This window comes from Lactobacillus xylocopicola, from assembly GCF_033096005.1.
GTDB classification, from domain to species: domain Bacteria; phylum Bacillota; class Bacilli; order Lactobacillales; family Lactobacillaceae; genus Lactobacillus; species Lactobacillus xylocopicola.
Genome location: NZ_AP026803.1, coordinates 1,397,418 through 1,455,088 on the forward strand (window position 1 = coordinate 1,397,418; position 57,671 = coordinate 1,455,088).

The 57,671-nt window shown below is 43.3% G+C and carries 53 protein-coding genes and 2 pseudogenes (1 of these 55 only partly in view); 15 read left to right on the forward strand and 40 right to left on the reverse strand.

Annotated elements, in window-relative coordinates; genetic code table 11:
- Nucleotides 1–1,226, reverse strand: partial view of an MFS transporter gene (locus R8389_RS06780; protein WP_317637272.1) — the 5' portion only. The gene continues 205 nt to the left of window position 1, outside the view; 1,226 of the gene's 1,431 nt are visible here — the first part of the coding sequence; it begins with the start codon at nt 1,224–1,226; its stop codon lies off the left edge, out of view.
- Between the two features lie 375 nt (nt 1,227–1,601).
- Here R8389_RS06780 and R8389_RS06785 point away from each other — a divergent pair, with 375 nt between their 5' ends.
- The 4 genes from R8389_RS06785 to hflX all read left to right on the forward strand — a co-directional run bounded on the left by R8389_RS06785 (nt 1,602) and on the right by hflX (nt 7,138).
- Nucleotides 1,602–2,882 (forward strand): purine-cytosine permease family protein, encoded by a 1,281-nt coding sequence (locus R8389_RS06785; protein ID WP_317637273.1) that lies wholly within the window; start codon nt 1,602–1,604, stop codon nt 2,880–2,882.
- 53 nt (nt 2,883–2,935) lie between these two features.
- Nucleotides 2,936–4,039: an S-methyl thiohydantoin desulfurase family protein gene (locus tag R8389_RS06790; RefSeq protein ID WP_317637274.1), complete on the forward strand. Its 1,104-nt coding sequence runs from the start codon at nt 2,936–2,938 to the stop codon at nt 4,037–4,039.
- Nucleotides 4,040–4,050: 11 nt separating this feature from the next.
- Complete coding sequence (locus tag R8389_RS06795; protein WP_317637275.1) at nt 4,051–5,613, forward strand: hydantoinase/oxoprolinase N-terminal domain-containing protein; 1,563 nt, start codon at nt 4,051–4,053, stop codon at nt 5,611–5,613.
- Between the two features lie 232 nt (nt 5,614–5,845).
- Complete coding sequence (gene hflX / locus R8389_RS06800; RefSeq protein ID WP_317637276.1) at nt 5,846–7,138, forward strand: GTPase HflX; 1,293 nt, start codon at nt 5,846–5,848, stop codon at nt 7,136–7,138.
- 86 nt (nt 7,139–7,224) lie between these two features.
- Here hflX and R8389_RS06805 read toward each other — a convergent pair whose 3' ends face one another.
- The 4 genes from R8389_RS06805 to R8389_RS06820 all read right to left on the reverse strand — a co-directional run bounded on the left by R8389_RS06805 (nt 7,225) and on the right by R8389_RS06820 (nt 10,467).
- On the reverse strand, nt 7,225–8,145 hold the full coding sequence (locus tag R8389_RS06805; RefSeq protein WP_317637277.1) for a C40 family peptidase: 921 nt from the start codon (nt 8,143–8,145) through the stop codon (nt 7,225–7,227).
- Nucleotides 8,146–8,302: 157 nt separating this feature from the next.
- Nucleotides 8,303–9,037, reverse strand: coding sequence for a C40 family peptidase (locus R8389_RS06810; protein ID WP_317637278.1), 735 nt, complete (start codon nt 9,035–9,037; stop codon nt 8,303–8,305).
- Nucleotides 9,038–9,258: 221 nt separating this feature from the next.
- Nucleotides 9,259–9,744: a C40 family peptidase gene (locus R8389_RS06815; protein ID WP_317637279.1), complete on the reverse strand. Its 486-nt coding sequence runs from the start codon at nt 9,742–9,744 to the stop codon at nt 9,259–9,261.
- Between the two features lie 174 nt (nt 9,745–9,918).
- Entirely contained in the window at nt 9,919–10,467 is a 549-nt protein-coding gene (locus tag R8389_RS06820; protein ID WP_317637280.1) for a guanylate kinase, read from the reverse strand.
- 94 nt (nt 10,468–10,561) lie between these two features.
- Here R8389_RS06820 and R8389_RS06825 point away from each other — a divergent pair, with 94 nt between their 5' ends.
- Both R8389_RS06825 and R8389_RS06830 read left to right on the forward strand, forming a co-directional pair.
- A complete protein-coding gene (locus R8389_RS06825; protein WP_317637281.1) occupies nt 10,562–10,888 on the forward strand; it encodes a DUF2187 domain-containing protein in 327 nt (108 codons plus the stop codon).
- A gap of 100 nt (nt 10,889–10,988) precedes the next feature.
- Entirely contained in the window at nt 10,989–12,497 is a 1,509-nt protein-coding gene (locus R8389_RS06830) for an O-antigen ligase family protein (RefSeq protein WP_317637282.1), read from the forward strand.
- A 24-nt stretch (nt 12,498–12,521) separates the two neighbouring features.
- Here R8389_RS06830 and R8389_RS06835 read toward each other — a convergent pair whose 3' ends face one another.
- Nucleotides 12,522–13,142 carry an LVIS_2131 family protein gene (locus R8389_RS06835; protein ID WP_317637283.1) on the reverse strand — a complete coding sequence of 207 codons (621 nt, stop codon included), beginning with the start codon at nt 13,140–13,142 and terminating at the stop codon, nt 12,522–12,524.
- Between the two features lie 43 nt (nt 13,143–13,185).
- On the reverse strand, nt 13,186–13,803 hold the full coding sequence (locus tag R8389_RS06840) for a hypothetical protein (RefSeq protein ID WP_317637284.1): 618 nt from the start codon (nt 13,801–13,803) through the stop codon (nt 13,186–13,188).
- Nucleotides 13,804–14,160: 357 nt separating this feature from the next.
- Between R8389_RS06840 and R8389_RS06845 the strand changes: the two genes are divergently transcribed.
- Nucleotides 14,161–15,738 (forward strand): multicopper oxidase family protein, encoded by a 1,578-nt coding sequence (locus R8389_RS06845; RefSeq protein ID WP_317637285.1) that lies wholly within the window; start codon nt 14,161–14,163, stop codon nt 15,736–15,738.
- 101 nt (nt 15,739–15,839) lie between these two features.
- Nucleotides 15,840–16,565, forward strand: a complete 726-nt coding sequence (locus R8389_RS06850; protein WP_425604629.1) for a C39 family peptidase — start codon at nt 15,840–15,842, stop codon at nt 16,563–16,565.
- 166 nt (nt 16,566–16,731) lie between these two features.
- Here R8389_RS06850 and R8389_RS06855 read toward each other — a convergent pair whose 3' ends face one another.
- The 3 genes from R8389_RS06855 to R8389_RS06865 are packed head-to-tail and all read right to left on the reverse strand — an operon-like array spanning nt 16,732 to nt 19,524.
- Nucleotides 16,732–17,190, reverse strand: a complete 459-nt coding sequence (locus tag R8389_RS06855) for a threonine/serine exporter family protein (protein ID WP_317637286.1) — start codon at nt 17,188–17,190, stop codon at nt 16,732–16,734.
- A gap of 2 nt (nt 17,191–17,192) precedes the next feature.
- Nucleotides 17,193–17,969 (reverse strand): threonine/serine exporter family protein, encoded by a 777-nt coding sequence (locus R8389_RS06860; protein ID WP_317637287.1) that lies wholly within the window; start codon nt 17,967–17,969, stop codon nt 17,193–17,195.
- Nucleotides 17,970–17,976: 7 nt separating this feature from the next.
- A complete protein-coding gene (locus tag R8389_RS06865; RefSeq protein ID WP_317637288.1) occupies nt 17,977–19,524 on the reverse strand; it encodes an ABC-F family ATP-binding cassette domain-containing protein in 1,548 nt (515 codons plus the stop codon).
- 147 nt (nt 19,525–19,671) lie between these two features.
- Here R8389_RS06865 and R8389_RS06870 point away from each other — a divergent pair, with 147 nt between their 5' ends.
- Nucleotides 19,672–20,208: a hypothetical protein gene (locus R8389_RS06870; RefSeq protein WP_317637289.1), complete on the forward strand. Its 537-nt coding sequence runs from the start codon at nt 19,672–19,674 to the stop codon at nt 20,206–20,208.
- A 29-nt stretch (nt 20,209–20,237) separates the two neighbouring features.
- Here R8389_RS06870 and R8389_RS06875 read toward each other — a convergent pair whose 3' ends face one another.
- From R8389_RS06875 to R8389_RS06890, 4 genes are all read right to left on the reverse strand, one after another.
- On the reverse strand, nt 20,238–20,612 hold the full coding sequence (locus R8389_RS06875; protein WP_317637290.1) for a hypothetical protein: 375 nt from the start codon (nt 20,610–20,612) through the stop codon (nt 20,238–20,240).
- Nucleotides 20,613–20,639: 27 nt separating this feature from the next.
- Nucleotides 20,640–21,812, reverse strand: coding sequence for an LCP family protein (locus tag R8389_RS06880; protein ID WP_317637291.1), 1,173 nt, complete (start codon nt 21,810–21,812; stop codon nt 20,640–20,642).
- Between the two features lie 171 nt (nt 21,813–21,983).
- Complete coding sequence (locus R8389_RS06885; RefSeq protein WP_317637292.1) at nt 21,984–22,391, reverse strand: TetR/AcrR family transcriptional regulator; 408 nt, start codon at nt 22,389–22,391, stop codon at nt 21,984–21,986.
- A gap of 10 nt (nt 22,392–22,401) precedes the next feature.
- On the reverse strand, nt 22,402–23,838 hold the full coding sequence (locus R8389_RS06890; protein WP_317637293.1) for a DHA2 family efflux MFS transporter permease subunit: 1,437 nt from the start codon (nt 23,836–23,838) through the stop codon (nt 22,402–22,404).
- A 186-nt stretch (nt 23,839–24,024) separates the two neighbouring features.
- Between R8389_RS06890 and pepF the strand changes: the two genes are divergently transcribed.
- Both pepF and R8389_RS06900 read left to right on the forward strand, forming a co-directional pair.
- Entirely contained in the window at nt 24,025–25,830 is a 1,806-nt protein-coding gene (pepF, locus tag R8389_RS06895; protein WP_317637294.1) for an oligoendopeptidase F, read from the forward strand.
- 43 nt (nt 25,831–25,873) lie between these two features.
- A complete protein-coding gene (locus R8389_RS06900) occupies nt 25,874–26,155 on the forward strand; it encodes a DUF2087 domain-containing protein (RefSeq protein WP_317637295.1) in 282 nt (93 codons plus the stop codon).
- A 65-nt stretch (nt 26,156–26,220) separates the two neighbouring features.
- On the opposite strand, the gene R8389_RS06905 is transcribed toward R8389_RS06900, so the two are convergent.
- The 15 genes from R8389_RS06905 to R8389_RS06975 all read right to left on the reverse strand — a co-directional run bounded on the left by R8389_RS06905 (nt 26,221) and on the right by R8389_RS06975 (nt 42,651).
- A complete protein-coding gene (locus R8389_RS06905; protein ID WP_317637296.1) occupies nt 26,221–27,363 on the reverse strand; it encodes an ArgE/DapE family deacylase in 1,143 nt (380 codons plus the stop codon).
- A gap of 15 nt (nt 27,364–27,378) precedes the next feature.
- Nucleotides 27,379–28,125, reverse strand: coding sequence for an amino acid ABC transporter ATP-binding protein (locus tag R8389_RS06910; RefSeq protein WP_317637297.1), 747 nt, complete (start codon nt 28,123–28,125; stop codon nt 27,379–27,381).
- On the reverse strand, nt 28,118–29,596 hold the full coding sequence (locus tag R8389_RS06915; protein ID WP_317637298.1) for an ABC transporter substrate-binding protein/permease: 1,479 nt from the start codon (nt 29,594–29,596) through the stop codon (nt 28,118–28,120). The genes R8389_RS06910 and R8389_RS06915 overlap by 8 nt, the downstream gene beginning before the upstream one ends.
- Before the next feature lie 160 nt (nt 29,597–29,756).
- Nucleotides 29,757–30,986, reverse strand: a complete 1,230-nt coding sequence (locus R8389_RS06920) for an alpha-hydroxy-acid oxidizing protein (protein WP_317637299.1) — start codon at nt 30,984–30,986, stop codon at nt 29,757–29,759.
- Nucleotides 30,987–31,155: 169 nt separating this feature from the next.
- Nucleotides 31,156–31,953 (reverse strand): metal ABC transporter permease, encoded by a 798-nt coding sequence (locus R8389_RS06925; RefSeq protein WP_317637300.1) that lies wholly within the window; start codon nt 31,951–31,953, stop codon nt 31,156–31,158.
- Nucleotides 31,953–32,573 carry a metal ABC transporter ATP-binding protein gene (locus R8389_RS06930; RefSeq protein WP_317638263.1) on the reverse strand — a complete coding sequence of 207 codons (621 nt, stop codon included), beginning with the start codon at nt 32,571–32,573 and terminating at the stop codon, nt 31,953–31,955. Before R8389_RS06930 ends, R8389_RS06925 begins: the two co-directional genes overlap by 1 nt.
- A 47-nt stretch (nt 32,574–32,620) precedes the next feature.
- Nucleotides 32,621–33,802: an SLAP domain-containing protein gene (locus tag R8389_RS06935; protein WP_317637301.1), complete on the reverse strand. Its 1,182-nt coding sequence runs from the start codon at nt 33,800–33,802 to the stop codon at nt 32,621–32,623.
- A 19-nt stretch (nt 33,803–33,821) separates the two neighbouring features.
- Nucleotides 33,822–34,703: a metal ABC transporter solute-binding protein, Zn/Mn family gene (locus R8389_RS06940; RefSeq protein WP_317637302.1), complete on the reverse strand. Its 882-nt coding sequence runs from the start codon at nt 34,701–34,703 to the stop codon at nt 33,822–33,824.
- 283 nt (nt 34,704–34,986) lie between these two features.
- Entirely contained in the window at nt 34,987–35,712 is a 726-nt protein-coding gene (locus R8389_RS06945) for an LrgB family protein (RefSeq protein ID WP_317637303.1), read from the reverse strand.
- Entirely contained in the window at nt 35,712–36,152 is a 441-nt protein-coding gene (locus R8389_RS06950) for a CidA/LrgA family protein (RefSeq protein WP_317637304.1), read from the reverse strand. Before R8389_RS06950 ends, R8389_RS06945 begins: the two co-directional genes overlap by 1 nt.
- A 170-nt stretch (nt 36,153–36,322) precedes the next feature.
- Entirely contained in the window at nt 36,323–37,054 is a 732-nt protein-coding gene (locus R8389_RS06955; protein WP_317637305.1) for a LytR/AlgR family response regulator transcription factor, read from the reverse strand.
- Nucleotides 37,055–37,066: 12 nt separating this feature from the next.
- Nucleotides 37,067–38,767, reverse strand: coding sequence for a LytS/YhcK type 5TM receptor domain-containing protein (locus tag R8389_RS06960; RefSeq protein WP_317638264.1), 1,701 nt, complete (start codon nt 38,765–38,767; stop codon nt 37,067–37,069).
- A 249-nt stretch (nt 38,768–39,016) separates the two neighbouring features.
- Nucleotides 39,017–40,966: a PTS fructose transporter subunit IIABC gene (locus R8389_RS06965; RefSeq protein ID WP_317637306.1), complete on the reverse strand. Its 1,950-nt coding sequence runs from the start codon at nt 40,964–40,966 to the stop codon at nt 39,017–39,019.
- A 15-nt stretch (nt 40,967–40,981) separates the two neighbouring features.
- Complete coding sequence (gene pfkB / locus R8389_RS06970; protein ID WP_317637307.1) at nt 40,982–41,896, reverse strand: 1-phosphofructokinase; 915 nt, start codon at nt 41,894–41,896, stop codon at nt 40,982–40,984.
- Nucleotides 41,893–42,651, reverse strand: coding sequence for a DeoR/GlpR family DNA-binding transcription regulator (locus tag R8389_RS06975; RefSeq protein ID WP_317637308.1), 759 nt, complete (start codon nt 42,649–42,651; stop codon nt 41,893–41,895). Before R8389_RS06975 ends, pfkB begins: the two co-directional genes overlap by 4 nt.
- A gap of 186 nt (nt 42,652–42,837) precedes the next feature.
- Between R8389_RS06975 and R8389_RS06980 the strand changes: the two genes are divergently transcribed.
- From R8389_RS06980 to R8389_RS07890, 4 genes are all read left to right on the forward strand, one after another.
- Nucleotides 42,838–44,193: a threonine/serine exporter family protein gene (locus R8389_RS06980; RefSeq protein ID WP_317638265.1), complete on the forward strand. Its 1,356-nt coding sequence runs from the start codon at nt 42,838–42,840 to the stop codon at nt 44,191–44,193.
- 410 nt (nt 44,194–44,603) lie between these two features.
- On the forward strand, nt 44,604–45,695 hold the full coding sequence (locus R8389_RS06985; RefSeq protein ID WP_317637309.1) for an SLAP domain-containing protein: 1,092 nt from the start codon (nt 44,604–44,606) through the stop codon (nt 45,693–45,695).
- 145 nt (nt 45,696–45,840) lie between these two features.
- On the forward strand, nt 45,841–46,833 hold the full coding sequence (locus R8389_RS06990) for a helveticin J family class III bacteriocin (RefSeq protein WP_317637310.1): 993 nt from the start codon (nt 45,841–45,843) through the stop codon (nt 46,831–46,833).
- A gap of 732 nt (nt 46,834–47,565) precedes the next feature.
- Complete coding sequence (locus R8389_RS07890; protein ID WP_425604673.1) at nt 47,566–47,646, forward strand: hypothetical protein; 81 nt, start codon at nt 47,566–47,568, stop codon at nt 47,644–47,646.
- 67 nt (nt 47,647–47,713) lie between these two features.
- On the opposite strand, the gene R8389_RS06995 is transcribed toward R8389_RS07890, so the two are convergent.
- From R8389_RS06995 to R8389_RS07045, 11 genes and pseudogenes are all read right to left on the reverse strand, one after another.
- Complete coding sequence (locus R8389_RS06995; RefSeq protein ID WP_317637311.1) at nt 47,714–47,851, reverse strand: hypothetical protein; 138 nt, start codon at nt 47,849–47,851, stop codon at nt 47,714–47,716.
- Nucleotides 47,848–48,012 (reverse strand): annotated as a pseudogene (locus R8389_RS07000) (helix-turn-helix domain-containing protein); the annotation flags it as partial. The gene R8389_RS06995 and the pseudogene R8389_RS07000, both read right to left, overlap by 4 nt.
- 454 nt (nt 48,013–48,466) lie before the next feature.
- Nucleotides 48,467–48,847: a type II toxin-antitoxin system HicB family antitoxin gene (locus R8389_RS07005; RefSeq protein WP_317637312.1), complete on the reverse strand. Its 381-nt coding sequence runs from the start codon at nt 48,845–48,847 to the stop codon at nt 48,467–48,469.
- A 68-nt stretch (nt 48,848–48,915) separates the two neighbouring features.
- A complete protein-coding gene (locus R8389_RS07010; protein WP_317637313.1) occupies nt 48,916–49,104 on the reverse strand; it encodes a type II toxin-antitoxin system HicA family toxin in 189 nt (62 codons plus the stop codon).
- Between the two features lie 146 nt (nt 49,105–49,250).
- Nucleotides 49,251–49,580, reverse strand: a pseudogene (locus R8389_RS07015) (DNA/RNA non-specific endonuclease); the annotation flags it as partial.
- Nucleotides 49,581–49,708: 128 nt separating this feature from the next.
- The gene (locus tag R8389_RS07020) at nt 49,709–50,005 is read right to left on the reverse strand and encodes a bacteriocin immunity family protein (protein WP_317637314.1); all 297 of its coding nucleotides are present in this window, start codon (nt 50,003–50,005) and stop codon (nt 49,709–49,711) included.
- Nucleotides 50,006–50,462: 457 nt separating this feature from the next.
- Nucleotides 50,463–51,098 (reverse strand): hypothetical protein, encoded by a 636-nt coding sequence (locus R8389_RS07025; RefSeq protein WP_317637315.1) that lies wholly within the window; start codon nt 51,096–51,098, stop codon nt 50,463–50,465.
- Between the two features lie 382 nt (nt 51,099–51,480).
- Nucleotides 51,481–52,920: a vinyl phenol reductase gene (vprA, locus tag R8389_RS07030; protein WP_317637316.1), complete on the reverse strand. Its 1,440-nt coding sequence runs from the start codon at nt 52,918–52,920 to the stop codon at nt 51,481–51,483.
- 70 nt (nt 52,921–52,990) lie between these two features.
- A complete protein-coding gene (locus tag R8389_RS07035; RefSeq protein WP_317637317.1) occupies nt 52,991–54,856 on the reverse strand; it encodes an FAD-dependent oxidoreductase in 1,866 nt (621 codons plus the stop codon).
- Between the two features lie 29 nt (nt 54,857–54,885).
- Nucleotides 54,886–56,106, reverse strand: a complete 1,221-nt coding sequence (locus R8389_RS07040) for an MFS transporter (RefSeq protein WP_317637318.1) — start codon at nt 56,104–56,106, stop codon at nt 54,886–54,888.
- 28 nt (nt 56,107–56,134) lie between these two features.
- Entirely contained in the window at nt 56,135–57,619 is a 1,485-nt protein-coding gene (locus R8389_RS07045) for an FAD-dependent oxidoreductase (protein WP_317637319.1), read from the reverse strand.
- Nucleotides 57,620–57,671 lie beyond the last annotated feature (52 nt).

The window sequence follows — 57,671 nt, forward strand, 5'->3', positions numbered from 1 at the left end:
TTACGGGAAAGTGAGTTAATACTGCCAGCAATGCCCAAATCCTTTTGCTCAACTGAACTCATTACTAAAGAATTATTCGGCGAGCTGAAGATACCACTGCCGAGGCCCATGATTGCGATGCTGACTACAAAAAGCCAAGTAGGTGAATCGAGGTTGCACATCGTGTAACCAATCTGGCTAATTAGCAGTAATACTAACCCGATAAAGGTTATTAACTTGGGACCAATCTTATCAGAGAGTGTCCCGGCAACTGGCGCAGCAAAGAGCTGTACCACTGGCAAAATCATTAAGATGTAACCCGTCTGGCTCGGTGCCAGGTGCCGCGCGTTTTCCAGGTAAAACGGCGTAACTACATTAAAGAAGAAATTAGTAATAAAAATCAATAATGCACACAGCAAACTGACTGAAAAATCGGGGTTTTTAAACAGTTTAAACTGTAGTAAAGGGTTAGTAGTGTGCTTCTCAACGTATACAAAGCTAACCAAACTGACCACCCCAACTAGTAGCATTGCTAAGACAGGGAGAGCTGTAAAGCCCAACTGTTGTCCCAAAAAGACTCCACCAAACAGGGAAATCATTCCTAAAGCAAAGGTAAACGAACCGGTCCGATCAAGTGGTTCATTGGTAAAGGTAATGTCCTTGGGCAGGTAAATAGCTCCGATGATGGCAGCAACAATCCCAACTGGAACATTCAACCAGAAGATATATGACCAAGATAAATGACTTAAAATCAGGCCGCCAAGTCCTGGCCCTGCAATAGAGCCCAGCGCTACAAAGGAGCCAATAGTTCCTAAAGCCTTGCCCCGTTCAGTATTAGGAAAGATTTCGGTAATAATACCATTATTGGTTGCCATCGTCATGGCTGCACCCAGAGCTTGCAGGGCCCGGGCAGCCAAGAGAAATATCAAATTAACCTTAAAGCCAGACAAAAGTGATCCGGCAATAAAGAAAATTGCTCCTAAGCGGAAAATCTTGATTTTTCCGTGTAAGTCGCTCAATTTCCCAAAAAATAAAATAAAGCTGCAGACAATAATCAAATATAGTGAAACCACCCATTCAGATTGACTCATTGGAATCTGCAGGTCCTTGCTAATTACCGGCAAGGCAATATTGACAATGGTCCCATCAAGCGTCGACATGAAGGTAAACAGCCCCACTGCCACTAATATCCACCAGCGATTTTTTTGCACCTTTTGGTTAGTTTGATAACTCAACTTTTCTGACATTTAAACCAATCTCCTTAATTCCTCATTTAGTTAGGTACCTTATTAGAATAGATTATACTCTTTTTTTCTACGCTGCCAAGTAGCAAAAAAACAATCACCTAATTAATGTGATTGTTTTTTGCTACTATTCTTTTACAATTGCACCTACTAATCGTAATTTGCCGCCAATCTGCTAAAAGAGTCTATTACTGCTTTTAAAAATCCCCTATATAAAGCTTAAAAGCAGACAATTACCGCTTAGTATGACATTGACAACCATTCTTGACTACTCTATACTCCGATTAGTTAAATATTAATAATTAATAATTAATATAAATAATTATTAATAATATTATCAATTTTTGATTAGATAACTTTAGAAAGAGAAAAATAAGGATGAAAAAAAATAAAATCAGTTCTAATGAAGATATTTATGATGACTACTCAACCCAGCGCTTTCCTAAAAACAAACGTGATCCTATGTGGAAAGTACTCATGGTCCAAATTGGCGGCTTTGTTGCTTTAAGTCAATTTATGTTAGGTGCCGAATTAGGCTATGGAATGAATTTTTACCATGCCGTTTTATCTACTATCTTAGGTAGTGTAATTCTACAGTTTATTTCATTCGGATTAGGCCTAGCAGGTCAAAAAGAAGGATTACCAACTAGTTTATTATCAAAGTGGGCAGGATTTGGCACAATTGGCTCTGCAATTGTTGGTTTAGCATTTGCAATAAGTTTAATTGGCTGGTTTGGCATTCAAAATTCTGTATTTGCTGAAGGTGTTGTACAGATACTCAATACCATTACACACAGCAGTCTTAACTATCAATTAATAGCTACAATTACTGGGTTATTAGTGACTTTTTCAGTTATTTTTGGCTTTAAAGGTTTGAGTTGGACAACTAATATTTCTATCCCTGCCTTTATTATTGTTATGGGTTTTGCTACATACAATATGCTCAAAGGCAACAGCTTAAGTCACTTAGCAACAATGGTTGCTCCAGGTGCGGCAATGAGTATGAGTGCTGGTATAACAATGGTTACTGGTAATTTTATTGTCGGTGCGATTATCATGCCAGATATTACTAGAAGAACTAAAAACGGTCGTGATGTTTTTTGGGTATGTGTAATTGGAACACTTGTTGGCGAACTAGGTGTTAACATCATTGGTGTATTAATGGCTCATGCAATTGGCTCAAAAGAAATCATGCCAATTATTTACCAACTAACTGGGGCATTAGGAATTGCTTTGATTGTCTTGTCATCTGTTAAAGTCAATGACATGAACCTATATTCAGCCAGTCTTAACGTAGTTAACTTTTTTAGACAAGTTTTCAAGGTAACCCTAAATCGTTCAGTTATGACTGTAATTACGGGGATTTTAGGGACCGTTCTTTCCGTTATTGGCTTAATTGATAAATTTCAGGGCTTTTTGACCTTGTTAGGGGTGGTCTTTCCGCCAATCGCTGCAATTATGGTTGTTGATTATTGGATTTTAAAAACAGACCGAAAAATTTTAGCCGTAAGTCGTCATAAAGGTGAACTACCTCAAACATCTTCCAAACTACCAGTGATGACTGTAATTGCTTGGATTATTGGTATCCTAGTGGGGCAATTTGTTACCTGGGGCGTTCAGTCCATTAACGTTTTATTTGCTTCTGGTCTAACTTATTAATTAGAAAAACCAACCATTCAATAATAAAAGATAAAGAATTAGAGGAATAAATTTTGAGTAGACAAATCACAATTAAAGATGTTAAACAAATTGCAATTGGTGCAGCACTGCTTGGATCAGGAGGTGGGGGTAACCCATTTATTGGTGAATTAATGGCAATTTCCGCAATTAAAAAACATGGACCTGTAACCTTGCTTACTCCTGATGAATTTCCAGATGATGAAATATTCGTTTCAGCTTCAAATATCGGCGCACCAGCAGTTTCAATGGAAAAATTTCCAAATGGTAACGAGTTTATTAACGCGTTTGAAATTTTTGAGCAGTATTATAATAAAAAAATCTATGGTACATTTCCAATCGAAGCAGGCGGAATCAATTCCATGATGCCACTCGTTGCAGCTGCTAAAATGGGACTTCCAATTGCTGACGCTGACGGAATGGGGCGAGCCTTCCCTGAACTACAAATGTCTACTTTTGTTCTCGCTGGTCATTCGGTAACACCAATGGTTTTATCGGACGAGCGTGGTAATACTTCTCTACTTAATACACCTGATTCATTCTGGGCTGAACGTATTGGGCGTGACTTTACAGTTCAAGTTGGCGCCACTTCATCAAGTGCAAGTGACCCGGTAACAGGTAAAGAATTACGATCTGCCGGTGTTCTTAATATTATTAGTCTTAGTCAAAACATTGGTCAACTAATTCAGCACACTAATGACTATGTTTCAGTAAACAGTGCATTAACTGCGTTACTTAAATTGACACATGGCTATAAATTAATGACTGCTAAAATCGTTGATATCTCGCATACAACCAGTGGCGGTTTCAATTTTGGAGAAATCATTTTAAGTGGCCTCAATGAAAATGAAGGTCAAACGGGAAAGATTTCTTTTCAAAACGAAAATATTATTATGCAACTCGACGAACAAATCTTGGCAACCGTACCAGATCTAATTACAATGGTCGACATGGATACTTTACAACCGATTACTAACGAAGAAGTCCGCTACGGAAAACGAATTATGGTTCTTGGATTGCCTGCTAACGAGAAATGGCGTACTGCGGCAGGAATTAGCTTAGTTGGCCCACGTTATTTTAAGTATGACGTTGATTATATTCCAATTGAACAACGTTACGCTGAGTATCAAAATCAATAGGAGGAAAAGCATTGTACAAACTAGGAATTGACGTTGGCGGCACCAATACAGATGCCGTCATCTTGGACGACAAGCTTAATGTCATTGTTTCCACTAAAACTCATACTACTAAAGATATTGAAACAGGAATTAAAAAAGCAATTCATCAAGTTGTTAATACTAATAATATTGAAGTTAGCCAGATTAACCAAGCAATGCTTGGAACAACTCAAGCAACTAATGCTATCGTTGAACGCAAAAATTTAGGTAGAGTGGGTGTCTTAAGGATTGGTTATCCGGCAACTGCATCTATTTTACCTTATACTGAATGGCCTGAAGACATCACCTCTATTTTATCAAACCGTTATGCATTAATTCATGGTGGATATGAGTTTAATGGTGATCCAATTGCGCCCTACTCTGAAAAAGAAGTTCAGGAGAAATTATCTGAATGGAAAAATCAAATTGATGGTTTAGCAGTTATTGGCGTTTTTTCTTCAATCAATGATGATCAAGAAAAAAGAGTCGCTGAGATTGCCCATAAAATGCTAGGTAAGGACTTCCCCGTTTCAATTTCCTCTTCGATTGGTTCAATAGGTTTAATCGGTCGCGAAAATGCCACAATTTTGAATGCGGCCTTAAACAAGGTTATTAAAAATGTTACTGATGGTTTTTCAAATGCTTTAGCTGAGGAAAATATCTTTAATGCCACCGTGTACTTATGTCAAAACGATGGCACTTTAATGTCACTACCCTTTGCTGCCAAATACCCAATTTTGACAATCGGCAGTGGACCAACAAACAGCATCCGTGGCGCTGCCTATTTATCTAAAATCAAAAATGCCTTAACTGTTGATATTGGTGGTACTACTTCTGATATTGGCGTTCTGGTTAACGGATTTCCCCGTGAATCCTCTAAAGCTGTTACCATTGGTGGTATCCGCACTAACTTTAGAATGCCTGATGTATTATCAGTTGGCCTAGGTGGTGGCACCATTGTTCGCATTAATAATGATGACTCAGTATCAATTGGTCCTGACAGTGTCGGCTATGCGATTACGGAACGAGCACTTGTATTTGGCGGGAACACCTTGACTACAACCGATATTGCCGTTCGACTTGGCTTCTGCCAACTTGGTAATCCTAGATTAGTCGAATCAATTGATAAAAAGATTGCCCAAAAAGCAATGACTAAAATTGCGAGTATTATAGAAAATGGACTTGATCAAATGAAAACTAGTGCAGAAGATGTGGAAGTTATTTTGGTTGGTGGTGGCTCTATTATTGCTCCAAGTTTATTAAGTGGCGTTAAACACATAACTAAGAGCAAATTTGGCAGTGTTGCTAACGCTATCGGTGCCACAATTGCTAACGTAGGTGGTGAATATGAAAAAGTTTACCAATATAGTCAGACTAAACGATCCGAAGCCTTAGCTGATGTTGAAAAACAAGCTGGACAGCAAGCTATTATGGCTGGAGCGAAAGCAAATTCAATTAAGCTTGTTGAAATTACCGAGGTCCCACTCGCCTATGCCCCTGGCGAAACGACAAGAGTTAAGGCAAAAGTTGTTGGTGAAATTGATAATTCAAAGTAATACATATTAATATAAAAAAAGTTGAATGGTTAAGTACATTCAACTTTTTATATAGAATAAGAAATCTAGTAAAGATTTAAAACAGGTCTTGAACGACCACAAATTTGTAAACTATAGCAAATGTATTACAATTAAACTTAACGATAAAAATCGAAAAAAGAAGCTGATTAGGTGCGAAAACTGCTAATACCAATATCATCGGCGTCCAGAATATCGATGGAAAGAGGACTAAATGATCGAGAACATCCCTCACAAAACAAAGGCTTATCTTGCTGGCGTCAACTTGTCTGATGCAAACTTTGAATACTACATGGCCGAACTAGCCAACCTGGCAGCAGCAGCCAACCTGGAAATCGTGGGACAAGCGCGGCAGAATGCTGACCACATTGTCAGCGCCACCTACCTAGGTCTTGGTAAAGTCAATGAGATTAAGGAGCTGGCCCGTGGACTAAAAGCGAAAGTCTTAATCTTAAACGATGAACTGTCGCCCGTCCAAATTCGCAACTTGGAAAAATTGACCAAACTGCGGGTAATTGATCGAACCGAACTGATATTGGAGATTTTTTCCAATCGTGCCCGCACTAAGCAGTCAAAACTACAGGTGCAGTTGGCTCGGCTACAATACGAACTGCCCCGGCTACATCCTTCAGAAAATACCCTTGACCAACAACGCGGCAATGGGGGAACAGCTGGCGGCGGATTTGCTAACCGTGGTGCCGGTGAATCAAGGCTAGAACTGAATCGGCGAACAATTGGCAAGCAAATCGCCTCCATCAAAAGTGAATTAAAAACGATTGTTAGTCAAGAAGAAATTAAGGCGAAACGCCGCCATGACAGTCATATTCCCAAAGTAGCTCTTGTTGGTTATACAAATGCTGGCAAATCAACAACAATGAACGGCCTGTTAGCAGCCTTTTCCCCAGAAAATAGGTCCAAACAAGTGCTAGTTAAGGATATGCTCTTTGCAACGCTTGATACCAGTGTTCGCCGCATCGATTTAGATAGTAACTTTAGTTTTATTCTTTCCGATACCGTTGGCTTTGTTTCTAAACTGCCTCACAGCTTGATTGAATCCTTTAAGGCTACCCTGCAGGAAGCTAAAGACGCTGACCTATTAATCAATGTGGTAGATGCAGCTGACCCGAACATGATCCAAATGATTCGGACAACCCAAACTGTTTTAAGCGAAATTGGTGTGAAAGATATCCCAATGATTACGGCTTATAACAAGGCCGACAAAGCCCACCGTAATTACCCGCAAATTGAAGGAGACAGCATTCTATACTCCGCAACCGATTCCACATCGCTCAAAACCCTGGCTAAATTAATTACCAAGCGAGTCTTTGCCAACTATCAAAAAGTCAACTTGCTGTTGCCGCTAAGCGAAGGCAAAGCCTTGGCTTACTTGCATACACATGCCCAAGTTATGGCAGAAAAATATCAGCCCGATGGTGTGCACGTAACCGTACGACTGGCTCCAGAAAAACAGGCAAAATTTCAGCGCTATCTTGTAAACATGAACTGACTTGCATAGCTTCACCATGATTTATTTACTTATATAGCAAAACAACAGTTTACTTCAATTTAGTAAACTGTTGTTTTTTATTCATTTTATTGAATTACTCGTTTAGCAACACAAGGATAAAAGTAGGAGCTAATGACCTGTAAAACCACCCCTTGATCAGGAGTAGCTGCATGAACATACTGATTGTTACCAATATAGATACCAACATGGTATGGCGCATCCACTGATCCCCAATACAAGAGGTCTCCTGCTTGTAGTTGATCCATTGCAACGGTTGTACCGACCTTAACCTGGTCAGTGGTCACGCGGGGCAGCTGGACACCCCCCACTTGGCTATAGATGAACTGGACGAGACCGGAACAGTCAAAATTGTCCGGACCATTGCCGCCCCACGCATAGCCCTTACCTACTTGACTCTTGGCCAAGTTCACAACCGCCTGCGCCCGCTGTGAGCTGGGACCCGTTGGGACTGGGGCTGGGCTTGGACTAGTTACGGCTGGCACGGTACTCGGGCGCGTTTTGCTAGGCTTGGTGCTAACCTGAACTGGCTTGGTCACCACTGGCCTAGGTGCCGCCGGCTTGACTGGTTGCTTGGCTTGGCTTTGAATTTCCGGCTTTTTCTTTGCTTTCTTTACCTTTTTCTTAGGTGCTCTGGTAGCAGCCGGCTTGTCTACCTTACTGCCCGCCTCTTTTTCTTCTAAGTCCTCAGTGTAGCGCGCTTGAATCCACTCATCATAGCCAATCTTATACCACAGTCGGCCCTTACGATCGACAGCCGTCTCGGCAACATTCCACTTACTCTTGTTCTTAGCCTGAAAGTTGATTAGTTGGCCACCTTCGTAACTTGTCCAAACTTTGGCGCTTTTTCCTGGCAGACAATTAATCTGCACCCGCTTGATTGGCTCTTTGAGTATGGCCGCATGGACCATCTTCTGTGGTACAGCCGCGACCACGCCCGTTAGCGTCAGGGCGGTCGCGAGGCTCATTTTCCAAAAATTGCCTTTCATTAAATCATTCTCCTTTGGTAGCAAAAATGTGATCGAGTAAAAAGTACTCGTCTTTATTTTAGTCGTTTTATATATCTATAATCAAGTTACACCGACAAATAAAAATAAAAAAACACTTAGAATAGTTCTAAGTGTTAAATAATCTTTGCTTAAATTGCTAGTCAAGCACCCGCTTGGCAACTGAAGGATAAAAGTAAGAGCTCAAGCTAGCCTTTACAACACCTTGCTTAGGTGCAGCAGCATGAACGAATTGGTTGTCACCAACGTAAATACCAACATGGTAGGGAGCTGAAGCAGAGCCCCAGAACAACAAGTCACCTGGTTGTAGGTTCTGCATCGAAACCTTCTTGCCTTTCTTCACCTGAGTGTAGGTAGTGCGACTGATTTGCTTGCCCGTAGCCTTGCTATAGACGTACTGCGTCAACCCTGAACAGTCAAATGCACTGGGACCATTGCTACCTTGAACATAAGCCTTGCCAACGGCTGCATTAGCAACGTTAACAACTTTTTGAGCCTGGTCTGCTCTATTACTTGCCTGGACACCTTGGCTAACTTTGGAGCTTATACTCTCCTTAACCGTATACCGGGCCTGAATCCATTGACCCTCGCCAATTTGATACCAACTTCTGCCCTTTTGGTCAATTGCACTAGCCAAGACTGTAACTGTCTTACCATGCTTAATCCTAGTACCGGTAAATTTGGGGGTCTGATAGTTGTCCCACACATTAATGCCGTAGCCAGCAACATAATTGATTCTGACTCTTTGAGCAAAAGTTGCAGCTTCGACGCGGGCAGGTCCAAGATTTGAACTAACCGTATTAGCAACCCCGACTCCAGTAACTGTTAAAGCTGCAGCTGTAGTATATTTTACTAAGTCACTCTTGATCTTCAAAAAAATTCCCCCGTACAACTTCGCATTAGTCATTACACCTGTTTTTATTTTTTGATTTTAAATTTTATTAGTTAGGTAGATTACAGTAATTAGTCTACTCGTAAGATATTACAAAAAGGTTACAAAAATGATACCGGTAAGTAAAAAAACCTCACCAAGATATTTTGGTCAGGGTAAAAGCGAAAATTTTGCAGTTTTATTGGTTGGTTTAAGCTTTGGGGTTATTCAAGCACTCGTTTGGCGGCAGCTGGGTAAAAGTAAGCGCTAAGCGCTTGTTGTCGAACACCTTGCTGGGGTGTGGCAGCATGAACAAATTTGTTACCACCCACATATATCCCAACGTGGTTCGGCTTAGCTGCTGAACCCCAGTAGAGCAGATCGCCCTTTTTAAGTTTTTTTAGAGATACCTTCTTGCCAAGGGCCACTTGAGTATAAGTTGTTCTAGGCAGGTAGGTATTACCAGCTTGTTGGTAAACATATTGCACAAGCCCCGAGCAGTCAAAGGCAAACGGTCCGGTTGCACCATAAACATAGCGCTTGCCTACTTGCTTTTTAGCAAGTTTAGCAACAGCATTGCGCTTTTGTGTTATCGAACTATCGTCACCTTGTTCTGTCGTTGCTGCATTAGCTACATTAGTAGTTGCTATCCCCGTAAAAAATAGAGACATCAATGCAACTAACTTAATTAACTTTCGACTATGCTTCAAACCTGTTTCACTCTTTTCAACTAAATATTTCTTTGTCCTAGTTAGAATTAACTATCTTTAAGTTGTTTTCCGTAATTGGCATTCTATATATTACCCATTGAATGTTACACATTCGTGTCAATCGGACTACAAATTAATAAGAAATACTTGATGAAATTGAAACAGGTGGTAAAATCAGCGTTGCAGTAGGCTTTCTGCTAGCTTGTCCAATTCTTTTTTAGTCTTGGACCAGTCATCATTAACCAATATGTGGGCATCCTGCGCAAGTTCCGGTGGCAACTCATTCAGTTCACTGCCGCTAAGCCGGGCTTGGATTTTAAGTGGATCATCACCGCGTTTGCTTAAACGTTCCTGCAATTCTGCCCTGGTACTGGTGGTGACATATAGAAAATAAACTTGACCCTTAATTACTTGGAGGTAAGCAGCGGCCCCCTTAATGTCGACAATCAAAGAAACCAGTTCATGCTCACGCCAAGCCTCTCTCAGGGCTTCTTCACTTGAACCATATTGGTAAGAGCCATATTTAACATGTTCAAAAAAATGGAGGCGACTAAAAGTTGCATCACTTTCAAAATGGTAGTCGCGGTCTGGCTGCTCTCCTACACGTAGCGGTCTGGTGGTATGGGTTAGGACCCGCGGAATTTTAAAATTGGCCCTTAGGTAGTCTGAAATAGTCGTTTTACCAGCACCACTAGGACCGGCAATTAATATTAATTTTTGCAAAATCCAAGTCCCCTTTACTTGAAAACCATTAGTTTTTATAATACTATCTTTCTATTATATTTAAACCCGATGATGAGAGGAAGTAAAATTCATCATGAAAAAAGCAGACGTCAAACCAAATAGTATTGTGAGTGCAAAGTCTGAAGAAGAACTGACCAAGCCCTTTTTAGGCAAAGTGGAAAAAATTTACGAAAATTCGGCAATGCTAGCAATTATCGACTTTGATCAAGAGGATGAAACGGCCGTTGGCGACTTAAACAAAAAAATTGTGGTTAACTTCAAGAACCTGAAGAGTGCGCCCAAGCGCAAACTCAAGGAAATTGAAGCTCTAGCTAACAGTGATGTTAAAGTAGAGAAGATTACCCCGACCAAAAAGGCTTCAGCCCAAGCTGATAGCACTACTGAAAAGAAGAGCAAGTAGGATTTTTACTTAAAAAGCAGCAATTATTCCTGACTGCTCTTTTTTTTTGCCGCTTTTTTGCCTAAAATTAGGCTAGTTAATATTTTATGGAGAAGATAAAGTGAAAGATAAAACAAGAACCATCTTATTTTGGTTTATTCTCATTCAGCCGTTTTTAGACTTGTATTGGTTCTACCACGGGCAACTGGCCAATCTCTTACCTTTTACCCTACCAACCATTATCCGCATTTTAGCGGTTGGCACGCTACTCGGTCTTTACTTTAGCCAAAGAACGGCCTGGCTCAAGCTCAGTAGGCAAAAGTGGCTCCTGCTCTATCTAGCGCTTTGGCTTGTCTATTCAGCACTGCACTTAATACATGTGCGTAATTTCACCAGCATCAGTCCCACCAGCTACGGTTATTCACTCAGCAGTGAACTTTTCTATCTAATTAGAATGACCCTGCCTCTAGTAGTTGTCTATCTTACTACAGAGCTACAATTTAGTCAGAAGCAGTTACGCCTGGTAATCGAGGGCATTGCGGGGCTTTTTTCTGGTACCATTGTCATCTCTAACCTCTTAGTCATTTCGCTGAAGTCCTACGAAACTGGTACTATTAGTGCTAACATCTTTGCCTGGTTTTTTGATTCTAACATCGGATACTCCCACATGGCTTCCAAGGGCTTTTTCAACTTTACCAACATGGTTTCAGCCGTCTTGTTTATGCTGCTGCCGCTGGTATTATACTACTTGTTTACCGCCTTCAGCTGGCATACCGTGACCCTAACCGTGGTCCAAACGCTGGCCATGATTGAGATTGGTACTAAGGTAGCGGCCATCGGCCTGCTTGGTGGCATTGCAATTGGCATTATCTTATTTTTATTTCACCGTTTCGCCCTTAAAGATGTCAAAAAAGGGGGCCGAGCCCTTTTAACTGCGGTCTTGCTTGAAGTTGCTGCATTAGCTATTTTGCCCTTTGGCCCAGCCAATCAGCGTTACCATTACGAAATCTACTTGGCCCAGCAGTCTGATCATGACTTAACGCGTCCCCAGCAGGAATTAGCGCAGGGGCTCCATAAACATCCCACCGGACCCGAGCGCACCGCCTTTTTGCGTGACTTCATTAAGAAGAATTATCGCGTATATGCGCTCAATCCCAAATTTGTTTTCAAGAGCTATCCCTACCAGGACGACCCTGAATTCTGGCTGCAGATCATTCGTGAACCAGGTCAAAGCCGCATGGAAAACCGGCACGTGGAAGCGGCCATGCTCAACCAAGTGGTAAAAACCAATAACAACCACTGGGACAAGTTTTTGGGCATTTCATATACGCGTGAAAATAACATCTTTAATCTCGAACGTGACTTTGCCGCCCAAATTTATTCCTTGGGCTGGTGTGGTATGCTGCTCTTTTTAGGGCCCTACTTGATCATCTTAGCCTATTCTGTATATAGGTGGCTTAGATTCAAGCCTGTTCGAACTTACTTGGTTAGCTCGCTCATTGTTTCTACCAGCTTTGTCCTGCTCGCCGCCTTTTCTTCTGGTAATGTCGTTGACTTCTTGACTGCTAGCTTCATCTTAGCCTTTGTTAGTGGCAACCTGCTGGTTCAGGTACGCAAAAAAGCCTCCTAAGAGGCTTTTTTTGGGTGCTTTTAATTAATTGTTTTTGATGAAGGAAGCATCCGGTACTCGGATCAGATAGTAGCGCATGGCATTGCGTCCTGCATGCATGCCAAGCCCATTTTGCCAGACCTTTTTATAAGTAGCGGTATAAACCGCCACATAAGCATGCTGGTATTTACGATCCATCTTCTTAAGCATCTTTTCGTTATATGGAATCCGGGCCGCGCTGATGTTAAGTGGGCTCTTACCATAGGCCACTGTCGCAAAGTCACTAGTCACCTTGGCCTGTTTGCCTGGACGATAATAAGTATAAGTCTGCGTACTAATCTTCTTTTTCTTGGAGTCAACCGTCACATAAGTTGAGTTACCAGTGCCCGGATTCACCACCAAGGGTTCGTAAGTGATCTTGGCTGAAATCTTACTTGTGTCTGTCAGATCGGGATTATCCAGCATAGTCTGACTAAACAACCAGACGGCACCGACCAGCAAAACCGCCACTTCCAAAATATCCACGGCAAAGTTGGGCCAGCTGAATTGCCGGTGCTTTTTGATAATCATCGCAATCCGGCGTCTGCGAATATTCTGAACCACAAAGACAAAATAAAGTATGATGATGACCCATAATAATATACCGAGTAGGTTCCAGTTGAACATAACAATCCTCCCGTAATGTTTCTAGGCTAATAGTTGACTCCGCTTATTTGGAGGACTTAGTGGCTTTAGCCGAGACTTTACCAGCTTTCGTAGCCGGTTTCTTAGTTGCTGCCGGCTTAGCTTTACTTGTTCTGGTAGCTGTTTTTTTGGTCTTAGTGGTGGATTTTTTGGTGACTGTCTTTTTAGCCGCTGGTTCGGGCTTCTGGTACTCACGTACTTCCTTTAGCTTGGCCATTATAGCGGTGGTTAAGTTGGCAATAACCTTGTCTTCATCCGCCGCAAGCTCTTCTTCGGTCGCTAGTTGGTCGATCCTGAAGCCTGAAGCATTGAGATAGTCCGACTGCGTCTCAAAGTAAAGCAGCACCGGATAATCTTTGCCTGCTTCAAAAAAGTTGGCCACCTTCTTGTAGTTGCTATAGGGCAGATTAATAATATTATTTTCCAGCGCGAACACAATCGGTCTTTGCCCAGTCACTTCAAGCGCAATATGACTTAAGGAGTTATGCTTGATGGCAGTAGCAGCTTCTCGCACCATTTTGCTAGCTTGTTCCTTAACCCTGGCCTTAGATTTATTGAGATCCGCATATTTAATGGTGGCTAAATCTTGTAAGTAGTCTTGTTGTTCAATCTTTTGAGTTAAATCATCCAAATTAATCTTCAAAGTAAAAGTCCTTCAAAATTCAAATTAGTTTTTTTGTTCTTCATTTACGATACTCAAATTTCCCCCTAAAAACAATTTATTTTTATTTCTTTTAAAATCTTTTTAAGAACATGTGCTTTAAAAAACATCGATTCTAGCAAATTGAATCGGCTTAGCCCTCTTAAGATCCAAGCTATACTAGGCTATCCCGCTGATTAAAAAATAACACTTTTGATATTTCATTTCATAATGCATAACACTTTAAGCTAACTCAGAAAAATTTGCTTTTAAGCTCTTTACAAGCGTTTTCACAAAGTGTAAATTGAGTATGTAACTAAAAATTTTTAAGTAAATTTTTTAACTGAAAGGTAGACAGATATGTCAGATAAAGTTTACACAGATTATTTCTATAATTCAGAAGATTTTGATAAAAATCACGGTATGGGCTACCAAGACCTTCATATGCCTGAAGGCGTTGAAGCGCAACCGCTGATTGTGCCACCCGTTTTAGAACCTGATAAGCAGGAAGGCAATGACGTTTGGTTTACGATTGAATCCCAAGAAGGTGAATTCCAATTCTTGCCAGGCAAGAAGACCCACACTTGGGGCTATAACTTCCCTGTTCTGGGTAAGACGATGGTCTTGAAGACTGGTCAACACGTTCACGTAACCTTGAAGAACAGCTTGCCAGAATTAACCACTTACCACTGGCATGGTATGGAAGTTCCTGGACCTGGCGCTGATGGTGCTTGCCACTCACCTGTTTATCCTGGTGAAGAGAAGCATATCGACTTTACGGTCGATCAACCGGCTGCCTTGACTTGGCTACACGCTCACCCATGTCCATCAACTGCCGAACACGTTTGGATGGGACTGGCCATGGGAGTTGTTATCACTGATGACAACGAGGCTAAGTTACCTATTCCAAAGACCTACGGCAAAGACGAATTTCCGATTATTTTACAGGATCGGATCTTCCACGAAGATAACCAGTTCAACTACAAGGCAGACTACAACCCAATGGGGATCTTTGGTGAAGTACCAGTGATTAACGCTGTAGTTAAGCCTTACGTTGATGTCACTACACAAAAAGTACGTCTGCTCTTCTTGGGTGGCTCTAACCGTCGTGAGTGGAGACTGCACTTCACAGATGACTTGGTAATGACCCAAATCGCTGGTGACGATTCCTTCTTGGAGCATCCAGTTAAGGCAACTAAGTTGCTGATTGCTCCAGGTGAGCGTCAACAAGTTGTTGTCGACTTTGGCAACTATCAGGAAGGCGACGTCGTTAATCTTTACACCGACGACTTTAAGCTGGTTGAATTCCGGATTCACAAGTATGAAAAAGATGACAGTGTCATTCCTGATACCTTGTTTACACCACATGATCCAGAAGTTAATCCCGAAGCCGAAGTGCGCAAGGTTACGATGGACAACCACAACATGATCAACAATAGACTCTTTGCAATGGACCGTATTGACATGAAGCAAACGTTGATGAGTACCGAATATTGGGATGTTACTAACACCAACGACAAGGCCAACGGAATGCTTCACCCATTCCACATTCACGGCGCTCACTTCCTCGTTGTTTCCCGTGACGGTAAAGAACCTTACCCTAACGAAAGAAACGTCTACAAGGATACAGTTGACGTTGCCCCACAAGAAACGGTTCGTTTGAAGGTTTACTTCCAAAACGCTGGTATCTTCATGTATCACTGCCACATCATCGAACACGAAGATGCCGGTATGATGGCACAAATCCAAATCGTTGATCCAAAAGAGCCAGACAAGAAGTATGACTTGATGGACATGGAGACTCTGACTAAGGCCTTTGCCGAAGAAAGAGGTATTCCAATGGACGAGGTTTGGTGCCCAGGAATGGATACTGAAGGTATGGAAACCAAGGGAGTTGACCATACTATGGATTCACTCTCCGGAGCCAGCCACCACTAATTTATTATTTACTAACTAAATAATAAAAATTCATAAAACCACTCAATAATTTGAGTGGTTTTTTGCTTTTCGCAAGCTTCCTATGATTAAATAACTGTATCATGAGTAAAAAGAATTCTGCCAATAAACCATTAAGACGACTTTTATTGGGACTATTAGTCATCGGCCTGATCGTAACTGCGATGAATTTCAATGATCTGAAGGATCGCTTCGCTTGGCTAACTATGAAGCCAACCCAACAGTTAAACGTTCCCATCGAAAATCAGTACCCAGAACTACCTAACGGCTGTGAAGTGACCTCCCTCTCGATGTTACTGCGCTATTATGACATCAAAGTATCCAAGTTGGACTTATCCCAGAACATTAAACATGTTGCCTCTTATACCAACAATGGTCACTATCGGGGTAACCCCCACGCCGGCTTTGTCGGCTACATGAGTCAGGCTAATGCGGGTTGGTGTGTTTACAACGAACCCTTAGAAGCGGTTGCGAGCACCTACACTAACCGTATTTGTAACTTTACTGGTCATGATTTCATTCAGGTGTTAAAGCTGGTATCTGATGGGCACCCTGTTTTAATCATTACAACCACCAACTTCAACCGCGTTAAGAACATGCAAACGTGGAACACGGCCCAAGGAAGGGTCCGTGTTACCCCTTCTTCTCATGCCTGCGTAATTACCGGTTATCGCAAAAAGACTGGCACCATCTTGGTCAACGACCCCTATGGCCATAAAAACAAACAAGTACCCTGGCAGAATCTGGAACGAAGTTACAAGCAGCAGGGCAAGCAAGCACTATATATCAAAAAGAGCAAGTTCAGTTAAGAACTTGCTCTTTTCAAATCGAGGCCTGCAAAAACAGGTGACTACTTCTGTTCACATCAGGTTGGTCAAGCGCCAACACTTCCCGTGTCTGCCAGCTAAGGCGGGCGTCCTCATCCAAATACGCATCTCGCGTTTTTGTCGACTCGCAGTATCTATTGTACCTTTTTTAACCCTGCTTGTAAAATTTCTTTATCCTAAAAAAGATTTCGACGAACATGTTGGACAAAAGCATTCCCAAGGCAATTGACCCCGTGACAATAATCACCCGCAAAACTGCATCGTTGGCCCCCGTAATGTTACCGGCGGTCAACTCGCGAACAGCCTGGTAGGCTGGTACACCAGGAACAAGCGGTACAATCGCAGGAATATAAAAAACGGTCGCCGGACATTTTTGCTTACGAGCAAAGACTATGCCGAGAACCCCAATTGCAAAGGAACCAAGCAAGTTGGACAAAAGCCGCCCCATTGCCGCCTGCATGGCTAACCAGTAAATCATCCAGCTGATTACGCCGCTAAGTCCAGCCAGGTTGAGTACCCGGCGGGGAACGTTAATAGTCAAAGCAAAACCCACAGAAGCGAGGTAGGCAAAAATAACGTTAATCATAAATTCTAACCAAAAAGGCATCATTACGCTCCCAAAAACTTCAAAATAATTCCGACTCCGCCGCCAAGCGCAAATGCCGTTAGCAGGGCCTCACACATTCGTCCCATCCCAGAAAGCAGATCGCCCTTAAACAAATCACGTAGCGCATTAGTTAGGGCCAACCCTGGCACGAGTGGCATTAGTGCACCAGTTAAAATATTATCAATCACCAGTTGGGGGTAGAGGTGAACAATGCCAACTGCGACGATAGTCATGATGAGCGCTGCTACCAATTCAGACAAAAATTTAATATTAGTGTAGCGCTTGAAGTAGTAAAAAGAAACGAACCCAATGGCACCAACAATCGCCGCGCCGGGAAAGTCCAACCAATCATAATTATCGATGAACATTACCATCAGCGTTGCACTTAATACGGCTGCACCAATTGTTTGCAGCCAAAGCGGAAAAGTCGGAAAATCACCCTTAGCGATTTTTTTCACCTGCTGTTTGAACTGCCTTAACGTAATCTCCTTAGCCGCAAAGGCACGGGACAGGGAATTGATGCGGTCAACTAGCTCTAAGTTGATATTACGCTCTTGCACCTGAATACTCTGGCAATAATTGCCTTGATCCAAACTCATGAAGATCCCAGTAGGCACAATAAAGACCCTTGGATCAGGTTCCCCGGCACTTTTGGCAATGCGTAGCATCGTATCTTCGACCCGGTACATCTCACTGCCGCCTTCAATCATCAATTCACCGGCAGTCAAACAGGTATCCAATAAATTTTGGTAAAAATACTTGTCTTGCTTAATCCCCATCCTACTCTCACACCTTGTTCATCGTTTCAATATCAATCGTTTTGTCAATCCAGTCACCCTGGAAGAAGTCACGCTCGTGGCTGACAATAATTACACCACCTGGAAAGTTAACAATTGCTTGTCTTAGGGAGTCTTTAGCATCGCGGTCCAAGTGGTTGGTCGGCTCATCCAAAAGTAAGAGATTAGCCGGTTCAAACTGCATTTTGGCCAGTTTAACCTTTTCCTGTTCGCCCCCTGATAACTTTTTGAGTGGACTCATCGCCTGTTGACCCGTCACTCCAAGCCGGGCTAAGGCTCCGCGCAACTCTCTGGGCTTTTCCCGCTCAAACTTTTCTTGCAAATACTGCAGCGGTGTCATATTTTTGTTGGGCCAACTTAAGTCCTGCTTAAAGTAGGCAACCTTAGCAGTAGTTGACAGCTCAAACGTACCAAAAATCGGCTCTAGCTGGCCTAGCAAGGTCTTGAGTAAGGTCGTCTTACCGATCCCATTAAAACCCGTAATTGCCACCTTTTCACTACCGCCAACTGAAAAATTGAAGGCTTCCTTAACTAAGGCCTGATCATAACCGATGACCAGGTCCTGGGTCTGCAACAGTAAGTTGCTCGCGGTCTCCACATAAGGGAATTCAAAGCGCGGCCGCCGATTGCCCTTAGGCGGACTGAGCACTTCCAGCTTGGACAGTTGCCGTTCACGCGACTTGGCACTCTTTGACCGAGTACCAGCCTTGTTCTTCCGAATATACGCTTCAGTCTTGGCAATCTTCCGCTGCTGGTTGCTAAAGGCCTTCTGGTAGGTTTCACGATTAGCAGACTTCTGCCGCATGGCCTGTTTGAGTGACCCAGTGTAGCGCGTAATTGTTCCGAGGTCGACATCAATCACGCAGTTAGTAATCCTGCCCAAAAAGTCATAGTCGTGGCTGACCACAATAAAGGCACCGGTAAAATCGTTCAGATAGTCGACTAACCACTCAATATGACCGACATCCAAATAGTTAGTTGGTTCATCTAGGAGCAAAACCTCTGGACTCTGGAGTAGCAGTTTGGCCAGAATAATCTTGGAACGTTGCCCACCTGATAGCTCGGCAACGTCGTGATCATAGCCCAATTCGGCCAAACCCAAGCCTGAAGCCACGCGTTCAATTTCGGTGTCAATGCCATAAAAATTATTCTCTTCCAAGTAAGTCTGTAACTTGCCCGCCTGCTCGAGCAAGTCACTGTCTCCCTGGTCAGCGTACTGCGCATAAAGTTCGCCTAATTCTTGTTCTTTCTGGTAGAGTGGTTCAAAGGCTGTCCGCAAAAAAGCCCGAATGGACACTCCCGGCATGAGTTTGGCATACTGGTCAAGGTAACCAACAGTTACATGGTTCTGCCACTTAACCTGACCTTCATCGGCCAGCATCTCACCCGTCAAGATTTTAATTAAAGTTGATTTGCCGACCCCATTTTGCCCGGTGACCCCCATGTGGTCTTCCTTGTTGAGGACAAAACTGGCATCTTCATAGAGCGTCTTGTCCACAAAGCTCTGGCCCAAATTTTTAACCGTCAATAAACTCATTATCTATCCTCTTCAAAAAAACAACTTGCTCTAGTATATAATAAAGTGACGTTTTTGGCTCGTTCTCTAAACAAAAACAATTGTGCAGAGAGACATTTCAAGATATAATTTAGGCATCAGTAAACTTTAAATGTTTAGGAGGCAAAAATGAAGAAAATAAAGAAAATTTTAATCACGCTTGCCGCACTGGTCACAGTGGGAGGCGCTAGTAGCGCTGCGCTCAGCCTACCCCGAGCCGTCCAAGCCCAAACAACTAAGACTGCCACAGTCTTTCCCAAGAAAATGCGTGGTACTTGGTACTCTTATGACACTACCACTAAAAAGGTCAACAAGCTTAAATTCACTAAAAAGACGCAAATATCGTTTGATGAACAGGGTCAAAAGCTAGTTCAGACGCTGCACTCGAAAAAAACGGCTCCGCTCGACCCACAATTTGACCAAGACTATGTCAATTGGATTGTAATTGCGGGCCAGCCTAAGGCCCACGGCCGCAAATGGTTGAGCATCGAGGGCTTTGACCACGGCGCTGGTGCTGGTGTTTTTTATAATGTTGCTCGACTTAAAGGCCATCAGGTGCTATCGACTGCAGTAGGGGCGGGTATCTGGCAAACCAAGCACGCCTATAAAACAGCCAAACTGGCCCAAAAATTTCAACAACGCCACTATCCTCACTTTGAATATTAGTAAAAAAGAAGTTCTAATAGAACTTCTTTTTAATTAAAATCTTTTTGCTTGTGCTCTCGCTCATACTTCTGCAAAGCGTCCAGTACCTTAGGCCAATAGCGCTTGGGCAAGATCAACTGCAACTTGTCATGGTAGATGGGAAAGTCACTGCTCTTCATCCCTGTAATCTGGGCTAGTTCTTCATCAGTCAGGCGAAGTTCGCGGGCAATGCGCTTGATTTCCACTGAAGCATGTCCCCGAAACCAGGAAAGACCGAAGAAGAAAACAGCAAAGAGGCTGGCGGCTAAAACTGCAATGGGAAGAGCCCAATGGAAGGTCCGCAAACAGATGAAAAAGGCGGCGATAAAAGCAATCAGGGCCGAAATCAACCCGTAAATCACCGGAAACAAACGCTGTTTGTTCATTTTGCAAACCTCCTCAAGCTTTCTGACTTATTGCCCGTATGAATTGTCACTTGTGTTCTGATTGTTGTCCGCTTCACTGGAAACAGCTGACCGGTATATTTGGTAGTTAGTGAAGGCGTTGGGATCCTTCCACTTAATGTTGTTATTTTGTTCATTTAACTTATTGAGCCGGGTCTCGTCATTGTCGAGGGTCTTCTGGTCCAGGTCCAGGTTCGTGCGAATATGATCAGAAGCTTTTTGCAAGGCCGCGGTAGAAGCGACCTGAATTGAAGAACCGTTAATCCAGGCATCATGACCCTGAATATAACCACTGGCAATATTGTCCGAGCAGCCCCGGTAGTTCAAGGCCAGAGCCAACATATCATTGAAGGTCAAATTCGTCTTAACATACTTGGTAAAAATTTTGACCAGATTACGGTAATTAGCAATCGAGTCAACTGAAATGGCCTTGTGCACAACCGCTTCAATCACTTGACGCTGCCTCATCTGCCGCCCATAGTCACCGTGCGGATCATCATGGCGCATCCGTACATAGGCAACAGCATGACGTCCATTTAGACGCTGCTTACCCTTGTGAAAGTCGCACCAGTCATAAGTGAAGTCAAAGGGCACCTTAACCGTAACCCCGCCTACGGCATCAACCAGACTCTTGAGTGCCTTCATGTTAACTTCAACATAGTAGTAAATGGGCACGCCCAGTAATGCTGAGACGGTTTTCATTGAAGCCTTGCTACCACCGACCCCATAGGCAGAATTAACCCGAAACATGTTGTACCTGTCGCCCGGATCGCCTAAAATATTAGCTAAGGTATCCCGCGGAATGGACGTCATTGTTGCTTTGTTCTTGCCCGGGTTAGCTGTAGCCAAGATTAAAGTATCCGAGTTCCCCCGGTCGTGGCGACCCTCGATTCCCTGGTCAACTCCAAGGATTAGCATTGAAATTGGTTGCTTGTTGGCAATCCGGACTGAGGTAGCCGAATTACCGTTCTCACCGTCGATTGCACTATGCAAGGCAAAGTACAAGTGGGCGGCCCAGGCAAGACCAAAGCACACACACATCACGGCTACAATCCCGCAAATTCGACTAATGGGGTTGCCCGTCAGTGCTGCGGCGGGAGCGGCCCAGGCATGATTACGATGAAGATTGAGAGAACGACGTGCTTGACGGTAGTCTTCTCTGCGTTTTGAATTAGAATTCATTCCACAGTTAATTCCTTCCATTTTGTCCTTGTATATTTGTATCACTTTTAAGTCCGAATTAAAATATCAGCTAAGAGAATTAATAATATCTTATCAAAAATAGCTTTAAAATGAAGCTCACCAGTTTAAACAAAGAGAGGAATTGCATAGACTTGCAATTCCTCTCTTTTGCTAACTTAGCGCTGTTACCCGCGCTGTATTATAGTATTCGATTATTTTGGCAATTTCTTCACAGCTAGCACCACAATCTTCATTCAGCCATGTGGAAATTACGTTAGCCAGGCCTGTCCTGAAAAATATTTCACTGTATCTAGCACTGGCCTCTTCATCAGGAATAGCTTCACGCGCAATCTGATTCTGAAGCTTAAACTTGAAAAAAATTTTGTAGGGTGCCGGATTTTGTTTGATTTGCTGCAGCAAGACCAAGTATGGTTGATTTTGCGAATCTGTCTGCTTTTGAATAAATTCATCAATCAAGTATTCCTTTAAGTTAGCCGCCAAATCATATACATCAGAATAATTATCATAAAAGGACGAGCGGTTTATCCCGGCTTCCCTGCAGATATCGATTACTTTCAATGACTCTACATCATGATCGTGCAGCAATTTTAGGACTGCCAACTGAATTTTTATTCTTGATTCTTTCCGATTTTTGTTTTTCATTCATTTTGCCTTTTCTAAAGAAAACTAGCGCAATTATTAATTGAATTAATGCTACAAACGTGATAGCCAAAAAGGCAGCTTGCATCCCAGGATAATTTGCACTAGTATGCTGTGCAGCCATATGCGATACCATAGACATAATCTCAGTAAAAATCACTGCTCCAACTGCGCCGCTCACCGTTCGCAGCGATGTTAATAAGGCTGTACCGTGGGCTACATCATCCGGGTCTAGCTTCTGCATTCCCCACGTAACTACTGTCATCATAATACAACCAACTGCAATTAGTCGCAAAATATAAAGAATAATTAACAGCCAGAGCATTTGGGGCGAATTGATAAAGGAAACTCCTAAGCAGCTAATAAACATTAGCAAACTGCCCCCAGTAACAAGTTTGCTAATTCCATACTGATCAAAAAGTTTACCAGCTAGCGGACTAACCAAAGTCATGGCAACCGAGCCTGGCAACATTGCTAGACCTGAAACAACCGCTGATTTTTTCATAACAGTTTGAATTAAAATGGGGTAGAGGGTTGACCCACCCATCATTACCGCATACATAGTAATACTAATAATCGTTGCTAACGCTGTATTGCGATTTTTCAAAACTCGAATATTTAAAAAAGGCTCTGGTAGTCTTAGTTGTCGTCTAATGAAGAAGAAATTGCATAGCACTCCTAATAAAAGTGGAACCACAATAAGCAGCAAGTTCTTACTTGTCAGGTTTCCTAAACTGAGTAAAATACCACTCATTCCTGAACTACACCAAATAAAAGACCAATAATCAAATTTTATTTTCACGTCATCTTTTTCAGACTTAACAGTGATTAGTGCCAGCATAATAATTGCCAGCGCAATTACCACTGTAAACAAAAAAATACTCCGCCACCCCCAATGGTCAACCAGTAAGCCCGTTAGTGTGGGTGAAATCACTGGGGCTGCTCCAGCTGCCAAACCAAAAATCCCCATGACTCTTCCCTGTCGCTCCTGCGGGTAACGTGTCAACACAACCACTTGGGTTAAAGACAAAATAGTGCCGCTGCCCAATGCCTGTAAAACTCTACCAACCAGTAATACAGCAAAACTTTGCGTAAGCGCGTCAATAAGTGCTCCCACCGTAAACAATAGCATCGTTGTCAAAAAAATTTTTCTAATCGAGTAACGCTTAATAATATAAGCTGTTGCCGGAATCATTATCCCCATCGTCAAACTGAACGCACTGGTTAGCCACTGCGCCTTGGTCGCAGTTAAGTTCATTGCTGTCATTATCTTAGGCAATGCCGTTGTTAACGACGTTTGCAGCAGCGAGGTCAAAACCGCACCGCCTAAGAGTGTCCCAAATAGCCAATTCATTTTTTTAGTCACAATAGTTTACCCCTATTTCTTAAATTAATATAAAAAATAGTATGACCTCTTAAATTTTGCCAAACAACCAGCAATATAACCCAAACTGTTGGGTAACTTATTAATAAAATGAATTAGTCAAAGTAAGTGCAGTAAAATGGCGTATAATCATTAAGTAATAATAGTTGCAAAGAAGGAATTAAACTAATGAGCATACCTAAAAGAAGCGAAGTTCCAGATGAACTTAAATGGGACCTTACCCGGGTCTTCAAAGCCGACCAGGACTGGGAGGATGAATATCACCGCCTTAAGCAGGCCATACAGCAGTTGACTGACTTGAAGGCTGACTTCACCGCCTCAGGACGTAACTTATATGAGGGCTTAAGTCAGATTCTAGCCGTCAGTCGGCAACTAGAGCAGGTCTACGTCTATGCCTCCATGTCCAGTGACGTTGACACCAGTAATGCCCACTACTTGGGTTATGTAGCCCGCGCCCAAACGATCGCAAGCCAACTAGAGGCGGCTACCGCCTTCATGAATCCAGCCATCCTAAGCCTCACCCCAGCAGAACTGGCACAATTCAAACAGGACGAACCACGCCTGGAAAATTATGACCACTTACTAGAGCAAATCATGCGCCAGCGCCCGCACACGTTATCAGCTCAGGAAGAAAAACTGATCGCTGATGCAGGCGAAGCCATGTCGTCAGCCGAGAATACTTATAACGTACTAACCAACTCGGATATGGAATACGGTTACGTGCAAAATGACGACGGCGAGATGGTGCAGCTATCTGATGGGCTCTACTCCCTACTGGTTCAATCGCAACAACGGCAAGTGCGCCAAGATGCTTTTGATTCAATGTATGCTACTTATGACCAATTCAAAAACTCCCTGGCTTCAACCCTGGCTGGAGCCGTTAAGGCCCACAATTACAACGCCCGGGTCCATGACTATGACTCAGCTCGAGCTGCAGCTTTGCACGAAAACAACGTGCCAACAGTTGTCTATGACACGCTCATCAAGGAAGTGGATCAGCACCTCAACTTACTCCACGAATATGTGGAATTGCGCAAGCAAATTCTCGGTGTGGAGCAATTACAGATGTGGGACATGTATGTGCCACTGACGGGCAAGCCCGCTCTCTCCTACACCTTTGACCAGGCTAAAACAGAAGCCAAAAAAGCACTGCAACCGCTTGGTACCGACTACCTAAAGCACGTCGACTACTTATTCAATAACCGCGTGCTTGACGTGGTAGAATCACAGGGTAAGGCAACCGGTGCATACTCTGGCGGTTCTTACGACACTGACGCCTACGAGCTACTCAACTGGGAAGATAACGTGGACTCACTCTATACCCTAGTCCACGAGACCGGCCACTCCGTCCATAGCATGTATACCCGGGAAAGTCAGCCTTACGTCTACGGTGACTATCCCATCTTCGTAGCTGAAATCGCCTCAACCACGAATGAAAACATTTTGACGGAATACTTCCTCGACCACATTACCGACCCCAAGACTCGGGCCTTTATCCTTAACTATTACCTTGATTCCTTCAAGGGCACTCTGTTTAGACAGGCCCAGTTTGCCGAGTTCGAGCAGGCCATCCATGAACTGGACGCACAGGGTGAACCACTGACAACCGACCAACTTGATAACCTCTATGGTGACTTGAATCAGCGCTACTACGGTTCTACTGTTGAACCTGGCAGTGCCATTGCTAAGGAGTGGGCCCGCGTGCCGCACTTCTACTATAACTTTTACGTTTACCAGTATGCCACTGGCTTTGCAGCGGCCACCGCCCTAGCCAACAATGTGGTGCACGGAACGGCCAACCAGAAGGCAGCCTACATCAACTTCCTCAAGTCTGGTTCTAGTGACTATCCCACTGAAATTATGAAGACGGCCGGCGTCGATATGACCCAACCAGCTTACTTGGAGGAGGCTTTCACCACCTTTACCAAGCGCTTGGCGGAATTTAAGGAGATTGTTCAAAATAACTTCAAGTAACAAAAAAGCCCAACAAATTAGCTACTAAGAAAGGCAAACACTATTGAACCCTTGCACTAACCAACTACTAGAGCGCTATTTAGACTCTAACGGTAGAGTGAAGGCTTGGCCCGGCAAGGCCAAGAAGCGGCTACTGGTCTTGGCTTATTTGGCCTCTAAATTTGAACCGAACACGAAGTATTCAGAACAGGAAGTTAACGCCATTTTAATGCCATTAATTGAAGATTACGTAACCAGACGACGTGACCTAATTGAATATCATTTCTTAAGTAGAACTGCTGACGGCAGCCAGTATTGGCTAAATATGGCTTCTACCAACAGCTGATTTCAAAGCAAAAAAGGGAATATACCATGTTAACCGGTATACTCCCTTTTTTAGTTTTTTGATGTTTAAGCATATTCCTGCCAGAAGCGCAGTGCTAACTTCTGGTAAAGCGTGCAGCCAGCCAGATAATCAGCAATAGCTACGAATTCATTGGGTTCATGATCCGTTGTCCCTGCAGCAGGACCCAGAATAATAATGGGAAAGGCACCTGCTTGAACATATTCAGAAGCATCAGTTGCACCATTGCCGGCAGTAAGTTCACATAGCCGCCCCACATCCTGGCGAACTACTTCTTGGGCAAGCCGGGCCAACTTAGTGGCTGACTGGTCAGGGAGCGGCACCTCTGGAAAACTATAGCGAATTGCTAGCTGAGCTCCTTGATTATTAAGGTCAGCAATCAGTTCTGCCAGTTCAGTATAGATCTGCTCGTTGTCATAGACCGGCGTTGTTCGGACGTTGCCCGATAACCACGCACTGGCTGGCACCGAATTAATCTGGTCACCGCCGTGAATCTGGCTGATTACATGAGTCAAGGAGCCTAGAACGGGATCCTGTTTCTTATGACTGTCCATCAGTTCCTGGGCACTCAACGCAAAATCCATAAGTGGCATAATGGCATTCTGACCCTTATCTGGAGTTGAGGAGTGAACACAGACTCCCTTAGAAGTTACATAGTAATCAATCACACCTTTATGGGTCACGCGAATATTGAAATGCGATGGCTCACCAATTACCAGACCGTCTAAATCACTGGCATAGCCTTCCTTGACCAGTTGAGCTGCGCCATACTCACCCGTTTCTTCACCAACTGAGGCTAACAGGCGAAGCCGCCCCGGCAAAGGCTGCTTGCTATCCAAGAGGTCCAGCATCCCAACTACCATCGCGGCCAGACCTGACTTCATGTCACTAGTCCCGCGGCCAAAGAGTTGGCCATCTTTGATGGTAGGGCTAAAGGGTGGTGTCCGCCAACTAGCTAAATCACCTGCCGCAACTACGTCTTCATGGCCCGAAAAACCCAACAAGGGTCCTTGTTCACCCATTGTGACAACCAAGTTGTCGCGCCCTGGGGCATAGGTTACCCGTTCTAGCTTGACGGGATACCCTTTAAATAAGTCGCTCAGGTAGTCGGCCACCAGACTTTCATGGTCATTAGTCGACTCAATCCTGATTAAGTCAGCCAGTATTTTTACCGCACGCTCTTGTTCCACTGTCCTGCCTCTTTTCTATGCTTCCAATATCTTAGCCAAAAAGTCTTGTGCCCGTTCAGTCTGGGGCCGCTCAAAAAAGTCCCGCGGGCTCGCCTGCTCCTGAATATAACCATCCGCCATGAACCAGACCTCATCGGCCACACTTTTGGCAAAGCCCATCTCATGTGTAACGACCACCATCGTCATCCCCTTGTGGGCCAAATCCTGCATTACCTTAAGAACTTCGCCAACCATTTCGGGGTCAAGCGCACTAGTGGGTTCATCAAAGAGCATCACTTCCGGATTCATCGCAAGTGCCCGGGCAATTGCTACCCGTTGCTGTTGGCCACCAGACAAACTAGCAGGAAACTCCTGCGCCTTATCACTCAGACCCACTTGCGCTAGCAGCCTTTTCCCCTTAGCTGTTGCCTCGTCATCACTGCTATTCTTCACCTTCAGGGGTGCCAATTTAATATTTTCGATGATGTTCATATGCGGGAATAAGTTGAACTGCTGAAAAACCATCCCCATTTTTTCGCGTAGTTGGTCGAGTTGGTCTTCGCTCAAAGCGGTTAAATCGGTGCCTTCAAATAAAACATGCCCCGCCGAAGGCTGGTCCAACATGTTTAAACACCGTAAAAAAGTACTCTTACCAGCTCCTGATGGTCCCACCAGGCAAATGACCTGACCTTCATTCACGGTTGCACTAATATCTTTTAGAACATCATTCTTACCAAAGGTCTTGGTCAGGTGTTCAACTTCTATAACTGCCTTCTTAGTCATGGTCCATTTTCCTTTCAAAGTGTTTCATCAGAGTAGATAAGCTAAATGTAATAATAAAGTAGAGCACCATCGTAATTACCAGTGGCATTACCCCGCGGTAAGTATCAGCCTGGACAACTCGTGATTGATAAATTAGATCCGTGACTCCGATGACCGAGACAATTGAACTTTCCTTGATTAGTGAAACAAACTCATTGCCTAAAGCTGGCCAAATATTTTTCATAGCCTGCGGCATAATGACGTAACGCATGGTCTTTTTTCGCGATAGGCCAAGTGAACGCGCCGCTTCAGTCTGCCCCTTCGCAATTGAATTAATCCCCGACCGAATGACTTCAGCCACATAAGCCGCGGAATTGAGCGCTACTGCAATAATTCCCGAGAGTAACGCCGGAATGTTAACTAGCAGACCCAAGCCAAAGTAAATAAAGAGCAGTTGCACCATGAGTGGTGTGCCTCGAACAAATTCAATGTAGGCCGTTGCGACAGCATGAATCAAGTGATTATGACTGAGCCGCATCAGTGCCAATAAGGCGCCTAACAAGAAGCCAAAGAAAACCGCAATGGCCGAAATAAAGAGGGTGTAGCCCACTCCAGCAATGAAGAAGTCTTTATAGGCCCACATGGAGTTGGACGTCTTAGACTTGCTGTCGGCCAAATATTTGCCCGCCTGTGGTAAGTATTGCTTGTTGATTAAATTTTGCTGTTTAATTTCAGCAATCGACTTGTTGGCTGCCTTAACCAGACTCTGCGCCCCCTTGTGAAAGGCAATCGCTGATCCGTTGGAGTCAACCTTGAAACCGGAGCGAATCGCCGTGATGCCGTCCGTATTCTTGACAAAGGCACTGGCAGTGGCCGTATCTACTGCCACCGCATCAAACTTATTCGTCTTAAGTCCGAGAATCAGATCACTATCCTTGTCCATCGTCTTCAGTTTAGTCTTCTTAGCCTGTTCTTTAATTAAAGTAGCTTGCAAACTGCCGGTCTGCGCACCGATCGCTTGCCCAACAAAAGACCGATAGTCATGGTACTTGTCTTTGTCGGTGGTCCGAATTAACAAATCTTGACCGCTCTTGTAGTATGCCTCACTAAAGGCCACACTCTTGGCGCGCTTAGGCGTAGCCGACATACCCGAAATGACCATGTCAATCTTGCCGGTTTCTAAAGCCACGAGCAGGGAGTCAAAATCCATTGTGCGGACAATCAGCTTGACTCCAAGGTCGCGAGCAATCTTGCGGCCAATCTCAACGTCCATGCCCACAACTTTGGACTTACCATCAATATTTTGCACAAATTCGTAAGGCGGAAAGTCTGGACTGGTACCCATGACCAACTCCCCCTTCTGTTTAACTTTTTTTAGGTAGTTGTCTCTTGGTGCTGGTGCAGCTTGCACCGGCTCTGATGATTGGGGCAATAAAGCAAGCAGCATCATTAGGGCTAGGATACCGGCCAGCCATTTCCAAGACTTTTTCATAATTTTCCCTCCGCGTATGTATTACGATAATTATAATAATATAAAAATAAAATAACAATGCTCTTTTTGCTTTATTATTAAAAAGATAGAAAAAATGCTCTGCTTATTTACTACTGAACTAATAATCGCAGAGCATTTCTTATTTTTTTATTAATTACTTTTAAGAGTGTGAAGCTCCTGATACGGCATCCGAGTCATCATCCTTCATCTGGTTCTCGGCAGTTACAGGATAAGGCTTAATTCTTGAAGGATCTGTATTAGACTTCAAGTTATCAGCGGTGTAGTTGATGTGAGCAATCTTGGCATGCTTGATATCTTCCACCGTCTTGCAGCCGGTCAGCTGCATATCAATTAAGAGTTCAGTATTCAGTTGTTCAATAACTGATTGAACACCCTTAGGACCACCTAGAGCTAGACCATAGAGGTATGGTCGACCAACACCAACTATATCAGCACCAAGAGCCAAGGCCTTGAAGACGTGTGATCCGCGGCGAACACCTGAATCGAAGATAATCGGTACCCGGTGGTTAACCGCCTGAGCGATTTCTGGCAACATGTCAATAGTAGCTGGGCCACTATCAACTTCACGTCCACCGTGATTGGTAACGTAGATCCCATCAGCGCCACAGCCCATTGCCAGGTAGGCATCTTCAGCACAAACTACACCTTTAACAAAGACTGGTAAGCCAGACATTTCCTTAATCCGGCGAACATCTTCTGGACCAATCTTCTGGGCAGATGAAGCGTACATTTCCGCAACGGTCTGACCCTCTCCTTTAGCACCCTGGTAGCGGGTAAAGAAATCTAATGGCACTGGGAAGGCAAACTGGGTTCTCAGGTTAGCCTCACGAAAACCTGAAACCAGCGCATCCACCGTTAAGAAGATGCCTTTATAACCAGCCTGCTTGATTGCATCAAAGACCATCTGATTGAACTTCCAATCCTTACTGAGGTAAAGTTGGAAGAAGCGCGGTGCATCTGGTGCTGCTGCCGCAATATCTTCAACACTCTTGTTACCATAGGTACTAGAAGCAAATAATGCACCAGCAGCTGCAGCACCTTTCTGAGTAGCAACTTCGGCATCCTTGTGAGCAATACCGTGGCAGGCAATTGGCGAAATCATTACCGGCGTTTTCAACTTCATCCCCATGAATTCAGTATCAAGCTGGGGATTATCCATATTAGTTAAAGCCCGCGGGACAATTTGAAAATGGTTAAAAGCAGTAGTATTATTCCGCCAGGTCCATTCATTCTCTGAACCAGAAGCAATGTAGTAATACGCACCTTCTGGCATAACTTCCTTGGCACGTTCCTCAAGTTCATCGAGGTTAATCATGTCGATCTTTTCATCTTTATCACTCTGGGGAAAACCATTGTAATATGCTGTCATTTTAAAGACTCCTTTGATTGTTTAGTATATTTTATAGCTATACTCTTATTATACATGAAACTGCTTACAATGATTAGTGAAAAAGTTAAAAGATTGTTTAAATATCAGCCTTAATGCTGTGCCATTTTTCACAAACTGATAAATGTGACCGATAATTTAGTTGTATTACCTACAACTTATGTTTAATCAGATGAGTGAAGTAAGTAACAAGATATATCACAACCTCGATTACTGCAATAAAAAAAGTAACAGGCAGATTGGTAAGAAAGCCGAGGTAGAGACCCAGCCATACCCCTATTAAAGCCAGTGTAACTGACCAGCCAATCATCGACGACACGGTCTTACCAATGTAACTAGCAGTTGCTGGTGGTAAGGTCAGTAAGATGAACACCAGGAGTGACCCCACAATTTGGGCGCCGATTGAAACCGACATAGCCAGTGCAATTAAGAAGACTACGCTAACCATGCCAGTTTTGACACCATGCGCCAGGGCCCCGGTATGGTCAAAGGAATCAAAGTTTAACGGGCGCTGTAAGAACAGTATCATCAATAAGACAATTACTGATAAAACAACCAGTTGAATTACGCCCTGCTGGTCGACCCCGATAATGCTACCAAATAAAATATTGGTGGCATAATTGCTATTGGCTCCTGAGATGGCTAAGAATAAGACACCCAGTCCAATAAAGAGCGCTGAAATTGCACTAATTGATGATTCTTTTTGGTCGCTGTGCAGGGATAGTTCACCAACACTAACCGAACCCAAAAGAGTAAACAACAGCATCCCCCAAAGTGGACTAATACCAAGCCAGACCGCAAAAGCCGCACCAGCAAAACCAATTTCAGACAAAGTATGGGCTAAAAAACTAAAGTTACGTGCAACTACATAGACTCCAACGGTACCACAAGTAATCGCGATAAAAGTACTGGCCAAAAAGGCATTACGCATAAAATCAAATGCAAACATTATTCATAGGCCTCCTCGAATTGTGTCATTTCACCCTGTGCGATTTTGCCATGGTTGAGATAGAGGTAATCTGTCATATACTTGCGCGCTAGCGGTACGTCGTGTGTCACAAACAGAACAGTTATTTTGTGTTGCTCATTCAGGTGTCTAATCAGCTGCATCAGTTCGTCCTTGGCCATCGGGTCAAGACTGGCGGTAGCTTCATCCAGAATAATCATATTAGGCTGGTCGAGCAGGGCCTGAGCTAGATAAGCCCGTTGCTTCTGCCCACCAGACGCCTCACCCATGCGCGTGTTTTTTATCATTTCCAAGTTGGTCTCTGCAAGTTGCTTCTTAATCGTCTGCTTCACTGTAGCCGTTTTCAACAAGGGTGCATTCAGACCAACAAAGGCTTCAATCGACAGCGGATATTCAGTATCAATATTACGGAACTGAGGCACATAGCCTAAGCGCAGGTCAGTAGCAAACTTAAAAGTTCCGGTTGTTGGCACTAACATCCCCATTAAAATATTGATTAAGGTTGTTTTCCCGGCCCCATTAGGACCCAAAAGTGCAGTCATTGAACCTTTTTTGAGATTGAAATTCAGATTAGTAAAAATCGTCTTTTTCTCAAACCTCATGGCAAGATTATTAACTTTTAAAATATCAGACAAGACATAACTCCTTACTAATAGCGGCTAAAATTACCAACTTTAACAAATTGGTTGACATTGATTTGATAATACCGGCGACCTTTGATTTTTACGCGGCCGCCATATGTTCTAAGGTAGTTGCCGCGATATAACTTAGGGGTGTTAACCCGCCAGCCCTTCCTATCATAGACAAAGGCATTATGATTCAGCGACTGCAGCTTGCCTTCAACGTTGCTGGCAACGACGTATTGATCTACCCCAATCTGCATGTACTTCTTACCCTTGATAGTCTTATTACCATAAATGGTCAGGCTGCTACCAGCTTTTTTGGTTGGCAGATCAGCAGCTGTACCACTTGCATCATAAACTTTCGCATTGTGCATTAAAGTTCTAGTGGTAATAGGAGTAGGTAGTGCTGGCTTACTTGGCGTAGTCGGCTTATTAGCGGGCACGGACGGCTTACTTGGCGCAGCTGGCTTAGTAGGTTTTTCTGGCTGTTTATTAGCAGAATCCCCATCAGTACTACCCGAAGACCCTTGCTGGTCATAGTAATATTTGATGAGATCATAAAACTCATCCATTGAATATCCCCATTTAGCAAAGTAGCCATCCGGATCGGTATGGTCAGTACCGCCTAAAAAATTTGAAACAGCATGGTGGGACCAAACTGTCCCTTTGCCGTCATGAACTGCATTATCAGGCACTAGGTTATACTTGTGCATTATTTGCGCCACGTAAATGGCATCATTATTAATGCTCTTGGCAAAGTCAGCCTGATTATTTTCTTGGCACAATTCGACCTGGACAAAACGGTTATTAGCATTGGGGCCAGCTCCCCAGACACCATAATCAGGCGTGGTCATTTGGATAACGCCGGTGTGGTCAACAAAGGCATGGACGTATGAATAAATATTCATCCACTCCCGGTTAAAGTAAATTGCTTCTGAATGGGCGCTTGCTCCAGGGGTTGCAGTTTCATGAATAACCACCCCTTCAGGTTTACCATAACGGTAGTTTATCTTGTTTTTAGCCGTAAAACTGTTGTACTGAATCCCTTCCTGTTTGAGCATTTGCTCTAGGTCGGTCACGCCACTGAATGAATTTTGCTTGGCTGTATCGTTAATGGTACTGGCATGAACTTCTACTGCTGCGCTTGCGGTTTGGACAGGCACAATGAGCCCCGTAGCCAATGCCATGGCTGCAATTATCTTTTTCATTTTTTCTTCCTCATCTAAGTCAATTATTCACAACTTTTGCTAGCTTTTGATAATTGGCGGTCATCCAATCCAGGTAGGTCGTATTATTAGGAATCGTCTCCCGGACCTTTAAGATTGGTAAATTCTGCTTTTTAGCTTGCTTGACAAAATTATTGACGGTTGAACTAGAGGTCTGCGAGTTAAGTACCATAAAGGCAATGCGCCGCTTCTTGATACCATTCGTCATTTCCTGCACAACAGCCGGACTCGGATCCGTTTCATTTTGGATTGCCTTTTCAAAGTCCTGGTTGCCCACCTTTAAGTGAGCAGCCTCTAAAGCATAGTCAAAGACCGGTTCGCTCACGTAAACGGGTTTGCTATCGCGACCGTCAATCTGACTGGCCGTTTTTTGGATGCCAGCAATTTTGGCCAAATACTTACGCCCATTAGCGCGGTATGCATCAGCATGCTGGGGATCCTTCTTACTCAATCTTTTGACCAAGTAGTTAACATACTTTTCTGGCATCGCTAAATTAAACCAAATATGCGGATTAGCGCCCTTTTTCAGCCCCATCAGGTCTTCACTAACTAACAGGGGTTTCTTGTTAACCGATGAAGCCAACTTGTTCATCCAATTATCATAGCCTAAGCCATTGGCAACAACGATATCAGCATTTGATAATTCCTTGGCATCATTGGTGGTCGGTTCAAAATCATGCGGATCGGCCGCTGGATTCTTGATCACTGCCTTAGCAGTACCATACTTTCCCACCACATTTTGCGCAATATCAGCGTAAACATTCGTCGTCGTCATAATTGATATTTTACTATCTTTTTGAGGCTTTTGCGAACACGCCGTTAGGGTTAGCAGGAGCAGGCTAAGCATTGCAATAAAAGCTAAAATTTTACTGTTCTTTTTCATATCTGTTCTCTCTTCTTTCTTCAAAAAATCACTTCTGACATTGTATCTGGTTACTGGGTTATTTTGATTGTTAGCTTGGTAGTTTGATCAGCAAGTGGTGTTCACTTACAATTAGTAACTATTATACAATAAAGCATTCTTACTTACAAATAGTAAATGGAACTGCTAATAATTCTCACATTATTGGGCGCCACTAGTTTTAGCCAAACTAAAAAGCGCGCGGTTAAGCCGCACGCCTTTAGTGTAAGTAAATGTTAATAAATAATAACTACTAAAAAATAAACTACAATCCAATCAGATGGGCAAAGATTGGAACCAACATATTATCGACTAAAGCCGTTGCAACAACTGCTACAGCTGCCATGGCGCCTTGCGTCGAGCCCATTTCCAAAGCAAAAGCTGAGCCAATCGTGTGCCCCGCAGCACCAAGGCCGAGGCCAGCACCGAGGGGATCACGATTCAAATTGAACCACTTAACCAACTGCTTACCCAAGGCATAGATAACTACCGCATTGAGAATACATGCCATGGCCGTTACTGACGGATTGCCGCCAATTGACTGGGTCAGTGGCATGGCTACAGCAGTGGTGGCTGACTGGCTAAGCATCGACTTAATCCCGACACTATCAAGGCCAACCGCCTTGGCAACTAATGTAATTAGTACCATTGAAATAAACGTCCCGCAGACTAAACCTAACAGAATGACGAGCCAATTTTTCTTAACAACATCATTACGCTTATATAATGGTACAGCGAAAGCAATCGTGGCTGGTGTAATAAACCAGAAAATGATATCGCCGCCCGGTTTATAGGCTTTGGTATAGACTTCAGCGGTTGTCGTCCCCAAGAACTTGGCCAGGACAATCAACACTGCAATTCCTAAGACCATGCCTACAAAGAGCGGTTGGAAGAGGAAGAAGCCTTTAGATTTTTTGAATAGCCATTGGCCAATTAGAAAAACAACTAATGACAGGAAAACACCAAACAAAGGTGTAGCTAGGAATTTCATCACTTAACATCCTCCACTTTTTTCTGGTCAGCAACCTCAAGCTGATTCTTCGTCACCTTATTAACGAGCCAGCTAAAGAAGCGGGTTGTATATGCCACAACGACTAACAAAATAACCGTTGAAGCTATCACTACAATAACCAGTTGCAGGCCCTGCTCTCTCATAATCTTTAGGTTAGCCGCCAGCGATATTCCTGATGGTACAAACATAAAGCCAATTAGCGAAATTAATGCACTACCAAAGGAATCGACCCATTCTACTTTAACAACATGAATTGTCAATAAAACATAAAGCAGAACCAACCCAATTACCGGTGTCGGTACTGGGAATGATTTGGGCATCAAGTCAGACAGCATTTGGGCTGCAAATAAAATTGCAGCGTAAATCAACATCTGAACTAAAATCGGTGCTGACTTTGTTTTTTCCTTTTCCTTTTCCATAAAAACTCATTTCCTTTCTTAATTACATCTTCCTTGCTTTCAAGTAATAAGATAAGTCAAAACTTGCTTTTTGTAAGCGGTTAAGTCGTGAACAACCAAAAAAGACCTGTGAACTGCACCCAAGCAATTTCACAAGTCAATCTTCAGAATCAAGATTTTCCAGTTATGTACTACATCCCTAAGCGTTCATTCAAATCTTTGCGGTATGAACGACCCACCTGAATCTTTTCTGTATTACTCATAATTAACAAAAGGGTATGGTTGAACCAGGGTTGAATCTCCTTGATGTCTTCAATGTTAACCACGGCGTTGCGGTGAACCTGTAGGAAGCGCGAATCAGTCAACCGTGCCTTGAGCCAAGCTAAAGTTTTTCTGCTTTCATACTTTTGCTTAGCAGTAGAAATTGTCAACACCCCATTGTTAACTGTTGCAGTTACCACATCGAGCTTCTTGATAATCACATTCCGATCCTCAAGTTCAATACTTAGCACTTCACTTTCGGCGTTATCTGGGGCCGGTCCCTGCTTCGCTGCCAGCGTGCTGACCGCCTTGGCAAGCGCCTGGTCAATCCGTTCCTGTTCAAAGGGCTTTAGGACATAATCAAGTGCACCAACGTCAAAGGCCTTAACTGCATACTCATCGTAGGCCGTCGCAAATACAATCATCGGTAAGTAAGACAACTGTTTTAGCTCGTCTGCAAGTTCGAACCCATTCTCTTCATTTAACGAGATATCCAAAAACATCAGGTCAATCTGATGTTTAAGCAAAGCCGTCTGGGCTTCTTTAATATCTTCTGCCTGGTAAATTTTAACTGTCTGCTTTTGCAAGCTTGGGCTTTTTTTAATTAGATACGATAGTTCGGTCCGCGCTAACGGCTCGTCATCAACCACTAAAATCCTCATCTTAGTTTCCTTCTAACTTTCTTTACTCTTGCTTTTGGCCTGTTTTAAGGGAATCTCTGTCCTAAAAGAAGTACCGGTGGGACCGGTCGTGATTTGAAGTTCACTGCTAGTACCGTACAAACCCTTGAGCCGGCGATTAAGGTTATAGAGGGCGGTCCCACTGCCCTGCGATTCGCTTATAGTCTCTTGGCCTAAGCGTTTTAGAATTGCGGGCTCAATGCCGCTACCATTATCACTAACCGTAATTTCCAGGTTTTGATTCCTACTACACAAGTTAATAACAATCTTATTACCGGTTTTCCTACCTTTAAAAGCATGCTTAATCGCATTCTCGACAAAGATTTGCAAGCAAAAGGATGGTATCAAGGTCGTTTCTGGCACATCAATCCGGTAGTTCACCGTGAACTTATTAGGAAAGCGCAAACTCTCAATGCCCGTGTAGGCACTTACATAGCGTTTTTCTTGTTCCAGCGTGATTTCCTTTGACTGCCCATTCTTAAGGCTTGACCTAAAAAAGGTACTAAGCTCCATCAGGGCCTCATGGGCCTTGTCAACATCAACCCGCATCAAGGCCCCAATCGTGTTGATGGCATTGAAGAAAAAGTGAGGGTTAATCTGCACCTGTAAGGCTCTGATTTCGGCTTCGTTGACCAAGCTGGTCTGCTGCTCCGCAATACCAATCGCCAGTTGGCCTGAAAAAATCATGGCCAGGCCGCGGACCAAGTTTTCCTCGACCACCGTCATTTTTCTTTGCTCGCAGAAGTATAACTTGAGCGCCCCAATGGTTTTTTTATTTACCTGCAGGGGACAAACAATTGCTGAAGTTAAGGGGCAATCCTGGTGGGGACAACCAATCTCTGCCTTCGTATAAGCTCGCTTTTCCTTACCTGCTGAAATCACCGTCTTCGACAGGTCAGTAATTACGGGTTCATTAGCAATATGATGATCCTGGCCCGCACCGACATGGGCCAGCACGTTGACCCGATCCGTCAGTCCGACCGCATCAAAGTTGGTGTACTCCTTAATAATCTGGCAGACATGCGCGGCCGAATCTAGATCAAGGCCATGGCGAAAGTATGGCAGGGTCTTGTTAGTTAATTCCAAGACGTCCTTGGTTTGGACAGCGCGCAGCTGTCGTTCATTAGACAAGTAAGTCTTGAGAATTTCAATAAATAGACTTGACCCAATTGTATTCAGTAAAATCATCGGTACAAAGACCAGTTTGATTAAGCCAAAACCGCGAAAGGCAAAGATAAAGGCCATCTGAATCAGCTCTGCCAGTAGAGACAAAATTGCCACCCAGAGAGTCGACGGGTATAAGTTGTTCTTCTTCACCCGATCGCCCCAAACACCGACTAAGTAGCCAATCAAAACTGAACTGACAATGTAAAAGTAATCAGAAAAGCCCCCAAAAATAACCCGGTGCAGACCACCCACTAACCCAACCAGCATCCCCACATAGGGTCCTGCAGTCAGACTGGCCGTTGTAATAACCAACACCCGGGTGTTGGCAATCGAGTCGGACTGCGGCATGCCGGTAACAATCAGCGGTGCAATGATTTCCTTAGAACTAGAGATCTCAACCCCAGCCAGGTTAGCAACAACAACAAACAAAGAGAAGATTACAAATAACCAAGTCTGTGATTTGAGTGTTCGTTCTTCAATTAGGTCCCTGAAAAAGCGCATGTTGACCAGCAAAAATGCCAGGACCATGATGATCCCTAGCCGCTCGGCCAGCAAAATAAATAGGTTAAACACAATAATCTCCGTTTTCTGCTTGGTGTTGGACTAAGCCCTTTTTAACATATAAGTATTCCATACTATTATACCCGATGTTGATAATCAGCATTCAACTGCAAAAATCAGGGTCTTAATTGACCCAATTAGCTGCTTAACTTTATCCCGCAAAAAAACAGTTTATGGTCATTTGCCATAAACTGTTTTATTATCTTACCCTATTACTTATTCAATAGGCTTCTTCCACAGACCCAAAATTACCCCGGCAATTATTGAGCCAATAATGGTAGCTAGGAAGTAAAGTACAATGTGGTTGGAAAGAGGTGAAACCCACAGACCACCATGCGGTGCAGGAACTCCGATCCGCCATAATCCTACTAAAGCACCACCAACAGCGGAACCAAAAATACAGGACGGTAAAACGTGACCAGCATCGGCAGCTGCAAAGGGAATGGCACCTTCAGTAATGAAGGAGAAGCCTAAAATCCAGTTACTGATACCAGCACGGCGCTCATCTTCCGTGTACTTATTCTTAAAGAAGGCGGTCGAAATGGCGGTCGCAAACGGTGGCACCATGCCACCAACCATCACAGCAGCCATCATGACAGCCGCAACAGTTGAATGCGGGTCATTGGCAAAGGCACCAGAAGCAAAGACATAGGCCGCCTTGTTGAAAGGTCCACCCATATCAATGGACATCATGGCAGCTAGAATTGTGGTCAGGACCACTAAGTTACCCGTACCCATTTGGTTTAGGAAGTTAGAAATTGCAAAGTTGATTGAGCTAAAGACTGGATTGACAATGTAGTACATGATGAGGGCAATCAGGAGCAGGCTCAAGATTGGGTAGATGAGCATCGGCTTCATCCCCTCAAGCGACTTCGGCAGCTTAGCAAACAGCTTCTTCAAACCAACTACTAAGTAACCAGCAATAAAACCGGAAGCAAGACCACCAAGGAAGCCAGCAGGCGATTTGGCATTGGTCAAGACGTTAGCAACGTATGCCCCGCCATAAGCTCCGGTATAGACCGTAGCCATGAAGCCGCCCACAAAACCGGGCATCAGAGCCGGCAGGTCTCCGATTGATTCGGCAATATAACCGGAGAGAATCGGCACCATAAAAGCGAAAGCCATATTACCAGCATTGTTCAGGAAAATGAAGGCAGGCGACTTAGGTCCACCAGCATAGTTCTCCACAATGAAAGAAATTGCCATGAGGATCCCACCACCGATAACAAACGGTAACATGTGGGATACACCATTCATCAAGTTCTGGTAGATTGAACCCCAGACACCTTTTTTGGTCTCATTACCTGCTTGGGTCGCTTGACTATCAGAGTGGTAGACGCTGGCCTCATCATCCAAGATTTTGCTAATCAGTTCATCTGGCTTGTTAATGCCATCAACTACCGGCCGCGTGACCAGTGGCTTACCATCAAAGCGGGGCATGTCGACCTTCTTATCAGAGGCGATGACTACACCTTGGGCCCGCTTAATCTCATCAGCAGTTAACTTGTCTTTGACGCCTTCTGAACCATTGGTTTCAATGCGGACATCAACGCCGCGCTCCTTACCCGCCTTGATTAAGGCCTCTTGAGCCATGTAGGTGTGGGCAATACCATTGATACATGCAGTTACTCCGACAATTAGTGGACGCTCTTCACCTGCGCCCGTTGAGCTGGCTGCATGCGCCTTTTCTGCCTGTTTAGCAGCATCACTCTTTTGCTCCGCATCTTCAAAAAGCTGAATTACTTCTTCTGGTGTCTGAGCCTGCTTCAGAGCTTTAACTAGCTCAGGATCAATCAGCAACCCCGAAAGCTTAGCCAAGGCTTGTAAGTGCGTATTATCAGCACCATCTGGGGCTGTAATCATGAAGAATAAATAAACCGGCTGACCATCAAGGGCATTATAGTCAATCCCCTTGGCACTTTTGGCAAAGAGGACCCGGGCCTTGTTAATCGCCTTATTACGCGCATGTGGCATGGCAATGCCATCACCGATGCCCGTAGTTGACTCGTTTTCACGGGCCCAGATTGACTTGATAAACTCCTCTTCATCATTAACAATGCCGGTCTTGACCTCTAAAGCGGCCATCTCCTTAATGGCCTCTTCCTTATCGGTCGCCTGCAACGACATAATCATGGATTCAGGAGCTAAAATATCTCTAATTTTCATTTCCATCCCTCTTATCTACGAAATTTTTTCTACTTTTATCTGGGGCAAAACCGCCTCAATCTGACCCTTTACTGCAATATCTTGCGTAAAGGCAGTGGCGGCGCCACAGGCCATCCCCATCCGAAAACTTGCAGCTGGATCACCAGTTTGCCTGTATGTACCCACAAATCCGGCGGTCATTGAATCTCCAGCTCCAACCGAATTAACGACGGTACCAATTGCGGCCTTGGCATGATAAATCTGCTCTTTAGTGACCAGATAGCCGCCCTGCCCAGCCATCGAAACCAAGACATTCTGAGCGCCGCGCTCAAGCAATTTGCGCGCTGCTGCCAGCATTTCTGCGTCTGTTTCAAAAGTTGTTTGGAAAAGATCGGCGAGTTCATGATGGTTGGGTTTAATAACTAAGGGCTGGTAAGCCAACGTATCAAGCAAGGCCTGGCCTGTTGTATCAACCACAAACTCAGCACCTGCGGCCTTGATTTCCGGCAGTAGCTGCTTGTAAAAGTCAGCTGGCAGACTAGGAGCCAGCGAACCACTCATAACGACGACGTCGTCTTTTTGTAAATCAGCTAGCCGCGCCTTAAAGGCGGTTATTTCTTGGTTGGTGACATTGGGGCCGGCAGCATTAATTTCCGTTTCTTCTTGAGCGTGGACCTTAACATTGACCCGGGTGGGATCAGAAATCTTCACAAAGTCATTGACAATGTGGTACTGGTTGAGCTGGCGGACTAATTCCTTGCCCGTAAAGCCGCCCACAAAGCCCCAAGCAGTGTTATCCGTATCTAGCTGGTTCAGAATGCGGGAAACATTAATCCCCTTGCCCCCAGCTAGAAAGGCACAATCACCACTGCGGTTGACGCTGCCACGATCGACCTGGTCAATCTGAATAACATAATCCAAGGCTGGATTCACAGTAACTGTATAGATCAATCTATTACCTCCTTCAAATCTGCCTCAGCGGGCAGCAAGTCCTTCTGCCGCGCAGCAAGCGCGGTCGTGATCACGGTGACTTGACTGACATTACCAAAAACGGCAAAATTGCGCTCACCCAGCTTGGAAGCATCAGTTAACACATAAGTGTGGTTGGAACGAGCAATTTCTAATTTTTTGATTGCGGCTTCTTCGGGATCAGGCGTAGTCAAGTCGCCCTGGTAATCGATGCCGTTAGCTCCGACAAAGCTGGCCGCAAAGTTCATGCCCTGTAGCTGCTCAAGTGCAAATTGGCCAACTACGGCATGAGTGTCTTCCTTGATTTGGCCGCCCAGAAGCATCGTATTAATGCCATGATTAAGCGCACCTAGTGCGGTTTCAAGTCCATTAGTTACAACTGTCACGCCCTGCATGGTTGCTAAGAACGGCACCATTTCATAGGCAGTCGTGCCCGCATCAATGAAGATGTAATCATCCTCATGGACGTACTGTTGGACTGCATACCGAGCAATTCGAATCTTTTCATCATGGTTCATGGTGAAGCGAATATGCTGGGAAACGTCATGCGTGAAGTTCTTGACGGACTGGGCCCCACCATGGATCCGCTTCAACTGCCCCTTCTTCTCCATCTGAATCAGATCGCGACGAATGGTTGATTCCGATGTCGCAGCAATGGTACACAAGTCACTGACCCGGCACAATTCATGCTGGTTAACGTAGTTTTCGATTAGTTTTTGCCGTTCTGGCGTTAACATGTCATCCTCACCTCCTTGAATATTTTAGTCTGCCCGCTAGCAAAAATCAATCATTTATGTGCAAAATAAATTATTTTTGTGCAAAAAAATTCAAAAAATTTCAAGCAACTCGTTTAATACGGCCTTTTTTCTTTGTGGTAAAATGAGAAATGCTATATCTATCAAGAAAGGTCGCCGCAGTTGGCAATGGATGAAACTAAAGCAAAAGAAATAAGACACCATATCTCTACCAGACATCATATGAAAATTCACTGGAAAGATTTCTACAAAAGCCCCGATGAGACCCCCATTAAGTATACAACGTTAGTTGAAAAAGGCTCGCTGGTCGGTCGCATTGGAATTATGCTACTAGAATGCGGTACAGGTGCTTGGCGCGTGCGTGATTCGATGAACACGGCTGCTCGCGCTCTAGACATTACTTGCTCTGCCGATATTGGCTTAGTTACCATTGAATACACTTGCTTTGACGTTGACAATCTGTCCTATTCGCAAACGCTGTCGCTGCCAACAACCGATGTCAACATGAACAAGTTAAATGAACTTGAAAACTTTGTCCGCCGGTTTGAACGTGACATTGATACCCTGACTATTGGTACGGTCCACCACCAACTTAACCAAATTGAGCGCCATACCCGGAGCTACCCACTCGCTGTCTCTGCCTTGAGTGCTGGCCTAGCCTGTGCGGCCTTCATCTTCCTGCTAGGGGGCGGAATAATCGAAATGGCCTGCACCTTCTGCGGGGCCACTGCCGGTAACTACATCCGCATGTTAATGGGCAAGCACAAAATCACCCTGGTTGCGAAAATTGCGGTTGGCGTGGCCGTATCTTGTGCCATTTACTTCTTGTGCTTCAGACTGGGCGAGGCAGTTTGGGCTTGGGACCACAACCACGCTTACGGATATCTGGGTGCCATGCTCTATGTCATTCCGGGCTTTCCCTTTATTACCTCTGGCCTCGACATGTCCAAACTAGACATGCGATCCGGATTGGAGCGGTTAGCCTACGCAGTGTTAATTGTCATGATTGCGACAATGGTTGGCTGGGGAACAGCAACGATGTTCAAGCTATCTCCCGGTGCAATGCCCAAGCTAGACCTGAGTCCTGCACTATTGACCAGCTCGCGGTTACTTGCAAGCTTCTGCGGGGTTTTTGGCTTTTCCATCATGTTCAACGCCAGACCAGCAATGGCAACTGTTGCCGCCCTCATCGGTGCTCTGTCCAACACCTTGCGCCTGAGCCTAGTTGACTTCAACCACCTGCCGGCTGCCTTAGCCGCCTTTATCGGTGCCCTCTTAGCCGGCCTCATCGCCAGCTTCTTCCGCGACCGGGTAGGCTTTCCCCGCATTGCCATTACGGTGCCCGCAATTGTCATCATGGTACCCGGGCTTTACATGTACCGCGCTGTCTTCAACTTCGGTGTCACCAACATTAATGTCGGTGCCTACTGGATTATGAACGCCTTGATGATTATCACAGCTTTGCCGATTGGCTTATTAACAGCCCGCATCTTGACCGACGCCAAGTGGCGGCACGCAGATTAATATCTAGAAAAAGCATCCCAAATGGCTAAATGCTCAATATTAGCTTCTGATGCAATTGCTATTGTTTTGCAAACACAACAAGCAGCATTTACTGGTGCCTTGAAGACAGCCAAGTATTTGCAGCAGCTCAGGTAAGATTATAATGCTAACTTTAAAATGTTAGGTATAATACTCTATCTGATGAAAAAACTGGTGCAGTTGATGTGCTAGATGATCTTCTACAAATTGGTTTGAACAGCGAAGAATTCAAAAAATATCTTAAATCGTAAAAGATAAATCTTTTGTGATTTGTGATAAAAGATTTATCTCTTATTACAAATCACTTTTTTTATTCAAGAGGTTAAGAATATATCTATTGCACTCAAAGAGCCCTATAATAGTGTTAGTACTAGTCAAGAAAGGAGAGACGCATGAACGTAAACAAGAAAATGCTTGCATTATTGACTGCTACCTTGTTAGGGATAAGCACCACAGCACTTGGCACGCAGCCAGTAAAAGCAGCCGACCATGTCATTACCAAGACCCTTATGCATAATTCAGTAGCCTATACCCTAAGTGGTAAGCGTACCAAGAACAAATACCGGGCCTTTTCAAGTGTCAGGGCCATTGACCGGCCAGTAATAATTAATAAACAGCCGTATTACTGGCTTGATACCAAGAAGCAGCGGCTGATCAAGGCTGCTAATATTGACGGAGTTAAGCGCAAGGTTAAACATAATTCCTATGTATATGCCACTGGTTCACGCAAGGCCGGCCTGGGGCTAGTTAAAAAAGGAAAAACCATCATTACATATGGCAGCAACCTACGTTTTAAAAACGGCAAGCGTTGCTTTAGAATCGGTGGCCCCTCAAAGCAATATATAAAGGCCAGCAATGTTGGGCCAATAATTGGTTCACCAACAGAAGAGACAACGGTAACAGTAACTAGAAAACGTGGATCTGTGATTTACGAGCATTCTGGGCAAGAAACCAAGAAGCACATCAAGGCAAGGGCTAGGTTTAAAGTGGATCGTTTAGAAACCGGCGAACCAGCAGAAACTATTATGGATGAAAGGGCACAATTTGGCCCCGACCCTGAAATTTACCGTATTAAAGGAACTAATCAGTGGTTATGGTCTAAAGACGTTAAAGCCAAGAAGAAGCTACCACTCCATAATTACGATAAAGAAAATTTCAGCTATATAAAGTTTTACCAGGATACAGATGTATATAATGCAGATGGCACGATGCAAGACCATAATGGACATAAAATTGTTAAACAGGCTGGTCATTTGAAAGTAGACCAGCTACTATACATTTGGGTACCAAGTGAGCAAAAAGCAGATCTTTTCTATCACCTAGTTGGTCATAAATTTTATGCCACAGGCAATATAGATAAAATAGATGTGGGCAATGGCTATGTTAAAGCAAAAGCTGTTAAGTTTGTCGATGGCGTCAAATTAAAGCCAATCAACACATTAGAAGAAGCTGAAGACCAAGCAAGAGCTGCGGCTAACAAGTAAAAAATAACATTAAGAAACCACACTGGTGGCTTCTTTTTTTAGCTTCTTTCAAACATACGTTTGCATTTAAATATAATAAGTGCTATATTCAATTCGGGGAACAAAAGTTCCTTATAGATTATTAATTTATAGGAGGTTTTATAAAATGAAAGAAACTACAAATGTTTCGATTGGAAGTCAATATAATTTAAATATTGGCCATGCGTCTGTGGCACAGAAAGGAAATGTTGGGAAGAAATATATTTACGCATTGCAACTGCGAAATCAACAAGCTGAAACTTTCGTTTTACGTGGTACCCCTGGAAGCAGTATTTCTAATCCAATATTACATTTAACAGGGACTGCTGCCGGTCATACTCAGACCTGGGAATATTCTGGCATTGCAAACAATTGGTTCATTGGGGTTAAGCCTAATAAAGATTTAAAGCCATGGGCTAAGCAAATTGCGCGCATCAATATTAAAACTATGGGCGTAGCCCATAGTTCTAATACGGCTTTCCCCCGAATTGCATATCTGAATCTTGCAGGCTATCCGGAAGATAGATGTACTGGAGCTCAGATGAAACGAGCCGAAGCAGCTGTTTCTCCAAAATATCATAATTTTTTGATTGCAACGGTTGAATATGATGGTACAGGTCATTTTGCGATTTATGATATGGGACTTATTAATGATGCTCTAACTGCTGCAGGAACTGGATTTATTAATCTTGGAGATTTCCAATGCGAAGAAAGTTTTACTATTCATAATTTGATTGGTGCTAGTGGCTTAATGAATTCAATCCAAGGTTATGATTTAGACGATTTGGGCAATATTTACATTACTAGCCAGAAAGCGCCTGTTTTTGACGAGAAAACAGGAAAATATACTGCTCATCATAAAGAAATTATCAAGATTCCATGGAATTTCCGTACAGATACTTCTAATTGGGGCAACGTAAACTTAAGTGCTTGGAAAGGTATTGATATTTCTGGCAAGCATTCAGAAGTTGAAGGAATACAGATTTTGGGCCCAGATCATGCTTATGTAACAGTTGCTTATCATGCAAAGTCAAAAATAAAGAAACCGACGAAAAAGGACAAAAACTATAAAAATAAAACTGTTTTAAATATGATATATGAGTTGTCATGGACTTTTTAACAAAAAAAGACAGTCCAAAGACTGTCTCCCCCTGATAAATATAATTATTACAGCAACATATATTTATCACATATTCATTATAGCAGCTTGTTTAGCCTAGCCTTAGTAAAATGTAGCTTTTAGTTGTATTGACTCAAAGTATCAAGAACTTAGACATTGAAGTTACCCCTCCAGATTGGAACAAAATCCATCTGGAGGGTTTACTGTGGTTAACTTTATTAACATTCAATCATATATAATTCAAAAAAATTCCAAGACTGTACCAATTTGATTTGGTACAGCCTTGTTTTTTTTTAGTGTTAGTCTTCTAGTGCTTATTTTTTATTATTACTGCACGTTAAGGAAGTGTATAACTCTCCTTCTATGTATGCTCATACCTTATGGTTGAAAGCGAAAACAAAAAGCTACAACTTACAAAGGTATCGACTACGATTCATTTGTAAGTTGTAGCTATCAAAATTATTTTTACTATTTAGGTAAGTCAGTAGAAGAAAATTCGCCCTTCCCTTACTGGTGCTTTTATCTTAATTATATAAAACAAGGAGGACAATTACAATGAAGTGGTTCCCTCTTTTAAATTAAGCTATTATTGTTGTTTAGGAACAATACAATGTTTGTTATAATTAGGTTTGAATTAATGGCAAATTGTTTTGAGGGCGGTTGGCTGTTTCACTTGAAAGGAGAGGGTGCCTATGGCACGAAATCTTTTAGGAAGGTGTGCAGTCGGTGAGTGTGTATCATGCGCTAGAATTAGCGCTGGCATTTGCCTCGTTTATTATTGTCTTGTTGACCTATATCGACAAGTACAGGTAAACAAAAAGACCGTCCCAGCAATAACTCTGACAGGTTATGGGATTGGTCTTTTTGATTAATCAGTAACTTAGTCAACCGCCTTTAAAGCGGCTGCTTGAAATTCAGAGAAGAGGTCTTGTTTTTGCACGGCTTCTTTTTCTCTGTAGTTATATTCTAGCATGATTAAACTGATTTTGCACAAGAACTTGATTAAGTTCTTGATCAAATTAATCGGGTTATCCCTAGTTTTTCTCTATACCGCTTAAATGTTATCCGATTGATTCCAGTTACCCTGCTAACGGCAATATCAGTCATGCCACTTTGGTAAAGTTTAAAGGCGGGTTGCAATTGCGGACTGTCCTTATTGAATTTGGGCTTGCGGCCATAAGGAAGACAGCTAAACTAAAGAATAGCTAAAGCTTGGCGATAATCCACACAATTTTAAACATAAAAGTTAAATTATTTATTGATATTACTTGATTTTGCGTAGAAAAAGACCAGACCAGTTTAACCTAGTACAATCTTATTCTTCATCAAGTGTTAGTTTTGACAGGAACAAAAAATTTCTTCTATTGCTTTATTTGAAAAAGACGTAGTATGAGCTTTATTAGCTGCTTTTTCAACTACTCTAGGAAAATTAAAGAAGTCACTTTAAAGTGACTTCTTTAAACTCTAGTGATAGATGGTCTATCAAATATTATTAGAATTTATATGTTCACGTGTCAATCTTGCAACCTCTGAAAGATCAAGTCCATAATCAGTTATTGAAATTTTATATTCAAAAGCATTTTTAATACCTGTTTCTTTTCGTTCATTACTAAAAACTTGCTGTGGGTTTCTTTTAGATATTCAATTCTGTGCGCAGAGCTTTTGTTAGAATAGCTGAGAAATTAACACCGTTCTTTCTTCCTAATTTATCTAAATACTGAGGAACAGTAACAGATTTACGAACAGTTTTAGGATTGTTACGACGAAATTCGTCCATGTCAATGGTAACAAGAGCCTTAAAATCACCGTCACCTGTTTTGATATTATCTAGAGGCGTAGCTTTAGGATATTCTGTTTGATCTTCTAGCATTAAACCGATGGCATCTGCTGCCATGATCAATGCTTCTGTTTGTGTATCTCCTTCAGTCAGAGCGCCTGGAATATCAGGAACAGTAACAGAATATCCTTTTTCTTCCTGGTGTAATAATACTGGGTATACTAGTAACTTTGTCATGTTCCTTCTCCTTTGACTTCTTTAGTTGAATAGTTAGTTAAAAAATAGCTAAAGGGCAACAAGAATGGCTATTTAAGCCCTGCTTGCTTTAAAATGCTTTGCTCCAAGCCTTTAGACATTACATTTGAATGCATGGGTACGACCGTAGTAGTATTGCTACTTGGATTGTATAACTTCACATGTGAGCCAGTTTGTGACTTTTTGATGAACCCGTTTTTTTCCAAAAGCTTAATCATGGCTCGGGGTGTCATAGGCATTTTATCGCTCTCCTTTCTAACTTATCTATATATTATTATACGCTTTAATACGTATAATATCAAAAAAGTAACAATTTTATATAATGTCGAAAAATAGAAATGGATAAAGCTGCTCTATGAAGAGTGGCTTTTATATTGCCCATTATTTAGTTTCTAACGACTTTTGTTTGACCGTTGCTGTAGTTAAATACAAACCCTGGCTGAACATTGAATAGGTAAACATTAAAGTTATGTTTGCCGTCAGTGGAGACAGCTTGTAGATTAATGTCGCGAGCCATTAATTTTTGGCCACGAAAAATAGGGGTTGCTTGATAAATTACGCGGCGTCCTTGATATAGAGCTGTACGAACTTCACTTTCATAAATGGTTTGGATCTTTTGATTAGAAAAAGCCGTTTGAGTAAATAGATTTTTCGGATTATTTTGGTCGCTCGACTTATTTCTTGGATTGTAAATTCCGTCTTGATCAATGCCCGCCAAATTACTTTTCAAATTGTAGAATTTTTTAGTTTAAATTAAAGAGCACTTTTCCCGGACGCTTGGTCTTTAGTATCATGCTTCATCAATTGTAAACTACATGGCGCACAATTTAAGGCTGATAATACCTAGCCTACGTGTCCACCAAAGATTGTCGCTAATCCTATGCCTAATCCCTTATCTGCAGGGAATTTTGGATCAAGTAATAATTTATAAATCTTTCTTCCACTTTCTGATAACTCTTGTCGAATAGCAAGCGGAGTTAGTTCCATCTTGAGAGAATTAACTATAGCAGGAAAATATGCTCTTTTTTCTAAGCGTTTTTTTGTATTAAGAAATAGCTTCTTTTCTGCTGCTGTAATAGGGCTTTGCAGACAAGAATCAATTTCCGTTAGCAAAATCTGCTCTGGTCTTTCTTGTTTCATCGTAAACACCTTTATTTATCACTGTCAACCACATAAAGTCAGGCCTTAGCAAATAGTCAACTAAACAATATGCTACTTTTTATTATACTCGTGAAAAATGTGGAGAATGATTTTTTTGAAAAATGTCCATGCAAAAGCAACTGTGAAAGCATAGATAATAACTACTAAAATATCGGGTGTTTTTGCGAAATATTTTATATTATGGAAGAAAGCAAGTATTTGATTTCTGAAAATCATAAATATCAGTGCAACTACTATCGCAAAAATCGAATTATGGAGATTATAACTTATTCTCTGCTTTCTCGACATACTTAGATAATTTTTTCTATTTTTTGCTAAATATCTTTTGATCGAGGTCATTTTTCTCATCACTCTTCTAATTCTAACAGTAATACAAGTCCTTATCGACAACCGCCTTTAGACCTCATTTAATCCAAATTCCTCTACTTGCATTCATTTATTTTATTTCCTCTAAAACATTACCGGGATAGCGCCCAACTAAAAGCACTGGTGTTTCTGCCATCGTCCCCCACTTAATGTAATCCTTTAATTGCCTGATTGAAGTCAATGCAATTTTTTTGTTTTGTCCAGTCAAACCAGCAGCTATCGCTTCGGCCTGCGTTAGCAGACCGTCTGTGGGCTTACCCAAATCCTTAGCATTCATTACGGTTAACTCAACATTAATCAGCAATTCAAGCTTTTCATTCAGTAAATTTTTATTGTAAAAACCATTTACATAAGTGGTAGAACCCTTATATTTGCCATTTTTTGATACTAGATCAGCAAATACACCGTTATGAACTGATTTGATCCTTTTCACTTTAAAAAGTGTAAAGTTGTTGACAATTTTATTTAGTGTTTTTTTGCTATAGGAATTGCCATTAGCTTTGATCAACGCTCCCTTGTCAGCGTTAGGCAACATAAAGACATAACCAGCTTTAGCTAATTTTCTAGTCCAAGCTTTATCTGTATCATACCGAACTGCTTTTGGCGTTTTAGCATCTGCTGCAATAACATTGTTTGTGGGAAATGACACTGCCACTGAAACAGCAAGCAGCAGCGCAGTTAACAGGACTTTTGCAACTTTTTTCATAATAATATCTCCTAAAAAAATAAATGACGACCTTAGAAAAATGTTATGCAAGCGCGCTTTTTGCATTTATTTTTCATTTACATAACATTTATATTACAAAAGTTTTACAAATATTACAAGGTAAAGTTTTATTTATTTAAGAAATATCAGTGGCCTTTGATTTTTTCATTAATGATAAATATCTAGCATGGCAAAAATCAGGGTAGCCGGGTTGAATGGCATAGTCGGCCTCCCCTTGTTAGCGGCAAGCAAAAAGGCTAACCGCAAGGATTAGCCTTCATTAATGCTGGAAAAACTGGCGAGCATCAATCGCCCGCTCTTCTTTCTTTATTATAGAGCAGTCGCAGGCAAAAAGCGAGCCTCGCTCTTACTAAGAAGTTTTTTATTTTTTGCTGGCAATTGCCTTAATTGCGTTACGGCCAGAGAAGATACAGTAACCGGCATGTGTGCCCGGTACGTTGACGCCATAGGTATCACCGTAGAGAACAGCTGAACCATCTCCGCCAATCGCGTAGATACCTTCGATTGGTCGACCCTGAGCATCAAGAACCTCATTGTTCGTGTTGACCCGCAGGCCGTCGCCAGTTGTGTAAGCACCAACGCCCAGTTCGATGGCATAGAAAGGACCGTCACCATCAACGGGTAGCATGTACTTTGCCGGTTTGTGAAAGTCTGTGTCCTCACCCTGTGCCGCCATCTCGTTGTAATGTTTAACATAGTCAACTAAGTTAGGCGTGGCAATTTCTTTTGCCAGGTCTGTTAAGTTATCAGCCTTGTGCAGGTATTCGTGACCTTCTGCTTCAGCCTTAGCAAGATCAGCGCGCAGGCTGGGATAACGATCTTCCGGAACGAATGGCTTCATTGACCGCGGGAAAGACTTGTCGGTAAAGTCATCCAGAATTTTTTGGCTAAAAATACAGAAGACCCGATCTTGCCGGTTCATGGCATTACCTTCGTTAGCCCAGTTGACCACGCAGGCACTTTCATCGACAAAACGCTCGCCCAGTTCATTAACCCACATTTGCGGCTGATCACAAACGGAGCTCCAGATTGCAGTTCCCCATAACTTAAATGACGGGATCTTTTTACTCTTGAGCTGTCCACCAAACATCATGGCCATCCCCGTGAAGTACTTTTTAGCACCCAAGTTCCAGGCTAGACGCAGACCGTCACCAGTGTTTTTGCCCGAATTGACCGGAATAATATTGTACGGATTTTGGTGCGGCGTACTCTCCAGCAGCTCCTGGTCGTTCAAGTAACCACCAGTAGCTAGAACAACGTTTTGGGCAATAATCACTTGTATACTTTTATCTTCAACATTAGTTAAAGTCACTTCATACGTGTGGTCAGCCCTTTGCTTCAACCCGGTTACTCGCGTTAAAGTAAGAACTTCCAGCCCCTTGCCTTTAGCATAAGGCTCTAAGCCATTATGGATTGCATCATGACCCTTCCCCTTGAACAAGTGCCAGGTTTGCGCACCATCACCCAGACCGGCGACGGTAATAAAGTCTACTCCTCGCTCTTTTAGCCAGGAAACATTTTTCCCAGCCTGGTCAATATACTGCTGCCACATCTTGCCATCGGCCTTATAGTGGGAATAAGTTAGTTCTTCTTCCAGCAGTTCCTGCTTGTCCATGACCACATTTTGCTGCTTCTGCATTTCGGAATCAGCAGCAAACACACCTTCAACATAATTACCCGTTCCCCCCGTAGTCCGGCCTTTTTCAATCAATAGGGTCTTTAAGTTGTCATCAGCTGCTTCAGCGGCGGCGGCAAAGCCAGCAAGGCCGGCACCGACGATTACTACATCATATTGTTCCATGGTTATTCTCCTTTGAACAAAAAGCATGCACAAACTAAGTCTCCTTTAATTCATCCATGCTCTTAGTTAACTACTTATCCACTTTTGCCATTTCAGCAGCATCGATTCCAGCTAAGCGACCAGAAATATAAGCAAAGCCTAAAGTGCCACCTTCAAAATCGACGTATGCCTTGCCGTACATGCCCGAGGCATCGGCACCAGCTACGTAAAGGTTAGGGACCGGTTCACCCGCAGGATTTAATGCGTGCATCTTTTCGTCAATTGTTGCACCACCAAGCGTTCCCAAGTTACGTGCAATAAACTTAACGGCATAGAATGGCCCTTCTTCAACTGGTACCATGCGTTTGGTGTCAGAGAAGAACAAGTCATCTTCACCCTTCTGCTTGGCTTCGTTGTATTGATCAACGGACTTTTGCAAGTTGTCCTTATCTACGCCCATCTGCTCAGCCAGCTCTTCAATCGTCTTGCCGATGAAAACCACATTAGTTGACTCAAGCTTAGTTAAGAGGCTGGAGAAGTCCATCTTCTCATGTTCGCGCTTAATTGCATCATCAGTATCGGTCGGGAAGTTGAATTCCATGTAGAATTGGTTGTGGTCCTTCCACTTGCCATAGTGATCTTCAATCGCTGCCGTACCACCGGTCTTAATCTTATTCAGCGCAGCTTGATCCCAAATAACGAATTCAGTTTGTTGCGGTTGTTCAGATAATTCAGCACCGTGAACAGCAAAGTCCAAAACGTGACTTTCACTGGCATAGCGTTGGCCGCGGTTGTTAACCCGTAAGTTCGGGAAGTTGGCCAGGCCGGTCAAAGCCATCCAATTAGGACCAATTAGCTTAACTAAATCAGCAACGTCCTGGTCGCTAAAGGTTTGCCAGAAGTAGTGGGTCGAACCATTAATATGGTGGGCAGTCCCCGCATTCCAAGCCATGTTCAAACCATCACCAGTATTTTGCAGAACCTGCCCTTGGGTGCTGACATCGCCCAGGTACTGTTTGCGCATTTCTGGGTTCCCACCAAAGCCACCGGTAGTAATGATGACCTTCTTGGCGTTAACTTGCAGTTCCTGGTCATCGCCTTGGGCCACCAAGCCAACAACCTTACCTTCACTGTTAGTCAGCAGTTTTTTACCAGCAAAACCAAAGTACATTTGCCCGCCAACTGACTTAAACTGCTCAATCAGCTTAGTAATTGCCTTGGTACCACCTTCTTGGTAGCCATGAAGGGTAGCCGGCATCCCAATATGGTCAAAACTACCACCAGTACCGGCATCAACTAGCTTCATGATTGCCCCATTTTCGTTGAGCCAGTCAACTGTCTTACCAGATTCATCAATAATCCGGCGTACCAAGAGCGAATTCATGTAACCTTGGGAAGCATCCATGTATTCTTCATACAGCCACCGCTTAGAAACCACCTTGTCTTGGTCTTTTTGTTGTTGACTGTCAGCAGCAAACATTCCACCGGCAAAAGTGCCAGCACCAAGTGGTGAAATGGTTTTTTCAAGTAGCGCAACACTGGCACCGTGTTGCCGAGCGGCCAAAGCTGCTGCTGCACCGGCTGCACCAGCACCAACAACAGCGACGTCAACGTCGATTGTTTTTTTAGCTGTAGAACTGGTTTGAGCGCTATTTTCCTTTAGGGCATTGAGGTCAACGTCGGCCTTACCCAAGGCTTCTTTGACGCCCTCAATGATGCCGCGGGAGGTTTCAGATGCACCAGATACTACATCAACATCAACCGATTGATGGTCAAGAATTTTTTGGGCCATCTTCTTAAAGGCACTGTCATTTAAGCTGTCTGGTGCATACTTATCCAACGGTTTAATACCAGTAATTTGATCAGCACCAACTTCAACCTCGAGGTTAATTCGTTCTTCTTTACCCTGGCCTGAACCACTGTACTTGCCTGGTTTATTAGTGATTTTTCGGGTCATAATTTAATTCCTTTCAAACAGTAAAACAATTATTTAGCGTGACGACGTGCTTCGTTAGCATCCGGTAAGATAGCCATGAAGATAGTAGTCAATATCATGACTATGCCTTGAATTATGAAAGTTAGCATGTAATTCCGCTTAGCAATTAAAGAAATAACAACTGGAATGCAGTATGAGAAAAGTAATGATACTGTCCCAATTAAACCACCAGCTGAGCCAGCATATTTAGGTCCAATTTCGGGGAAACTAATCGGCAGGGCCTGCATTAATGGTCCTGACATTGCTCCAAATAAACCACCAAGAACCAAACTAGTAGTTAACGGTACTCCTAATGGGATAAACCAAGAAAATGACATTAATAGTCCCGCTAAAGCAGTTACTGTAATCATTACAGGCTTAGCTTTTTTAGCTTTATCAACGACTGCTGGACCAAAGAGAGAACCACATAAACTACCAATGGTAGCAATAGCTGCTACATTATTGCCTTCAATTGATGACAGGCCCCTTGCAGCAAAAGCTGCTGGCATAATACTAGAAAATGCCTCACTAGCACCCATCGCTACACCAACACCAATTGCTACAATCCAAGTATTCTTACTTTTAACTGCAACTTTGAAAAAGCGAAGATAAGATCCTGAATTTTCAATACCTAGTTCTTGTTTTGGCACTTCTTCACCTTTAGGCATATCTTTTACAAAAAGCATCCAGCATACTGCAAAAACAAGTAATAAAATTGAAGAAAACGTATATGCTGCTTGCACGCTAGAAAATCTAGGACTGGTAATACGTGACAAAATAATTCCTACACTAGCTGAAGCTAAAAAGATTCCCATAGCCACATTGGTATCTTGTTTAAACCATGCTCCAAAAATTTTCAAAGTATTAGCATTTAACAATGCCATATAAACGCCGAAGAGCAACAGCATAATCATCATAGTAATAAAATTATTGGCAACTAAACGACCAAAAGCACCTATTATAGAGATAATCAATCCTATTGTAACGATTTTTTTGGCACCGAATTTATCGGCAAGTGTACCAGCTGGAATACTTAAGAAAACAGCAATTAGCATTGGAGCCATTACTAAACTTTGAAGTTGCGCAGGGGAAATATGTAAGACTGGCATAATTTCGGTTGCTAGTGCCGAAATTTGAAACTGAATATAATTACTGATCGCATCGAGCAATGCCACAATTGCCAAGATAACCCATCTATAATTAGAAAGCTTGGGCATTTGTCTTTCTTCCATAATATTAAAACTCCTTTATTAAATCTGATTAATTTTCAGCAGCAGCTTGACCGGCTAAGCGACCAAAAGTCTGAGCGTGACTGCAAGTCAAACCTGGGACCCGGTCTGGATAACTACCCCAGAAGAAACCACCACTGGCATTACCGGCCGCATATAGGTGCGGAATCGGCTTACCCATCTTGTCGATAACCTCCATTTGAGGGTTGATTCGCAGACCATCAAGTGTAGCTAAGAGCCGGCCACCCATGAGGACGCCATAGTAAGGACCATGTTCTACCGGAAATAGTCTGAACTTTTCCTTGCCAAAATCAGTATCTTCGCCCTGCTGGCACAATTCGTTATAGCGGGCAATCGTCTTAACCAGGTTATCCTGCGGTAGATTCAGCTTTTCAGCTAATTCTTCAATGGTGTCGGCCTTCTGTACCATACCATCGTCAATCCGGCGCTGGATCTCTTCCTTATTCCCCTCAGTATCGTAAATTCCAGGGAACCCGAGGCGAGCACACCCCTGGGTATCAAACTGTGCCAGATGATCCATCGTCTCTGCCGACCAAATCTGTGCTTCCAGGTAACCCGGCTGCTTGGACATCGCATTAATGTCGAATTGGTAAGGAACACTTTCATTACCAAAGCGCTCACCGTTGAGGTTGACCTTAAGTAGCGGATAAGCACCTAGCCAGAAGTAACCTGGCCCCTTGAAGTCAATCACATAATGCTCTTCAGCATTAGTGCCGACCGGAACCGCGCCGCGATCAAAAATGATCTCGGCTGGTTCTTCATCGCGGGCAGCGCCCACCTTGAGACCGGCCAAGATTCCTGATCCATCGTCGCGGGGACTGTCTGAATAGACATTCTTCTTGTAGCCGAGCGGATCCCACTTCTTCATCAATTCAGTGTTGGCCCCATAACCACCAGTACAGATAATGACTCCCTTAGTCGCCTGGTACTCAGTCTTTTCGCCGCTGGCCCGGTCGCTGGTGATAACACCTGTGACTGTACCGCTGTTATCAGTTACAAGCTCTTCTAGCTTGGTGTTGTACTTAAGCGTCACGCCCAGCTCCTTAACCTTGTCGAGTATCCACTCACCGTAATGCGCCCAGCCACCTTCAGGCGTTGCAATTGCTAATTCCGTGTTAAAGGCAGTGTTGACAATTGTTTCATAATGAGCATCTTCCTGCGGTCTAAGGATACCGCCGTTAGGCTTTAAAATATTGTCTTCAAGCCAGTTAGCTGTTTCATCAGCATGGTTAGCCCAAGTCCAGAGCAAGCGTTCATCTACATTATCTTGATAGAACAGCGTTAAGAAGTTGATTAACTTTGACTTGTCAACCTTAATTCCTGCTCTTCTTTGCGCATTACTGTCTAATGCCGCAAAGAATGACCGAAACAGGTACTGCGAACTGTCTGACTTATCAATCAGTAAGACCTTAGCACCCTTTTCGGCAGCCGCACAAGCAGCCATCGCACCAGAGTTACTAGCACCAGCAATAATCACGTCATAAATATTTTCCATTTCCATCCCTCACTTTTTTTGAAGCAAATCTTTTAATCGCTTTCATAATACT

Excerpts from the sequence above, each read along its gene's own strand:
- R8389_RS06785 (WP_317637273.1), top strand. The coding sequence starts at position 1,602 with ATGAAAAAAAATAAAATCAGTTCTAATGAAGATATTTATGATGACTAC.
- hflX (WP_317637276.1), top strand. The coding sequence starts at position 5,846 with ATGATCGAGAACATCCCTCACAAAACAAAGGCTTATCTTGCTGGCGTC.
- R8389_RS06805 (WP_317637277.1), bottom strand. The coding sequence starts at position 8,145 with ATGAAAGGCAATTTTTGGAAAATGAGCCTCGCGACCGCCCTGACGCTA.
- R8389_RS06825 (WP_317637281.1), top strand. The coding sequence starts at position 10,562 with ATGAAAAAAGCAGACGTCAAACCAAATAGTATTGTGAGTGCAAAGTCT.
- R8389_RS06835 (WP_317637283.1), bottom strand. The coding sequence starts at position 13,142 with ATGTTCAACTGGAACCTACTCGGTATATTATTATGGGTCATCATCATA.
- R8389_RS06845 (WP_317637285.1), top strand. The coding sequence starts at position 14,161 with ATGTCAGATAAAGTTTACACAGATTATTTCTATAATTCAGAAGATTTT.
- R8389_RS06850 (WP_425604629.1), top strand. The coding sequence starts at position 15,840 with ATGAGTAAAAAGAATTCTGCCAATAAACCATTAAGACGACTTTTATTG.
- R8389_RS06855 (WP_317637286.1), bottom strand. The coding sequence starts at position 17,190 with ATGCCTTTTTGGTTAGAATTTATGATTAACGTTATTTTTGCCTACCTC.
- R8389_RS06860 (WP_317637287.1), bottom strand. The coding sequence starts at position 17,969 with ATGGGGATTAAGCAAGACAAGTATTTTTACCAAAATTTATTGGATACC.
- R8389_RS06865 (WP_317637288.1), bottom strand. The coding sequence starts at position 19,524 with ATGAGTTTATTGACGGTTAAAAATTTGGGCCAGAGCTTTGTGGACAAG.
- R8389_RS06870 (WP_317637289.1), top strand. The coding sequence starts at position 19,672 with ATGAAGAAAATAAAGAAAATTTTAATCACGCTTGCCGCACTGGTCACA.
- R8389_RS06875 (WP_317637290.1), bottom strand. The coding sequence starts at position 20,612 with ATGAACAAACAGCGTTTGTTTCCGGTGATTTACGGGTTGATTTCGGCC.
- R8389_RS06880 (WP_317637291.1), bottom strand. The coding sequence starts at position 21,812 with ATGAATTCTAATTCAAAACGCAGAGAAGACTACCGTCAAGCACGTCGT.
- pepF (WP_317637294.1), top strand. The coding sequence starts at position 24,025 with ATGAGCATACCTAAAAGAAGCGAAGTTCCAGATGAACTTAAATGGGAC.
- R8389_RS06910 (WP_317637297.1), bottom strand. The coding sequence starts at position 28,125 with ATGACTAAGAAGGCAGTTATAGAAGTTGAACACCTGACCAAGACCTTT.
- R8389_RS06915 (WP_317637298.1), bottom strand. The coding sequence starts at position 29,596 with ATGAAAAAGTCTTGGAAATGGCTGGCCGGTATCCTAGCCCTAATGATG.
- R8389_RS06920 (WP_317637299.1), bottom strand. The coding sequence starts at position 30,986 with ATGACAGCATATTACAATGGTTTTCCCCAGAGTGATAAAGATGAAAAG.
- R8389_RS06925 (WP_317637300.1), bottom strand. The coding sequence starts at position 31,953 with ATGTTTGCATTTGATTTTATGCGTAATGCCTTTTTGGCCAGTACTTTT.
- R8389_RS06930 (WP_317638263.1), bottom strand. The coding sequence starts at position 32,573 with ATGAGGTTTGAGAAAAAGACGATTTTTACTAATCTGAATTTCAATCTC.
- R8389_RS06935 (WP_317637301.1), bottom strand. The coding sequence starts at position 33,802 with ATGAAAAAGATAATTGCAGCCATGGCATTGGCTACGGGGCTCATTGTG.
- R8389_RS06940 (WP_317637302.1), bottom strand. The coding sequence starts at position 34,703 with ATGAAAAAGAACAGTAAAATTTTAGCTTTTATTGCAATGCTTAGCCTG.
- R8389_RS06945 (WP_317637303.1), bottom strand. The coding sequence starts at position 35,712 with ATGAAATTCCTAGCTACACCTTTGTTTGGTGTTTTCCTGTCATTAGTT.
- R8389_RS06950 (WP_317637304.1), bottom strand. The coding sequence starts at position 36,152 with ATGGAAAAGGAAAAGGAAAAAACAAAGTCAGCACCGATTTTAGTTCAG.
- R8389_RS06955 (WP_317637305.1), bottom strand. The coding sequence starts at position 37,054 with ATGAGGATTTTAGTGGTTGATGACGAGCCGTTAGCGCGGACCGAACTA.
- R8389_RS06960 (WP_317638264.1), bottom strand. The coding sequence starts at position 38,767 with ATGGTCCTGGCATTTTTGCTGGTCAACATGCGCTTTTTCAGGGACCTA.
- R8389_RS06965 (WP_317637306.1), bottom strand. The coding sequence starts at position 40,966 with ATGAAAATTAGAGATATTTTAGCTCCTGAATCCATGATTATGTCGTTG.
- R8389_RS06975 (WP_317637308.1), bottom strand. The coding sequence starts at position 42,651 with ATGTTAACGCCAGAACGGCAAAAACTAATCGAAAACTACGTTAACCAG.
- R8389_RS06980 (WP_317638265.1), top strand. The coding sequence starts at position 42,838 with ATGGATGAAACTAAAGCAAAAGAAATAAGACACCATATCTCTACCAGA.
- R8389_RS06985 (WP_317637309.1), top strand. The coding sequence starts at position 44,604 with ATGAACGTAAACAAGAAAATGCTTGCATTATTGACTGCTACCTTGTTA.
- R8389_RS06990 (WP_317637310.1), top strand. The coding sequence starts at position 45,841 with ATGAAAGAAACTACAAATGTTTCGATTGGAAGTCAATATAATTTAAAT.
- R8389_RS07005 (WP_317637312.1), bottom strand. The coding sequence starts at position 48,847 with ATGACAAAGTTACTAGTATACCCAGTATTATTACACCAGGAAGAAAAA.
- R8389_RS07010 (WP_317637313.1), bottom strand. The coding sequence starts at position 49,104 with ATGCCTATGACACCCCGAGCCATGATTAAGCTTTTGGAAAAAAACGGG.
- R8389_RS07020 (WP_317637314.1), bottom strand. The coding sequence starts at position 50,005 with ATGAAACAAGAAAGACCAGAGCAGATTTTGCTAACGGAAATTGATTCT.
- R8389_RS07025 (WP_317637315.1), bottom strand. The coding sequence starts at position 51,098 with ATGAAAAAAGTTGCAAAAGTCCTGTTAACTGCGCTGCTGCTTGCTGTT.
- vprA (WP_317637316.1), bottom strand. The coding sequence starts at position 52,920 with ATGGAACAATATGATGTAGTAATCGTCGGTGCCGGCCTTGCTGGCTTT.
- R8389_RS07035 (WP_317637317.1), bottom strand. The coding sequence starts at position 54,856 with ATGACCCGAAAAATCACTAATAAACCAGGCAAGTACAGTGGTTCAGGC.
- R8389_RS07040 (WP_317637318.1), bottom strand. The coding sequence starts at position 56,106 with ATGGAAGAAAGACAAATGCCCAAGCTTTCTAATTATAGATGGGTTATC.
- R8389_RS07045 (WP_317637319.1), bottom strand. The coding sequence starts at position 57,619 with ATGGAAAATATTTATGACGTGATTATTGCTGGTGCTAGTAACTCTGGT.